This is a genomic window from Modicisalibacter ilicicola DSM 19980 (genome assembly GCF_900128925.1).
Lineage (GTDB): Bacteria > Pseudomonadota > Gammaproteobacteria > Pseudomonadales > Halomonadaceae > Modicisalibacter > Modicisalibacter ilicicola.
Map to the genome: position 1 here is coordinate 1 of NZ_FQUJ01000013.1, position 55,559 is coordinate 55,559.

59 protein-coding genes and 1 other RNA gene (1 of these 60 running past the window's edge) are annotated in these 55,559 nt (G+C 63.9%); 19 read left to right on the plus strand and 41 right to left on the minus strand.

Annotation, left to right across the window (positions count from 1 at the left end; genetic code table 11):
• Positions 1-89: 89 nt before the first annotated feature.
• Positions 90-359: a hypothetical protein gene (locus BUA41_RS13820; protein WP_072823880.1), complete on the minus strand. Its 270-nt coding sequence runs from the start codon at positions 357-359 to the stop codon at positions 90-92.
• A 266-nt stretch (positions 360-625) separates the two neighbouring features.
• Positions 626-1,087, minus strand: coding sequence for a pilin (locus tag BUA41_RS13825; RefSeq protein WP_072823882.1), 462 nt, complete (start codon positions 1,085-1,087; stop codon positions 626-628).
• Positions 1,088-1,421: 334 nt separating this feature from the next.
• Between BUA41_RS13825 and pilB the strand changes: the two genes are divergently transcribed.
• The 7 genes from pilB to yacG all read left to right on the plus strand — a co-directional run bounded on the left by pilB (position 1,422) and on the right by yacG (position 7,382).
• Positions 1,422-3,158, plus strand: a complete 1,737-nt coding sequence (pilB, locus tag BUA41_RS13830) for a type IV-A pilus assembly ATPase PilB (protein ID WP_072823884.1) — start codon at positions 1,422-1,424, stop codon at positions 3,156-3,158.
• A 154-nt stretch (positions 3,159-3,312) separates the two neighbouring features.
• Positions 3,313-4,560 carry a type II secretion system F family protein gene (locus tag BUA41_RS13835; protein ID WP_072823886.1) on the plus strand — a complete coding sequence of 416 codons (1,248 nt, stop codon included), beginning with the start codon at positions 3,313-3,315 and terminating at the stop codon, positions 4,558-4,560.
• A gap of 355 nt (positions 4,561-4,915) precedes the next feature.
• Entirely contained in the window at positions 4,916-5,782 is an 867-nt protein-coding gene (locus BUA41_RS13840) for a prepilin peptidase (protein ID WP_072823888.1), read from the plus strand.
• A 39-nt stretch (positions 5,783-5,821) separates the two neighbouring features.
• Entirely contained in the window at positions 5,822-6,112 is a 291-nt protein-coding gene (locus BUA41_RS13845; protein WP_072823890.1) for a nucleotidyltransferase family protein, read from the plus strand.
• Positions 6,109-6,495, plus strand: coding sequence for a HepT-like ribonuclease domain-containing protein (locus tag BUA41_RS13850; RefSeq protein ID WP_072823892.1), 387 nt, complete (start codon positions 6,109-6,111; stop codon positions 6,493-6,495). Before BUA41_RS13845 ends, BUA41_RS13850 begins: the two co-directional genes overlap by 4 nt.
• Complete coding sequence (gene coaE, locus BUA41_RS13855) at positions 6,492-7,133, plus strand: dephospho-CoA kinase (protein WP_072823894.1); 642 nt, start codon at positions 6,492-6,494, stop codon at positions 7,131-7,133. Before BUA41_RS13850 ends, coaE begins: the two co-directional genes overlap by 4 nt.
• A complete protein-coding gene (gene yacG / locus BUA41_RS13860; protein WP_072823896.1) occupies positions 7,134-7,382 on the plus strand; it encodes a DNA gyrase inhibitor YacG in 249 nt (82 codons plus the stop codon). It abuts the gene before it with no gap.
• Positions 7,383-7,450: 68 nt separating this feature from the next.
• Here the strand turns inward: yacG and BUA41_RS13865 are convergent, their stop codons facing one another.
• The 4 genes from BUA41_RS13865 to BUA41_RS13880 form a co-directional block, all read right to left on the minus strand.
• Positions 7,451-8,398 carry a Nudix family hydrolase gene (locus BUA41_RS13865; protein ID WP_072823898.1) on the minus strand — a complete coding sequence of 316 codons (948 nt, stop codon included), beginning with the start codon at positions 8,396-8,398 and terminating at the stop codon, positions 7,451-7,453.
• 28 nt (positions 8,399-8,426) lie between these two features.
• The gene (argJ, locus tag BUA41_RS13870; RefSeq protein ID WP_072823900.1) at positions 8,427-9,641 is read right to left on the minus strand and encodes a bifunctional glutamate N-acetyltransferase/amino-acid acetyltransferase ArgJ; all 1,215 of its coding nucleotides are present in this window, start codon (positions 9,639-9,641) and stop codon (positions 8,427-8,429) included.
• A gap of 252 nt (positions 9,642-9,893) precedes the next feature.
• A complete protein-coding gene (secA, locus tag BUA41_RS13875) occupies positions 9,894-12,620 on the minus strand; it encodes a preprotein translocase subunit SecA (protein WP_072823902.1) in 2,727 nt (908 codons plus the stop codon).
• Positions 12,621-12,727: 107 nt separating this feature from the next.
• Positions 12,728-13,078, minus strand: coding sequence for a hypothetical protein (locus BUA41_RS13880; protein ID WP_072823904.1), 351 nt, complete (start codon positions 13,076-13,078; stop codon positions 12,728-12,730).
• Positions 13,079-13,145: 67 nt separating this feature from the next.
• Here BUA41_RS13880 and BUA41_RS13885 point away from each other — a divergent pair, with 67 nt between their 5' ends.
• A complete protein-coding gene (locus BUA41_RS13885; RefSeq protein WP_072823906.1) occupies positions 13,146-13,637 on the plus strand; it encodes a DUF721 domain-containing protein in 492 nt (163 codons plus the stop codon).
• A 91-nt stretch (positions 13,638-13,728) separates the two neighbouring features.
• Here the strand turns inward: BUA41_RS13885 and lpxC are convergent, their stop codons facing one another.
• The 17 genes from lpxC to rsmI form a co-directional block, all read right to left on the minus strand.
• Complete coding sequence (gene lpxC / locus BUA41_RS13890) at positions 13,729-14,643, minus strand: UDP-3-O-acyl-N-acetylglucosamine deacetylase (protein WP_072823908.1); 915 nt, start codon at positions 14,641-14,643, stop codon at positions 13,729-13,731.
• A 115-nt stretch (positions 14,644-14,758) separates the two neighbouring features.
• Entirely contained in the window at positions 14,759-15,922 is a 1,164-nt protein-coding gene (gene ftsZ / locus BUA41_RS13895) for a cell division protein FtsZ (protein ID WP_072823910.1), read from the minus strand.
• 36 nt (positions 15,923-15,958) lie between these two features.
• Positions 15,959-17,233, minus strand: a complete 1,275-nt coding sequence (gene ftsA / locus BUA41_RS13900) for a cell division protein FtsA (RefSeq protein WP_072823912.1) — start codon at positions 17,231-17,233, stop codon at positions 15,959-15,961.
• A gap of 206 nt (positions 17,234-17,439) precedes the next feature.
• On the minus strand, positions 17,440-18,162 hold the full coding sequence (locus BUA41_RS13905) for a cell division protein FtsQ/DivIB (RefSeq protein ID WP_072823914.1): 723 nt from the start codon (positions 18,160-18,162) through the stop codon (positions 17,440-17,442).
• A gap of 5 nt (positions 18,163-18,167) precedes the next feature.
• On the minus strand, positions 18,168-19,124 hold the full coding sequence (locus BUA41_RS13910; RefSeq protein WP_072823916.1) for a D-alanine--D-alanine ligase: 957 nt from the start codon (positions 19,122-19,124) through the stop codon (positions 18,168-18,170).
• Entirely contained in the window at positions 19,121-20,578 is a 1,458-nt protein-coding gene (murC, locus tag BUA41_RS13915) for a UDP-N-acetylmuramate--L-alanine ligase (protein ID WP_139249135.1), read from the minus strand. Before murC ends, BUA41_RS13910 begins: the two co-directional genes overlap by 4 nt.
• Positions 20,579-20,582: 4 nt before the next feature.
• Entirely contained in the window at positions 20,583-21,665 is a 1,083-nt protein-coding gene (murG, locus tag BUA41_RS13920) for an undecaprenyldiphospho-muramoylpentapeptide beta-N-acetylglucosaminyltransferase (protein WP_245791929.1), read from the minus strand.
• A gap of 41 nt (positions 21,666-21,706) precedes the next feature.
• Positions 21,707-22,882, minus strand: coding sequence for a putative lipid II flippase FtsW (gene ftsW, locus BUA41_RS13925; protein ID WP_072823920.1), 1,176 nt, complete (start codon positions 22,880-22,882; stop codon positions 21,707-21,709).
• Positions 22,879-24,294, minus strand: a complete 1,416-nt coding sequence (gene murD, locus BUA41_RS13930; RefSeq protein ID WP_072823922.1) for a UDP-N-acetylmuramoyl-L-alanine--D-glutamate ligase — start codon at positions 24,292-24,294, stop codon at positions 22,879-22,881. The genes ftsW and murD overlap by 4 nt, the downstream gene beginning before the upstream one ends.
• Positions 24,295-24,329: 35 nt before the next feature.
• Positions 24,330-25,412 (minus strand): phospho-N-acetylmuramoyl-pentapeptide-transferase, encoded by a 1,083-nt coding sequence (gene mraY / locus BUA41_RS13935; protein WP_072823924.1) that lies wholly within the window; start codon positions 25,410-25,412, stop codon positions 24,330-24,332.
• Positions 25,413-25,430: 18 nt separating this feature from the next.
• Entirely contained in the window at positions 25,431-26,789 is a 1,359-nt protein-coding gene (locus BUA41_RS13940) for a UDP-N-acetylmuramoyl-tripeptide--D-alanyl-D-alanine ligase (protein ID WP_072823926.1), read from the minus strand.
• Complete coding sequence (locus tag BUA41_RS13945) at positions 26,786-28,324, minus strand: UDP-N-acetylmuramoyl-L-alanyl-D-glutamate--2,6-diaminopimelate ligase (protein WP_072823928.1); 1,539 nt, start codon at positions 28,322-28,324, stop codon at positions 26,786-26,788. Before BUA41_RS13945 ends, BUA41_RS13940 begins: the two co-directional genes overlap by 4 nt.
• Positions 28,324-30,030: a peptidoglycan D,D-transpeptidase FtsI family protein gene (locus BUA41_RS13950; protein ID WP_072823930.1), complete on the minus strand. Its 1,707-nt coding sequence runs from the start codon at positions 30,028-30,030 to the stop codon at positions 28,324-28,326. Before BUA41_RS13950 ends, BUA41_RS13945 begins: the two co-directional genes overlap by 1 nt.
• Positions 30,027-30,344 carry a cell division protein FtsL gene (gene ftsL, locus BUA41_RS13955; RefSeq protein ID WP_072823932.1) on the minus strand — a complete coding sequence of 106 codons (318 nt, stop codon included), beginning with the start codon at positions 30,342-30,344 and terminating at the stop codon, positions 30,027-30,029. Before ftsL ends, BUA41_RS13950 begins: the two co-directional genes overlap by 4 nt.
• 5 nt (positions 30,345-30,349) lie before the next feature.
• Complete coding sequence (rsmH, locus tag BUA41_RS13960; RefSeq protein WP_072823934.1) at positions 30,350-31,309, minus strand: 16S rRNA (cytosine(1402)-N(4))-methyltransferase RsmH; 960 nt, start codon at positions 31,307-31,309, stop codon at positions 30,350-30,352.
• A 30-nt stretch (positions 31,310-31,339) separates the two neighbouring features.
• Positions 31,340-31,702, minus strand: an RNA gene (gene rnpB / locus BUA41_RS13965) — RNase P RNA component class A.
• A 35-nt stretch (positions 31,703-31,737) separates the two neighbouring features.
• On the minus strand, positions 31,738-32,592 hold the full coding sequence (rsmI, locus tag BUA41_RS13970) for a 16S rRNA (cytidine(1402)-2'-O)-methyltransferase (protein WP_072823936.1): 855 nt from the start codon (positions 32,590-32,592) through the stop codon (positions 31,738-31,740).
• Between the two features lie 114 nt (positions 32,593-32,706).
• Here rsmI and BUA41_RS13975 point away from each other — a divergent pair, with 114 nt between their 5' ends.
• The 4 genes from BUA41_RS13975 to BUA41_RS13990 are packed head-to-tail and all read left to right on the plus strand — an operon-like array spanning position 32,707 to position 36,149.
• Positions 32,707-34,596, plus strand: coding sequence for a penicillin-binding protein activator (locus BUA41_RS13975; protein ID WP_175546984.1), 1,890 nt, complete (start codon positions 32,707-32,709; stop codon positions 34,594-34,596).
• Positions 34,583-34,951, plus strand: coding sequence for a YraN family protein (locus tag BUA41_RS13980; RefSeq protein WP_072823938.1), 369 nt, complete (start codon positions 34,583-34,585; stop codon positions 34,949-34,951). Before BUA41_RS13975 ends, BUA41_RS13980 begins: the two co-directional genes overlap by 14 nt.
• Positions 34,952-34,974: 23 nt before the next feature.
• Complete coding sequence (locus BUA41_RS13985) at positions 34,975-35,568, plus strand: phosphoheptose isomerase (protein ID WP_072823940.1); 594 nt, start codon at positions 34,975-34,977, stop codon at positions 35,566-35,568.
• A 5-nt stretch (positions 35,569-35,573) separates the two neighbouring features.
• On the plus strand, positions 35,574-36,149 hold the full coding sequence (locus BUA41_RS13990) for a BON domain-containing protein (protein ID WP_084671617.1): 576 nt from the start codon (positions 35,574-35,576) through the stop codon (positions 36,147-36,149).
• Positions 36,150-36,230: 81 nt separating this feature from the next.
• Here BUA41_RS13990 and BUA41_RS13995 read toward each other — a convergent pair whose 3' ends face one another.
• The 8 genes from BUA41_RS13995 to zapE form a co-directional block, all read right to left on the minus strand.
• On the minus strand, positions 36,231-36,719 hold the full coding sequence (locus tag BUA41_RS13995) for a ClpXP protease specificity-enhancing factor (protein ID WP_072823944.1): 489 nt from the start codon (positions 36,717-36,719) through the stop codon (positions 36,231-36,233).
• A gap of 76 nt (positions 36,720-36,795) precedes the next feature.
• Positions 36,796-37,422 carry a stringent starvation protein SspA gene (gene sspA, locus BUA41_RS14000; protein ID WP_072823946.1) on the minus strand — a complete coding sequence of 209 codons (627 nt, stop codon included), beginning with the start codon at positions 37,420-37,422 and terminating at the stop codon, positions 36,796-36,798.
• A 178-nt stretch (positions 37,423-37,600) separates the two neighbouring features.
• Positions 37,601-38,374 (minus strand): cytochrome c1, encoded by a 774-nt coding sequence (locus tag BUA41_RS14005; RefSeq protein WP_072823948.1) that lies wholly within the window; start codon positions 38,372-38,374, stop codon positions 37,601-37,603.
• The gene (locus BUA41_RS14010; RefSeq protein ID WP_072823950.1) at positions 38,374-39,633 is read right to left on the minus strand and encodes a cytochrome b; all 1,260 of its coding nucleotides are present in this window, start codon (positions 39,631-39,633) and stop codon (positions 38,374-38,376) included. The genes BUA41_RS14005 and BUA41_RS14010 overlap by 1 nt, the downstream gene beginning before the upstream one ends.
• Positions 39,633-40,229, minus strand: a complete 597-nt coding sequence (petA, locus tag BUA41_RS14015) for a ubiquinol-cytochrome c reductase iron-sulfur subunit (RefSeq protein ID WP_072823952.1) — start codon at positions 40,227-40,229, stop codon at positions 39,633-39,635. The genes BUA41_RS14010 and petA overlap by 1 nt, the downstream gene beginning before the upstream one ends.
• Positions 40,230-40,450: 221 nt before the next feature.
• Positions 40,451-40,840 (minus strand): 30S ribosomal protein S9, encoded by a 390-nt coding sequence (gene rpsI, locus BUA41_RS14020; protein ID WP_072823954.1) that lies wholly within the window; start codon positions 40,838-40,840, stop codon positions 40,451-40,453.
• 13 nt (positions 40,841-40,853) lie between these two features.
• Positions 40,854-41,282 carry a 50S ribosomal protein L13 gene (rplM, locus tag BUA41_RS14025; protein ID WP_072823956.1) on the minus strand — a complete coding sequence of 143 codons (429 nt, stop codon included), beginning with the start codon at positions 41,280-41,282 and terminating at the stop codon, positions 40,854-40,856.
• Between the two features lie 167 nt (positions 41,283-41,449).
• Positions 41,450-42,637 carry a cell division protein ZapE gene (gene zapE / locus BUA41_RS14030; protein ID WP_072824113.1) on the minus strand — a complete coding sequence of 396 codons (1,188 nt, stop codon included), beginning with the start codon at positions 42,635-42,637 and terminating at the stop codon, positions 41,450-41,452.
• A gap of 208 nt (positions 42,638-42,845) precedes the next feature.
• On the opposite strand from zapE, the gene BUA41_RS14035 reads away from it, so the two are divergent.
• Complete coding sequence (locus BUA41_RS14035) at positions 42,846-43,298, plus strand: Z-ring associated ZapG family protein (protein WP_072823958.1); 453 nt, start codon at positions 42,846-42,848, stop codon at positions 43,296-43,298.
• 9 nt (positions 43,299-43,307) lie between these two features.
• Here BUA41_RS14035 and BUA41_RS14040 read toward each other — a convergent pair whose 3' ends face one another.
• The gene (locus BUA41_RS14040; protein WP_072823960.1) at positions 43,308-44,066 is read right to left on the minus strand and encodes a Nif3-like dinuclear metal center hexameric protein; all 759 of its coding nucleotides are present in this window, start codon (positions 44,064-44,066) and stop codon (positions 43,308-43,310) included.
• Between the two features lie 261 nt (positions 44,067-44,327).
• Between BUA41_RS14040 and BUA41_RS14045 the strand changes: the two genes are divergently transcribed.
• On the plus strand, positions 44,328-45,569 hold the full coding sequence (locus BUA41_RS14045; RefSeq protein WP_072823962.1) for a Do family serine endopeptidase: 1,242 nt from the start codon (positions 44,328-44,330) through the stop codon (positions 45,567-45,569).
• 22 nt (positions 45,570-45,591) lie between these two features.
• Here BUA41_RS14045 and hisD read toward each other — a convergent pair whose 3' ends face one another.
• The 9 genes from hisD to BUA41_RS14090 all read right to left on the minus strand — a co-directional run bounded on the left by hisD (position 45,592) and on the right by BUA41_RS14090 (position 52,318).
• Positions 45,592-46,914 carry a histidinol dehydrogenase gene (hisD, locus tag BUA41_RS14050; RefSeq protein WP_072823964.1) on the minus strand — a complete coding sequence of 441 codons (1,323 nt, stop codon included), beginning with the start codon at positions 46,912-46,914 and terminating at the stop codon, positions 45,592-45,594.
• Between the two features lie 50 nt (positions 46,915-46,964).
• Positions 46,965-47,612, minus strand: coding sequence for an ATP phosphoribosyltransferase (gene hisG, locus BUA41_RS14055; RefSeq protein ID WP_072823966.1), 648 nt, complete (start codon positions 47,610-47,612; stop codon positions 46,965-46,967).
• Positions 47,613-47,643: 31 nt separating this feature from the next.
• Positions 47,644-48,906: a UDP-N-acetylglucosamine 1-carboxyvinyltransferase gene (gene murA / locus BUA41_RS14060; protein WP_072823968.1), complete on the minus strand. Its 1,263-nt coding sequence runs from the start codon at positions 48,904-48,906 to the stop codon at positions 47,644-47,646.
• Between the two features lie 13 nt (positions 48,907-48,919).
• Positions 48,920-49,174, minus strand: a complete 255-nt coding sequence (locus BUA41_RS14065; RefSeq protein ID WP_072823970.1) for a BolA family protein — start codon at positions 49,172-49,174, stop codon at positions 48,920-48,922.
• 77 nt (positions 49,175-49,251) lie between these two features.
• The gene (locus BUA41_RS14070) at positions 49,252-49,590 is read right to left on the minus strand and encodes an STAS domain-containing protein (protein WP_072823972.1); all 339 of its coding nucleotides are present in this window, start codon (positions 49,588-49,590) and stop codon (positions 49,252-49,254) included.
• Complete coding sequence (locus BUA41_RS14075) at positions 49,587-50,240, minus strand: MlaC/ttg2D family ABC transporter substrate-binding protein (RefSeq protein ID WP_245791928.1); 654 nt, start codon at positions 50,238-50,240, stop codon at positions 49,587-49,589. The genes BUA41_RS14070 and BUA41_RS14075 overlap by 4 nt, the downstream gene beginning before the upstream one ends.
• A gap of 22 nt (positions 50,241-50,262) precedes the next feature.
• Positions 50,263-50,727: an outer membrane lipid asymmetry maintenance protein MlaD gene (gene mlaD, locus BUA41_RS14080; protein WP_072823974.1), complete on the minus strand. Its 465-nt coding sequence runs from the start codon at positions 50,725-50,727 to the stop codon at positions 50,263-50,265.
• A complete protein-coding gene (gene mlaE, locus BUA41_RS14085; RefSeq protein WP_072823976.1) occupies positions 50,727-51,509 on the minus strand; it encodes a lipid asymmetry maintenance ABC transporter permease subunit MlaE in 783 nt (260 codons plus the stop codon). Before mlaE ends, mlaD begins: the two co-directional genes overlap by 1 nt.
• Entirely contained in the window at positions 51,506-52,318 is an 813-nt protein-coding gene (locus BUA41_RS14090; RefSeq protein ID WP_072823978.1) for an ABC transporter ATP-binding protein, read from the minus strand. The genes mlaE and BUA41_RS14090 overlap by 4 nt, the downstream gene beginning before the upstream one ends.
• Positions 52,319-52,557: 239 nt before the next feature.
• On the opposite strand from BUA41_RS14090, the gene BUA41_RS14095 reads away from it, so the two are divergent.
• The 5 genes in view from BUA41_RS14095 to lptB are tightly spaced (at most 11 nt apart) and all read left to right on the plus strand, a layout consistent with a single transcriptional unit that may run on beyond the window.
• A complete protein-coding gene (locus tag BUA41_RS14095) occupies positions 52,558-53,544 on the plus strand; it encodes a KpsF/GutQ family sugar-phosphate isomerase (RefSeq protein WP_072823980.1) in 987 nt (328 codons plus the stop codon).
• A gap of 11 nt (positions 53,545-53,555) precedes the next feature.
• Positions 53,556-54,113 (plus strand): KdsC family phosphatase, encoded by a 558-nt coding sequence (locus BUA41_RS14100; protein WP_072823982.1) that lies wholly within the window; start codon positions 53,556-53,558, stop codon positions 54,111-54,113.
• 1 nt (position 54,114) lies between these two features.
• Positions 54,115-54,702, plus strand: coding sequence for an LPS export ABC transporter periplasmic protein LptC (gene lptC / locus BUA41_RS14105; RefSeq protein WP_084671619.1), 588 nt, complete (start codon positions 54,115-54,117; stop codon positions 54,700-54,702).
• Positions 54,699-55,232 (plus strand): lipopolysaccharide transport periplasmic protein LptA, encoded by a 534-nt coding sequence (gene lptA / locus BUA41_RS14110; protein WP_072823984.1) that lies wholly within the window; start codon positions 54,699-54,701, stop codon positions 55,230-55,232. Before lptC ends, lptA begins: the two co-directional genes overlap by 4 nt.
• Before the next feature lie 11 nt (positions 55,233-55,243).
• Positions 55,244-55,559, plus strand: the 5' end (the start) of a protein-coding gene (lptB, locus tag BUA41_RS14115; protein ID WP_072823986.1) for an LPS export ABC transporter ATP-binding protein. The gene runs 410 nt beyond the window's last position; the window shows 316 of its 726 coding nt (coding positions 1-316); it begins with the start codon at positions 55,244-55,246; its stop codon lies beyond the right edge, outside the window.

Here is a 55,559-nt window from a genome sequence, read left to right on the forward strand (position 1 = left end):
GGTGGTAGGAGCCCGATTCATCGGGCGATGGATCAGGCCAAATCCATATGAAACGCCTTGGGCGGCGTCCCTGCCGCTTCAGGAAAAGCCTAGGCGTATTGCCGCTTCGGTTCATTCAACCACTCGCCGCAATGGGTCCCCGCCCCGGCCCAGTCGTCGCTGACGCGGCTGACGAACAGCGCATCGCCGCCGCTGATATGCGGCACCAGTGCATCGCGAATCTCGCCGGCATCCGCATTGGCCTCGATGAGCCAGCAGGAATCCATCACCTGCCTATGCGGGTAGGCCTCGAGGGTATCGTAGAAGCCGGCGTATTCCTGGGGAAGTTGAAGATCGTAACTGATGGAAAAGATGGCCATATGCGTACCCTTGCTTCTGGTTCATTGTGGTCGATGCCAAGCATCTATATTCACGGTAGCTGATAGAACAAGTTGGGCGCAAGGCATGAATAGAGGGTGGTTTGAGGCGGTGTTTAGCGATTGTAATGTGCCGGAGGATTTGCCAGCGACTGAAACTTCTGGCGCTATTATGCCCCTCGTTATTTAAAGCTCAATATAAAAAGCATGGATTGGCAACAGCCAACCCATGCATAGACACAAATTAATAACTGAGACTATGTTGATTATTAACTGTTGCCAGCACCGCCACCGCCACCGCCACCGCCACCAGCAGCAGCAGCACAGCCAGTGGGCCTAAATGCGGCATCGACATCCGTAGCACACGCCCAAGAACCATCCACATCACGTGTCCAAGTTAACTGATTGTCAGCAATGGCAGCAGAAGCGTTACCGCCAAAATTTCCTATAATCGTTGCCTGAGTCGTGAGAGGAAAAGCGATAGTCACTGCATTACCATCCAGCAGGTTTGAATCAGTCGCGCCTGTATCACAATCAGCAGCCGCAAGCCGGCCTTCCAAAATACAAGTTTCAACTGCAGTTCTTAGCTGACCAGTCTCTGACATAACACGACTAACCTGGGACTTGGCCACGTAATTCTGATACTGCGGAATGGCGATGGCTGCCAATACACCGATGATCGCCACCACGATCATCAGCTCGATCAGCGTGAAGCCGCCTTGCCCTTTCATTGAGTTGCTCATTGTCGTTCCCCGTTCAAACACTGAATGTTTCTCGTGCCGGCACTGCCAGCGTTCATTCGTTCGAACCCGGCATCAGGTTCACACTCTCCTTATCGGCCCGACCGTCCGCGACTTTAGGATTTTGTTGCGGTTACATTGACTGACAAAACGCCACATCCCCAGGCTAAGGTCGCTCGGTGCCGCTGCCGATAAAGAGCGGTATGAACATGAATGTCATCATCCCATCAGAGTCCTTGCCATGAGCGCTTCTCGACCATCGCACCTTTCATCGACTCTCGTGAGAGAAGAGCACGCCCCTACCCAGGGGCGCGAAACCCGGCCGATGTTCTCGGCCGAGGCGCTCATGGCCGGCCCCGGGTTGCAGGGGTTGTCACGACGCCTGGTGAAGGAGGGGCTGATCGGCGAAGAGGCCGTGCGCAAGGCGGAGCAGGAGGCAGACGAGAAGAGTGTCTCGCTGCTCGAGCACCTCATCGACAACGGGCGGGTCGATGCCGGGGCGGCCACCCTCGCCGCCGCCTGGGAATACGGGCTGCCGCTGATCAGCCTCGAGGCGCTGAACCGGGAATTGTTGCCACCCCCCGGCGAGATGCCCGAGAAGATCCTGCGTCGCCATCGCATCATGCCGCTGACGCGCACCAGGCACCGCCTGACCGTCGCCGTCCCCTTCCCTTCCACCCTGGCACTGCTGGATGAGCTGCAGTTCGCCATCGGCCTGAACGTCGAGGCCGTGCTGGCCCCGGTCGACCAGCTCGTAGCCGTCCTGGAGAACTACCTGGACAAGGCGGATGACGGCAGCGCGCTGGACGAACTCGCCGGCGCGGACGACGCCATCGGCGAGATGGATTTTGAAAGCGGGGATGAGGACGACGAGGACACCTCGATCACCGCGTCGGAAGACGACGCGCCGGTGGTCAAGTTCGTCAATCGCATCCTGCTCGATGCGATCAAGCGCGGCGCCTCGGACATCCACGTCGAGACCTACGAAAGCAGCTTCCGGGTGCGTTTTCGCATCGATGGCGTGCTGCACGAGGTAGCCCACCCTCCCTTCGCCATGCGTACCCGAATCGCCGCGCGTCTCAAGGTCATGGCACGGCTGGATATCTCGGAGCGCCGCCTGCCCCAGGACGGGGCGATCAAGCTCAACCTGTCGAAGAACCGCTCGATCGACTTCCGTGTCAACAGCCTGCCGACGGTCTACGGCGAGAAGATCGTGCTGCGTATCCTCGACCCGGCCTCGGCGCGGCTAGGCATCGACGTGCTCGGCTTCTCGCCGGCCCAGAAGGCAATGTACGAACGCGCCCTGGCCCAGCCCCAGGGCATGATCCTGATCACCGGCCCCACCGGCAGCGGCAAGACGGTGAGCCTCTACACCGGCCTGAACATCCTCAACACCGAGGAACGCAACATCTCCACCGCCGAGGACCCGGTCGAGATCAAGCTGCCGGGGATCAACCAGGTCAACGTGCTGCCCAAGATCGGGCTGGATTTCGCCAGCGCCCTGCGCGCCTTCCTGCGCCAGGACCCGGACGTGGTCATGGTCGGCGAGATTCGTGACCTGGAGACCGCGGAAATCGCGGTGAAGGCCTCCCAGACCGGCCACCTGGTACTCTCGACCCTGCATACCAACTCTGCCGCCGAAACCCTGACACGTCTCCAGAACATGGGGGTCGCCCCCTTCAACATTGCCAGTTCCGTGTCGCTGATCATCGCCCAGCGTCTGGCGCGCAGGCTCTGCTCCCACTGCAAGCAGCCCGCGGACATCCCCCGGAAGGTCATGTTCGAGGAGGGCTGCACGGAGCAAGAACTCGACGGTGCGACCATTTATCAGGCAGTCGGCTGCGAGCGATGTACGCTAGGCTACAAGGGGCGAGTGGGCATCTATGAAGTGGTGCCGATCAGCGAGGCGATGAGCCAGTTGATCATGCAGCAGGGCAACTCGCTTCAACTCGATGCCCAGGCGCGCAGCGAGGGGCATCCCGACCTGCGTCGCAGCGGGCTGCTGAAGGTGCTGGAGGGCGCTACCAGCCTCGAGGAGGTCAATCGCGTCACCAGGGATTAGACTTGTCTGGAAAGTGGCCGAGCGCAGTCACTTTCCAGGCGCAGCCTGGAAACAACACAGCAAGAAAAGACGCCATAAGCAAAAACGCACGTTCGAGCGAGCAATTGCCGACTCGCAACGGCGATAAAAAAGAATCGTACACAGGGAAAACATCATGGCTACCACCGCACGCGTATCGCGGCGCTACAAGCCGCACGAGAAGAGCAAGCTGCAACGCTGGCACTGGACCGGCAAGAACACCCAGGGCAAGTCGGTCAGCGGCGAGCACATCGCGGCCTACAAGGGCGAGGTGGAACAAGAGCTCGCCAAGCAGGGCATCCTGGTCAAGAACGTCCGCAAGAAGAGCAACCTGTTCGGCGGCAAGGGGAAGGTCAAGCCCCGCGACATCATGCTCTTCGCGCGCCAGATGGCGACCATGATTCGCGCCGGGGTGCCGGTACTCCAGGCCTTCAACGTGGTCGCCGAGAGCCTGAGCAACCCGGCGATGCGCAATCTGGTGCAGCGCCTCGCCGAGGACGTGGCGGCCGGCGCCAGCTTCTCCGAGGCACTGCGCAAGCACCCGCGCCAGTTCGATCGCCTGTTCACCAACATGGTCGCCGCCGGCGAGCAGGCCGGCTCCCTGGATCGCATGCTCGAGCGCGTGGCCACCTACAAGGAGAAGATCGAGTCCCTCAAGGCCCGGGTACGCAAGGCCATGTACTACCCCGTGGCGGTCATCGGGGTGGGCATCGGCGTCACCGCCCTGCTGCTGATCAAGGTGGTGCCCCAGTTCGAGTCCATGTTCGCCGGCTTCGGCGCCGAGCTGCCCGCGATGACCCGCATGACCATCACGCTTTCCGAAATGGCGCAGCAATACTGGTACTACGCCCTGGGTGCGGTGATCGGCTTCGTGATGCTCATGCGCCAGGCCATGCGGCGCTCCGAGGCCTTCTCCTACAAGATGCACCAGTTGATGCTGCGCCTGCCGGTCATCGGCGACATCGTCGACAAGTCCTCGGTGGCGCGCTTCGCCCGCACCCTGGCGACCACCTTCAGCGCCGGCGTACCGCTGGTCGAGGCCCTGGAGACCGCCTCCGGCGCCGTCGACAGCAAGGTCTACGAGCGTGCCATCCGGCAGATCCGCGAGGATGTCTCCAACGGCCAGCGGCTCAACTTCGCCATGCGCAGCGTCAACCTGTTTCCCATCCTGGCGACCCAGATGGTCAGTATCGGCGAGGAGGCCGGCTCGCTCGACGCCATGCTCAACAAGGTAGCGGACTTCTACGAGGAGGTCGTGGACAACAAGGTCGATGCACTGACCTCGCTGCTCGAACCCTTTATCATCGTGGTGCTGGGGACGATGGTGGGTGGATTGGTGGTGTCGATGTATCTGCCCATATTTGAGATGGGCAACGCCATCTAGGTCACGATCTACTGCACTCGGCGATACGGCGTTGAAATGATCACTACTGTGGCCAACCCCTCGCTCGCTGAAGCGAGCTCCCACAACTGATCAGAGCCACCGGGGTGGCGGGAGCCCGATTTATCGGGCGATTCTGGCCAACCCCTCGCTCACTGAAGCGAGCTCACAACTGATCAGAGCCACCGGGGTGGTGGGAGCCCGATTTATCGGGCGATTCTGGCCAACCCCCCGCTCGCTGAAGCGAGCTCCTACAGGTGGTTGTTATAAAAGGGTTTTGTAGGAGCCCGATTTATCGGGCGATGGGTCAGTCCGAATCCATATGAAACGTCGAAGAGCCTGTTTTCGAGGAGCCATCTTGTACAGCGATATTCCTGCCGTCATTGCCTTGCCGCTGGCGGCACTTCTGGGTCTGGTGATCGGGTCCTTCATCAACGTGGTGGTGGCGCGATTGCCGGGCATGCTGATGCTGCAGTGGCGCGCCGAGGCTCGGGAAGCCCTGGCCCTGCCGGAAGAGAGCGGCGCCTCGGCATTGCCCCGGATCAACCTGGTGACGCCGCGTTCACGCTGCCCGCAGTGCGGCACGCCCATCGCCTGGCACGACAACATCCCGGTGCTCGGCTATCTCAAGCGGCGCGGGCGCTGCGCCCACTGCCATCAGCCGATCAGCGTGCAATACCCGCTGATCGAGCTGGCCGGCGGCGCGATGGTGCTGGCCGTGGTGGCCATCAACGGTTTCGATGCCGCCAGCCTGTTGCTGAGCGCGGCCTGCCTGATACTGCTGACCCTGGCGCTGATCGATCTGCGTACCCAGTTGCTGCCCGATATCCTGACCCTGCCGTTGCTCTGGCTCGGCCTGCTCTATCAACTGGCCTTCCAGCCCTGGATGCTGGAAAGCGCCGTGATCGGCGCGGTGGCCGGCTATCTGGTGCTGTGGTGCTTCTACTGGCTATTCAAGCTTGTCACCGGCAAGGAGGGCATGGGCTACGGCGACTTCAAGCTGCTGGCGGCCCTTGGCGCCTGGACAGGTTGGGAAATGCTGCCGCTGTTACTGATTCTCTCCGCCGGCGTGGGCGCCGTGGTAGGTATCGTCGTCCAGTTGGCGATACCCCGGCTGCGCGGCATGCCCCTGCCCTTCGGCCCCTTCCTGGCCATGGCCGGGTGGATCACGCTACTCTTCGGGGGCTATCTGATGGGAATATATCAGGCCATAATGCTGTTCTGAAAGACGCGCTATCTCGACGCAACCTATTTGGGTCTCCGCATGAAGCCATCCATTGCCTATCAACGACACCGAGAGGCCATCCGACGGATTGTTGAACAACATCACGCCAAGAATCCACGCATCTTCGGCTCGGTGCTTCACGGGCAAGATACTGATGGGAGCGACTTGGATATCCTTATCGACATCACCGAGGAAACCTCTCTCTTCGACGTTGGTGCCATCCGCGCCGAGTTGATGGAACTTCTCGGTGTCGAGGTCGATGTACTGACCCCCGGGGCACTGCCGGACAGGTGGAAAAAGAGTGTGCTGCGTGAGGCACGGGGGGTATGAGCAGGCGAGACGAACTTGCCTTGAGAGATTACCTAGAACACATCCAGCAGGCTATTGATCGTATTCGGCGGTACCTCGCAGATATCGACTATTCCGCATTCCTAGCCAACGAAGAGAAACAGGATGCAGTCATTCGCAATCTGGAGATCATCGGTGAAGCAGCAGGCAATATCCAGCGCCATTTCCCAGACTTCTCTTCGCAACATCCAGACTTTCCCCTAAAAGCCGCTTACGGCGCACGTAATGCGCTGGCGCACGGGTACTTCAAAGTTGACCTGAATATGGTCTGGAATACCGTTGTGAGAGATTTGCCCATGCTAGAGGCTCGAGTCCATGAGGGGGTTCAAGCGCTCGACCGGAATGGAGTGCCACCATCCCCATGAATACCGATGAGCAACGCCCCCTGACCATCGGCGTCACCGGTGGCATCGCCTCGGGCAAGAGCGCGGTGGCCCAGGCCTTCGCCGCGCTCGGCATTCCCTGGGTCGATGCCGACGATGTCGCCCGGGAAGTCGTGGCGCCCGGCGAGCCGGCCCTGGCCGAAATCGCCGAACGCTTCGGCCCCGAGGTGCTCGATGCCCAGGGCCGGCTGAATCGTCGCGCCCTGCGGGCCATCGTCTTCGCCGATGAAGGGCAGCGACGCTGGCTGGAATCCGTGACCCATCCGCGCATACGCCAGCGCCTGCTCGAACGTCTCGAGGGCATGCGTGCCAGCGGCGCCCCCTACCATCTACTGGTGTCCCCCCTGCTGTTCGAGTCCGGCCAGCGCGAGCTGGTCGATCGCTGCCTGGTGATCGATGTGCCGGAGAGCCTGCAGATGGCACGCACCATGCAGCGCGACGAGGTCGACGAAGCACAGGCCCGGGCGATCATCGAGGCCCAGATGCCACGGAGCAAACGACTGGCAATGGCGGATGACGTCATCGATAATCAGGGAGATCGTGATGCCCTGGCCAGGCAAGTGGCCGAACTCGATGCCCGTTATCGAGGCCTGGCGACCGCCCACACATCCGAACAGTAGATGCCCATGACCCCCGACAACCATGACGACGACAAGCAGCCGCCCCTGGAAGTCGCCTGCCCCGAATGCCGCAAAAAGGTGGTCTGGACGACGGACAATCCCTACCGCCCCTTCTGCTCGAAGCGCTGCCGACTGCTCGACCTGGGTGCCTGGGCCGAAGAATCCCACCGCATCGCCGGCGAACCCGCCATGGACGAAGCCGACCTGGACGCCCTGATCGATCGCCTGGAGCGTGGCGGGCAGCAATGAAATGGTCGGATAAAATGACAAGGCCACGCGATTGCGTGGCCTTGCCCGTTTGAAGCTCGAAATCAGCACTATCGCCAGAAACAGCGAATCGAGGCAATCCCCTGGGCGCCGACGGCCCTGGCCCGGTTGGCATCCTCCCGGGTCATGCCGCCCAGCGCATAGACCGGCATGCCGGCATATTCGACGAGCTGCTGGAAGTCGTGCCAGCCCAGGGGAGCCGCTTCCGGGTGAGTGGGCGTGGTACGCAGCGGCGAGAGGGTGACGAAGTCGCAGCCGATGCGCGTGGCCTGCTCGAGCTGAACCCGATCGTGGGTCGAGGCAGACAGCCATTTGCCCTGGGCGACGGGACGCCGTTCGAGTGTCATCAGGCGTTCGCTGGTCAGGTGAACGCCGTGGGCATCGACCTTGTCGAGCAGTCCGGGATCGGCGTTGAGCAGGAGCCGGGCGCCATAGTCTCGGCAGAGCGCCAGGCTCTTCTCGGCTCGTTCGAGATAGGCGCTTTCGTCCAGCGTCTTGGCCCGCAACTGCACCAGCCGCACGCCATCTTCGCCCAGGGCGCGTTCGAGGCGCGAGAGAAAGCGTGTGTCCTCCTCTTCCTCGGCGCTGATCAGGTATTCCGGAGGCAGCATGACCGCGCGCAGGATCGGCAGGTTGGCCGCCGGGAACGCGTAGTTGAACAGGTCGTCGAGCCCGACCCAGCGCACCGCCTGGCCTTCCCGGCCATAAGGCTCTCCCTCGAATTCGTGTACCTGCCAGACATCCAGCAGCACATGCTTGTCGGGGTATTCATGAGGCACGCGAATCAGTGGTTGCGCCCGCTTGATGGTAATGCCCAGTTCTTCATGCAATTCGCGCTTGAGCGCCTCGAAGCCGGTCTCGTAGGGGGCGAGCTTGCCGCCGGGGAATTCCCACAAGCCGCCCTGATCGACGATGGAGGGACGCCGCGCCAACAGGACTTCCTGACCATCGCTACTGAAAATGGCGGCCGCCGCGACATGTACCCTGCGTTTGATCATGTGGCTTACAGTCCTCGTCATTCTGGATTCAGCTGCGGTAATCTGCATTGATCGTCACGTAGTCGTGGGAAAGGTCCGAGGTCCACACCGTGGCCGATGCCTCTCCACGACCCAGTGCGATGCGAATGGTGATGTCTTCCCGGGCCATCACGGCGCTTCCCGCCTGCTCGGTGTAACCTGGGGCGCGGCCCCCCTGCTCCACCAGCCTGACATCGCCCAGGTCGATGGTGACCTTGTCGACGTCGAAGCCAGGCACCGGCGCGCGACCGACCGCGGCCAGGATGCGCCCCCAGTTGGCATCCGAGGCGTAGAGCGCCGTCTTGACCAGCGGCGAATGAGCGACGGTGAAGGCCACGTCAAGGGCTTCCTGCCGCGAGGCGGCCTGGGTCACCTCGAGGGTCACGAACTTGGTCGCCCCTTCGCCATCGCGGATGATCTGCTGGGCGAGCGAGATCAATACCCGGTCGAGCGCCTCGCGAAAGCGCGCGATATCCTCGGCCTCTGTCACCTCGGCACCGCGACCGGTGGCAATGAGCATGCAGGCATCGTTGGTCGAGGTATCGCTGTCGACGGTGATGCAGTTGAAGGAGCGATCCACGGATTCGCGCAGCAGTACATCGAGGCGGGGCTGCTCGATCGCCGCGTCCGTGGCGACGAATGCCAGCATGGTGGCCATGTCGGGCTTGATCATTCCCGACCCCTTGGCGATGCCGTTGAGAGTCACGGTCTTGCCGCCGATCCGGCAGGTCGCCGTGGCGCCCTTGCTGCGCGTGTCGGTGGTCAGGATGCCCTCTGCCGCCTGGCGCCAGGCAGTGGCGGAGTCGTCCAGACTCGCCAGTGCCTCGGGCAGCCCTCGACAGATGCGTTCGACGGGCAGCGGCTCGCCGATCACCCCGGTCGAAAACGGCAGTACCGCGGTATGCGGCACGCCGGTCAGCTCCCGCAGCGCCATGCAGCAGGCCCGGGCGTCGCGCAGGCCCTGTTCGCCGGTGCCAGCATTGGCGTTGCCGGTATTGATCAGCAGATAATGCGGCGACTGGCCGGCCAGGTGCTCCCGCGCGACATGCACCGGCGCGGCGCAGAAGGCATTGCGCGTGAACGTGCCTGCGACCCTTGCGCCCTGGGGAACCTCGATGACCACGAGGTCGCGACGATCGGGCTTCTTGATGCCCGCCTTCGCCGAGCCCAGCCGGATGCCCTCGATCACTGGCATGTCGGGAAAGCCAATCTCACCTACCGCCATCGCGTTCTCCTATGTTCGAAGCACCCTTTCAGAGGGTATTTACAAAAGTCACGAGCGAAGATCAGGGCTAAGCCCGCTCCTGCGGGCTAACGCATTTCCCACATCCATGTGAGTCACAAAGCGAAATCAGTCGAAAAAAGGACCGGGCTCGCGCTCGAGTTTACAGAGTGTAAATGAGCATGTTGACCGGGCTGGCGTACCAGACTGATTTCAACACAGCATGGCCGAGCGCAGTAATTTATAAACACCCTCTCAGCTCAACTTGCCATGACACTGCTTGTATTTCTTGCCGGAACCGCATGGGCAGGGATCGTTGCGGCCTACCTTGGGGCCCTCGCGGCGTACGGTCTGCTGGGTTTCCTGGGCACCCTGATCGACCTCGCTGGCTGCCTCTTCCCGGGCGGCGTCCTCGCGGGTCTGTTGAGCGGCGGCCTTCTCCCGCTCCAGGGCCTCGCGACGCTGGCGTTCGAGCTCATCGACCTCTTCCTGGCGCCGCACCTGTACGTGGCTGAGGATGCGCGTCACATCGTGCTTGATGTTGTTCAGCAATGCCTGGAACAGCTCGAAGGCCTCGCGCTTGTACTCCTGCTTGGGATTCTTCTGGGCATAGCCGCGCAGGTGAATGCCCCTGCGCAAGTGATCCATGGATTGCAGGTGCTCCTTCCAGCGGGTGTCGAGCACCTGCAGCATGACCTGTTTCTCGAAGCGGTGCATCAATTCTTCGCCGATGGCCTCGACCTTGGCGGCATAGATCTCGCGATGACGGGTCTGCAGCCGTTCGCGAAGCAGTTCCTCGTGGAAATGCTCGTCCTCTTCCGCCCACTGGGTCAACGGGACATCGAGGTTGAACTCGGCCTTGAGATGTTGCTGCAGCCCTTCGAGGTCCCACTGCTCGGGCAGACTCTGGGGCGGAACGAAATCGCTGATGGCGCTGTCGAGCATCTCGTCGCGAATCCCCGCCACGTTGGCCGAGACGTCATCGGCACCGAGGATCTCGTCACGCTGCTCGTAGATGACGCGACGCTGGTCGTTGGCGACGTCATCGTATTCGAGGAGCTGCTTGCGGATGTCGAAGTTGCGTCCCTCGACCTTCTTCTGGGCACGTTCGACGGCGTTGGACACCATCTTGTGCTCGATGGCCTCGCCGTGCTCGAGTCCCAGTGCCTGCATCAGGCGCTGCACCCGATCCGAGCCGAACAGACGCATCAGGCTGTCTTCCAGGGAGAGGAAGAAGCGGGTCGAGCCGGGGTCGCCCTGGCGTCCCGAGCGGCCGCGCAACTGGTTGTCGATGCGTCGGGATTCGTGACGCTCCGAGCCGATCACATGCAGGCCACCGGCCTCGAGTACCGCGTCGTGGCGCGCCTGCCATTCCGCCCGGGCGGCGTCGATCTGCTCCTGGGTCGGGTTGTCGAGCTTGGCGACCTCGGCTTCCCAGTTGCCGCCCAGCACGATATCGGTGCCGCGACCGGCCATGTTGGTGGCGATGGTGATGGCACCGGGACGTCCCGCCTGGGCGATGATCTCGGCCTCGCTCTGGTGCTGCTTGGCGTTGAGGACGTTGTGAGGGATGTCTCCCTGCTTCATGAGCCCCGACAGCAGCTCGGAGGTCTCGATCGACGCCGTGCCCACTAGGATCGGGCGCCCCGCTTCCCGCTGGGTCTTGACGTCCTCGATGATCGCCTCGAACTTCTCCTCGGCGGAAAGATAGACCAGATCGTTGAAATCCTGGCGCTGGATCGGCTTGTTGGTGGGAATCACCATCACGTCGAGCCCGTAGATCTGGCGGAACTCGAAGGCCTCGGTATCGGCGGTACCGGTCATCCCGGCCAGCTTTTCGTAGAGGCGGAAATAGTTCTGGAAGGTGGTGGAGGCCAGCGTCTGGCTCTCGCGCTGGATCGCCACCCCCTCCTTCGCTTCCACGGCCTGGTGCAAGCCTTCCGACCAGCGCCGTCCCGGCATGCTGCGGCCGGTATGCTCATCGACGATGACCACCTCGCCGTTGTTGACGATGTAGTCGACATCACGGTGGAAGAGATGACGTGCCCGCAGGGCCGAATGCATATGGTGCAGCAAGCCCAGGTTCTGCGCGGCGTAGAGAGAATCCTGCTCATCGAGCAGCCCCTGTCGCCGCATCAGCCCCTCGACCTTGTGGTGGCCCTCTTCGGTCAGCTCGACCTGCTTCTGCTTCTCGTCGAGGATGAAGTCGCCGCTGGCGGGGTCTTCCTCGTCCTCGCAGCGCTTGAGTTCGGTGGCCAGCCGGTCGACGACCTTGTAGAGCTCGGTGTTCTCTTCGACAGGTCCCGAAATGATCAGCGGCGTGCGCGCCTCGTCGATGAGGATCGAGTCGACCTCGTCGACGATCGCATAATGCAACTCCCGCTGTACCTTGTCCTCCAGCGAGAAGGCCATGTTGTCGCGCAGGTAGTCGAAGCCGTACTCGTTGTTGGTGCCGTAGGTGATGTCGCAGGCATAGGCCTCGCGTTTCTGCTGCGAGGTCTGGCCGGCGAAGATCACGCCGACGCTCAGGCCGAGAAATTCGTAGAGCGGACGCATCCAGTCGGCGTCGCGCTTGGCCAGGTAGTCGTTGACCGTGACCACGTGCACGCCCCGGGCGGGCAAGGCATTGAGATAGACCGCCAGGGTGGCCACCAGGGTCTTGCCTTCCCCGGTCTTCATCTCGGAGATGCGACCGCGATGCAGGGTGATCCCGCCGATCAGCTGCACGTCGAAGTGGCGCATGCCCATGACGCGCTGACTGGCCTCGCGCACCGTGGTGAACGCCTCGGGCAGCAGCTTGTCGAGGCTTTCGCCGCCGCGCAGGCGCTCGCGGAGCTGTTCGGTGCGCGCCTGGAGCTCGGCATCGGACAGGGCCTGGGTCTGTTCTTCCAGCGCATTGATCTCGTTGACCAATTTACCCATGCGCTTGACTTCGCGGTCGTTCTTCGAGCCAACCAGTTTACGTAACACACTGTTTAACATGCGATGTCCTGACTTCTTGAGGGGTGCGTCAGACGAAGTCGCGAGAACGCTGGCACTTCGTCATGCGATGACATGCCCCAGGCATTCTTTCGAAGGAGGGGCAACGATCAACGAAAGCATCCTGGCGGGCCGCGACGGCTGAGGACATCATGGTCGGCACAGGGCCGCAGCGACGCTGTGCGAAGTGAACCGGGAAGGCCCGGGCAGCCACGCTTGCGGCGCCTGCCCAGAAAGCGTGAAAGCGTACGCTGGCCCACCCGTCGGGAATGGGCACGAATCGCACCGGAGACCATCAGGCACTGCTGGCTCAGGCGTTCGGTCAGGCGTAGCGGCTCGCCCTGGGCCAGCGCTGCGGGCAGCAGGCAACTCACCAGCAGTCCGGCCAGCCACCACCGCGAGCCCAGGCGACGACGCGGGCGGCAGTCCGCCACGGGGGTGAGAGTGCTGCTGGAGGTCATGCTGTCGGTAGGCTCCTGACCGTGTTAGATTGCGTGCATCGACGATGGCGAGTACGCGGGCAAGCCCATGAGTATAAAGCCTAAGCGTTTCCGAGCCCAGCCCATGACCCGGCTGCTGGAAGGAACATCCGCCGGCTCGGGGGATCTGGGAGGGCTCATGCGCATGGCCCGGGTCATCGACCGGGCACAGCGACATCTGCGCGAGCATCTGCCCGAGGAAGTGCGTGAACACATCTTCGTCGGGGGGTATCGGCAAGGCAAGCTGACCCTGATAACCGACCGGGCCGTCTGGATGACCTGGCTGCGCTACGAACAACCCCGACTCCTGCAGTTGCTGCATCAGTTGCCCGAATTCGAGGCCGTGTTGGGCCTCACCTTCAAGGTGCGCCCCATCAGCCCACCCAAGATCCCTCAGCGTCTTGCCCGAGAACTCTCTTCCCGAGCCGCCGACGAGATCTCCTGCTGCGCCGCCGATGTCGACGATCCGGCCCTCAAGCGCTCCCTGGAGAGACTGGCAGCTCATGCGGAAGCCAGAGACGGCACGGACGAATCGTCGTGACCGGGACAAAAAACGCCGACCCCGTTGGACGGATCGGCGTCAAGACTGACATCCTTGCATCTGCTGCTCCAGCGCCCTCAGGGCGCTGCCTTCACAAGGCCATCTCGGGAGCGGAATAGGAGATCGGCGATTTCTGCCTGGCATCCTCGAAGGTCACGATCTCCCAGGCATCGGGGTTGTCGAGCACGGCTCGGCACAGCTGGTTGTTCAGCGCGTGACCGGATTTGACGCCACGAAACTCGCCGATCAGGCTGTAGCCGAGCTGGTAGAGATCACCGATGGCGTCGAGCACCTTGTGCTTGACGAACTCGTCATCGTAGCGAAGCCCGCCCTCGTTGAGAATGCGGTAGTCGTCGACGACGATGGCGTTGTCCAGGCTGCCACCGAGGGCCAGGTTCTGGGAACGCAGGAACTCGAGATCGCGCATGAAGCCGAAGGTCCGGGCTCGAGAAACCTCCTTGACGAAGGAAGTGGTCGAGAAATCCACGGTCGCGGTCTGTTTCTGCTGATCGAAGGCCGGGTGGTCGAAATCGATGGCGAACGAGACCTTGAAACCGTTGTGCGGGGTGAACACGGCTTCCTTTCCGTCATCGTGCACCACGATTTCACGCTTGATGCGGATGAACTTCTTCGGCGCGTTCTGCTCCTCGATGCCTGCGGACTGGATGAGAAACACGAAGGGGCCGGCACTGCCATCCATGATCGGCACCTCGGGGGCGTCGAGCTCGACGAAGACGTTGTCGATGCCCAGCCCGGCGAAGGCCGACATGAGGTGTTCCACCGTCGCCACCTTGACACCCTCACTGGACAGGGCAGTACAGAGCGTGGTGTCGGTGACGTTTTCCGCGCGTGCCGGAATGCGCACCTCGGGATCGAGGTCGGTGCGCACGAAGACGATGCCTGTATTGGCCGGCGCCGGGCGCAGCGTCAGACAGACCTTCTCGCCGGAGTGCAAGCCGACTCCGGTAGCACGCATGGTGTTCTTGAGAGTGCGTTGTTTGATCATGGGCAAGGGCCAGGATGTCATGAGAATTTTAAAACAGTGTTCACTATAACAGCGAACGTTCGTTTTAACAAAAAAATGTCACCTGACCACCTGCCTATGCCTCACATGGCGATTCTCAATCGGCCTGGCGGCGCAGGAACGCCGGGATATCGAGATAGTCGTCCAACTCCTGCGAGTTGCGCTTCTCCTGGCGTGCCTTGGCGGCATTTTCCTGCTCTGTCTTGGCAGCCTGCTGACGCATCACCGTGGGCTGCTGCAGCTTGCGATAGTCGGTCGATTCGGGGCGTGCGACGTTCTCGCGAGCCGCCGGCTTCTCCCGCTGGCCATCGAGACCCGCCGCGACGACCGTGACCCGCAACTCGTCGGACATTTCCATGTCGATGGAGGTGCCGACGACGATGGTCGCATCCTGGGAGGCAAACTCCTGAACGGTCGCACCCACATCGTTGAACTCGCCGATCGACAGATCCGGCCCGGCGGTGATGTTGACCAGGATGCCCCGGGCGCCGTGCAGATCGATGTCCTCGAGAAGCGGGCTGCGAATCGCCTTCTCGGCCGCCTCCCGGGCCCGGTTCTCGCCTACCGCGCCACCGGTGCCCATCATCGCCATGCCCATCTCGGACATGACCGTGCGCACGTCGGCGAAGTCGACGTTGATGATGCCGGGGCTGGTGATCAACTCGGCGATACCCTGCACGGCGCCGAGCAGCACGTCGTTGGCGGCACTGAAGGCGGTCAGCAGGCTGGCGCTCTTGCCGAGCACGGCCAGGAGCTTCTCGTTGGGAATGGTGATCAGGGAGTCGACATGTTCGGAGAGCTCACGCATCCCCTCCTCGGCGGCACGCATGCGCTTGGGCCCCTCGAAGGGGAAGGGGCGCGTCACCACCGCGACGGTGAGGATACCCAGTTCCTTGGCCACCTGGGCCACCACCGGGGCGCCGCCGGTGCCCGTGCCGCCACCCATGCCGGCGGTGATGAACACCATGTCGGCACCCTGGAGAAGTTCGGCGATACGCTCGCGATCCTCCATGGCGGCCTGGCGACCCACTTCGGGGCTGGCACCCGCACCGAGCCCCTTGGTGATCTCGGTACCGAGTTGAAGAACAGTCTTCGCAGCGACTCGCTTGAGCGCCTGGGCATCGGTGTTGGCGCAGATGAACTCCACGCCCTCGATGTTGCTTTCGACCATGTGGTTGACGGCGTTGCCGCCGCCTCCGCCGACGCCGATCACCTTGATGACCGCGCTGCTGGAGGGTGCGTTATCTACCAGTTCGAACATTTGCCCCGTCTCCTGTGGCCGTCTCTACGGCCCCTGTCAGAAATTTCCTTTAAACCAGCTCTTGACCCGTTTCAGCGTCGAGGTTTCATCCGTGGTGGCACGCCGGGAGTGTTCTTCTCTCCGGGGCTGGGCCGATATCGCGCGGGCCTGACCATGCTTGGCTTCACGCATACCGTAGAGTAGCAAACCCACCCCGGTCGAATAAATCGGATTGCGCACCACATCCGCCAGACCGCGAACGTTCTGGGGACAGGCAATGCGCACCGGCATGTGGAAGATCTCTTCTGCAAGTTCCACCACGCCTTCCATTCGCGATGTTCCCCCGGTCAACACCACCCCTGCGGCGACCAGATCCTCGTATCCGCTGCGCCGCAGTTCCTCGCGTACCAGTGTAAAAAGCTCTTCATAGCGCGGCTCGACCACTTCGGCCAGGGCCTGACGAGAGAGGTCCCGGGCCGGGCGATCGCCGACGCTCGGGACCTTGATCATCTCGTCGCTCGAGGCCAGCTGGGTCAGGGCACAGGCGTACTTGACCTTGATGTCCTCGGCATACTGCGTCGGCGTGCGCAGGGCCATGGCGATGTCGTTGGTGACCTGGTCGCCGGCGATGGGAATCACCGCGGTATGGCGGATGGCCCCTTCGGTGAAAACGGCGATATCGGTGGTCCCGCCACCGATATCGACCATGCACACCCCAAGCTCGCGCTCGTCCTCGGTGAGGACCGCGTGACTCGAGGCGAGCTGTTCGAGAATGATGTCATCGACTTCCAGGCCACAGCGACGCACGCATTTTTCGATGTTCTGGACGGCATTGAGGGCGGCGGTCACCAGGTGCACCCGTGCCTCGAGCCGGACCCCGGACATGCCCAGGGGCTCGCGGATGCCTTCCTGGGTGTCGATGGCGAACTCCTGGGGCAGCACATGCAGGATGCGCTGCCCTTCCGAGATGGCTCGGGCCCGGGCCGAGTCGATCACCCGGTCGATGTCCGAGGGGGTGACCTCACGCTCCTTGATCGCGACCACGCCATCGGAGTTCATCGAGCTGATATGGCTGCCGGCCACTCCCACATAAACGGAGTGAATGTCGCAACCGGCCATCAATTCGGCCTCCTCCACCGCGCGCTGAATGGACTGCACGGTGGATTCGATATTGATGACCACGCCCTTCTTCATGCCACGTGAGGGATGGGAGCCGATCCCGGCGATTTCCAACCCCCCGTCGTCAGTGGGTTGCCCGACAATCGCCACGACCTTGGACGTCCCGATATCCAGCCCAACCACCATATTGGAAGCATTGGATTGTACTGCCATGGGTCGGGATCACTCCTCAATCTTCACTGTATTTAGAGAACATTTAAATACGCGATTAAAATTCCGGGCCGATTATAAAATCAAGGTTAATTATTCATCCAGCCCACACATAAGTTCAGCAATAGAATACGGGTATTTTTTTCCGAAAGAAATACCCCTGCCGCCCCTACTATCGGCCGTTGGCGCTAAAAAATTAACGCCGAGTATTAACGTTGTGGTACTGCAACTTCCGTTTCGCCATGCCAGGCAACGACGATACCATTGGGATAGCGGAGATCAATGTAGCGAATCCGCGACGCCTGGGAGACGAGCTGGCGCTGCCAGGCAGCGGCGAATCGCGCCAGACGCGAGTCTCGCTGGTTACGCCCCAGCATCACCCAGACGCCATCATCGATCTCGAAACGCCAGGCACCACGATCCTCCAGTCGCAGCTGGGTCACCTTGAGGTTCAGGGACGCGAGGCCGCCCTGCAAGCGGTCGAGCAGCGCCAGCACTTCCGGGCCACTGCCTGGCGGGCCTGCCAGATCGGGCAGGTCGTCGGGCACCGTCACCTCGCCTCGCCGGAAGGGAATGCCACGGGAATTGAGAAGGAGGGCGTCGTTCCAGCGCGCCACCGGATTCTGCTCGTAGAGTTCGAACATCAGCGCATCGGGCCAATGCCGGGAGACACGCACTTCCGATAGCCACTCGATGGCGCGCGCCCGGTCACGCAATTTCTGAAGGTCCACCGACAGCCAGCTCTGCCCCTGCACCAGGGGTGCCAGCTCCTCTCGGAGGTAGCTGGCACTGACATAGTCGAGGTCACCGCTGATCGAGACACGCTCGATGGGTCGATCGAGCCACAGCCATAGCGCACGCCCACCCGCACCCAGCAATACGAACAGAAGCAGCAGACCCAGCAGGGTGCCTCGCGATCCGGCTGACGCCATCGAACTCAGTTCTCCGCGTTGATGGCCAGCGACGTGGCGAGAATGCGCAGTACGAGGGCATCGAAGTCGAACCCGGCGTGAGCCGCGGCCTGGGGGACCAGGCTATGATCGGTCATGCCGGGAACGGTATTGACCTCCAGCAGCCAGAACCTGCCCTGGTCGTCGCGCATCACGTCGACCCGCCCCCAGCCACGGCATCCCAGCGCCTCGAAGGCCTGTCGGCACAACCGCGCCAGATCGCGTTCGTCCTCGACACTCAACCCGCAGGGGATGTGGTAGAGCGTTTCATCGGAATGGTACTTGGCTTCGTAATCGTAGAAGCCGCTGGGCACCTCGACACGAATTGCCGGCAACACGTCGTCGCCTAGCAGCGACACCGTGTACTCCTCGCCGGCGATGAAGCGCTCGGCCATCACGGCAGCATCGAAACGTGCCGCTTCCCGATAGGCCGACTTCAAGGCATCGGGGCTGTCGACGATGCTGATACCCAGGGTCGAGCCCTCGTGCACCGGCTTGACCACCAGCGGCAGGCCGAGTCGTTCGACCACCGCCTTCCAGTCGGCTTCGGGGTGCAGGGTGATGCTCTGGGGGGTCGGCAACGCCAGGGCGTGCCAGAGTTGCTTGGTGCGCTGCTTGTCCATGCCCAGCGCCGAGGCCAGCACCCCGCTGCCGGTATAGGGAATCCCGAGCAGCTCGAGTGCGCCTTGCAGGGTACCGTCCTCGCCGCCACGCCCATGCAGGGCAATGAACACCCGGTCCGGCGCCAGTGCCTCCAGCCCGGTCAGCCCCCCCGCCGCCAGGTCGTACCCGCGGGCATCGATGCCACTGCGTTGCAAGGAAGCCAGCACGGCCCTGCCGCTGACCAGCGATACCTCGCGCTCGGCGGAATCGCCGCCATAGAGCACGACCACCCGGCCAAACTCGCCGGGATTCGAACCCGCTTCCTGCCGGGAATCGTTCATAGCTCTACCTCGTCAAGCTTCAACTGGCTGGCCGCCAGGGCCAAGGAAATGCCTCCGATGTCGCCGGCTCCCTGGGTGATCAGGATGTCGCCGTCCCGCAGCACATGGGAGAGGAGGCCGGGCAATTCCGTCTTCTTCTCGACGAACAGCGGGTCGACCCGACCGCGCTGGCGAATCGAACCGGCCAGCGTCCGGCCCTCGGCGCCGGGAATGAGCGTCTCTCCCGCGCTGTAGACGTCGAGCAGCAGCAAGGTATCGACCTCGGACAGCACGCGAACGAAGTCCTCGTAGAGATCGTGAGTCCGCGAGTAGCGATGGGGCTGATAGACCATCACCAGGCGACGCTTGGGCCAGCCGGCACGCACCGCGCGAATGACCATTTCGACTTCCCGGGGATGGTGGCCATAGTCGTCGACCAGCATGACGTCGCCCTGGCTTTTCTCCAGAGAGAATTCACCATGCACCTGGAAGCGCCGCCCGACGCCTGCGAAACCCGCCAGTCCACGGACTATTGCCGCATCGTCGATTCCGGCGTCCGTGGCGACGGCGATCGCCGCCAGGGCATTCTGGGCATTGTGCTCGCCGGGCATCGCCAGACGCACCGCCAGGGGGGCATGCCCCTCGGGGCGCAGCGCGGTGAAGCGAATCTCGCCGCTCTCCTGGACGAAGTCGGCGATACGATAGTCGGCGTCCGCACTGAAGCCGTAGGTGACGAACTGGCGCTGCACGCGGGGCAGCAGCCCCCGGACGTCATCGTCGTCCAGGCACAGCACCGCCAGGCCATAGAACGGCAGGTTGTGCAGGAACTCGATGAAGGTGTCCTTGAGTCGCGAGAAGTCCCCGGCATAGGTGGCCATGTGGTCGGCATCGATGTTGGTCACGATCGAGACCATCGGTTGCAGATGCAGGAAGGAGGCATCGGACTCGTCGGCTTCGGCCACCAGGTACTCCCCTTCCCCCAGGCGCGCATTGGTGCCGGCACTGGTCAGCTTGCCCCCGATCACGAAGGTCGGGTCGAGCCCGCCTTCGGCCAGCAGGGTCGCGGTCAGGCTGGTCGTGGTGGTCTTGCCGTGGGTGCCGGCCACCGCGATGCCGTGACGAAACCGCATCAGTTCGGCCAGCATCTCGGCCCGCCGGACCACGGGTACACGGTGCTCGTGCGCCCAGGCAATCTCGGGGTTGTCCTGGTTCACTGCCGTCGACACGACGATCACATCGGCGCCTTCGGCATGTGCTGCCGCATGCCCGATGGCGATGCGCATGCCGCAGTCGCGAAGGTGCGTCGTGACCGCCGACTCCTTGAGATCGCTGCCACTGACCTGATAGCCCTGATTGGCCAGCACCTCGGCGATGCCGCACATGCCTGCGCCACCGATGCCGATGAAATGGATGCGCCGGATACGCCGCATGCCGAGGCCGGTGGCGGTGCGTTTCCGATCGTTCGGGGAAGACATCGTGCTATCGCTCAAAACCGATCTCCATGCAGCCCGCCACCAGTCGCTCGACGGCATCGAGATGGGCGCAGCCGCGAGCGGCAACGGCCATGGTGGCAAGACGTTCGGGGTCGAGTACGGTCGCCAGCGCTTCGGCAAGCGTCGCCGCACTCAGTGTGGCCTGGGGAATCAACCGTGCCGCCCCGGCATCGACCAGGTGCCGGGCATTCTCGGTCTGGTGATCATCCACCGCGTGAGGGTAAGGCACCAGCAGTGAAGGCTTGGCGGCGGCGGCCAGTTCGGCGATGGTCAAGGCGCCGGCACGGCAGATCACCAGATCGGCCCACCCATAGGCCTCGGCCATGTCATCGATGAAGTCGCTGACCTGCGCCTTGATTCCGGCATCGGCATAACCTTGTCGCGTGGCGGCCTCCTTGTCGCGCCCCGCCTGATGGCGCACCTCGGGAACCCTGTCGGCGTCCACCCGCTCACGGAACAGGGCCAGGGCTTCCGGCAAGCACCGATTGAGCGCCTGGGCCCCCAGGGAGCCGCCGACGACCAGGATACGCGGCCCCCGGCCCTGCATCTCATCCGCCGAACGTGGCTGTTCCCCCAGGGCGGCGATGTCGTCGCGCACCGGATTGCCGACCACGACCTCACGATGCGCCTTGCCCGCCTTGCGGAAGGCCCCGGGGAATGCCGCGTAGACCCGGGTGGCCAGGCGCGACAGCGCCTGATTGGTCATGCCGGCCACGGCATTCTGCTCATGCACGATCAGGGGGCGTCGAGACAGCCAGGCGGCTAGCCCGCCGGGGCCGCTGGCAAACCCCCCCATGCCCACCACCAGTTGCGGATCGTAGGACTTGAGGATCCGCCAGGCCTGGGACACCGCACGTGCGAGCCGCCAGGGCGCTGCCAGCCAGCCGACCACCCCGTTGCCGCGCAGGCCGGCAATGTCGATACGGTGCAGGGGAAGGTTCGCGGCGGGTACCAGACGGTTCTCGATGCCGCGGGGGCTGCCCAGCCACTCTACGGTGACCCCCCGGGCGATCAGGCCACGCGCCAGGGAAAGCGCCGGAATCACATGGCCGCCGGTGCCACCGGCCATGATCAGCACGCGGCGCACGGAGCCGTCTCGGGAAGAGGATGTCACTGGGCGGGGGCTCCTTTTACCTTTTGTCGGGAAGTGGCATAGCGGGTCAAGCGACGTGTCTCGACGTCCACACGCAACAGCAGGGCGACCATGATACAGCTGACCACCAGGCTCGACCCCCCGTAACTCAGCAGGGGGAGTGTCAGCCCCTTGGTCGGCAGCATGCCCGTGCTGACGCCGATGTTGATGAACGCCTGGGCGCCGAACACCAGGGCGATACCGTAGCTGAGGTAAGCCGCGAACGGCAATCGTGCCAGCTCGGCCCGCCGCCCGATGGCCAGGGCACGATAGACCAGCAGCGCGAAGAAGCCGATGACCGTGACGGCCCCCACCAGGCCGAGCTCCTCGGCGATGACGGCGAACACGAAATCGGTATGCGCCTCGGGCAGGTAGAACAGCTTCTGCACACTGTCTCCCAGCCCCAGACCCAGCCAGTGGCCCCGCCCGTAGGCGATCAGGGCCTGGGTCAGCTGGTAGCCGGAATCGTACATGTCGGCCCAGGGGTTGGCGAAACTGGTGATGCGTTCGAGACGATAAGGCTCGGCGATGGCGACGTAACCGCCCAGCAGCAGCACGACCACCATCAGCAGGATGAAGCGCAAGAGCGGTGCACCGGCCAGCAGCAGCATGCCCATGACACAGCTGGTCATGACCACCAGTGCCCCGTAATCGGGCTCGAGGATGAGCAGCACGGCCATCGGCAAGAGCACCAGGAGCGGCTTGGCGAACTCCCACAGGTGTCGTCTCACGCCGGGCAGGAAGCGCTCGAGGTAACCGGCGACATAGACGATCAAGAACAGTTTGGCCAATTCCGACGCCTGCACGTTGATTGGCCCCAGAGGAATCCAGCGCTTGCTGCCGTTGACCTCGGTGCCCACCAGCAGCACCAGGATCAGCAGCAGGAACCCCAGCACCAGCAGCCAGGGGCCGTTTCGCTGCCACCAGGCCAGCGGAATCTTGAGCGTCACCAGGCCCAGCCCCAGCGCGAAGAGCACGAACACCGCGTGGCGAATGCCGTAGTAGAACGGGTTGCCCGTCAGCGCCGTGGCGATCTCGGTCGAGGCGGAGGTCACCATGACCAGGCCGGTGAGCAGCAAGAATGCCACCGCGAGCAACAGCCAGCTGTCGAAGGGCTGTCCGACGGTGGAAAAACGCCCTGCCCAAGACGTCATGAAGGCTCCTGGCTGTCGAGTCGGTTATCGAGAGAGGCGAGATGACGATTCACCCAGTCACGAAAGGCGTCACCCCGGGCCATGTAGTTCGGGAATTGATCGAGGCTGGCACAGGCCGGCGAGAGCAGGACGCAATCCCCCGGCCAGGCGATGCGTGCCGCGTGCTCGAGTGCCTCGGCCATGTCCCGGGTACGCGTGACCGGCAGAGTGCCCTCGATGGCACCCGCAAGGCAAGGCGCATCGGTACCGAACACGATGGCCTCCCGGGCATGCCTTTCCAGCGGCGCCTTCAATGGCGTGAAATCCGCGCCCTTGCCCAGCCCGCCACCCAGCCAGACCAGCTTGCCCTCGAGGGTGGTACCGATGCCGGCGATCGCCGCCAGGGTGGCGCCGACATTGGTGCCCTTGGAATCGTTGATCCAGCGTATGCCCTGTCCTTCGCCGACCAGTTCGCCACGATGGGGAAGGCCGGGAAAACGCCTCAGCACATGCTGCATGGCCGTCAGGGACAAACCCAGCCGATGCCCCATGGCCAGCGCCGCCAGGGCGTTGGCCTGATTGTGGCGACCGGGCAGGCGCATGTCGGCCACGGCCAGCAGGGGCGTCTTGCCGTGCATCAGCCAGGGCTGCCCCCCCTGGCCGTCGTCGTAGTCGGCGATGCCCCACTCGTCGGCCCGGGGCGGCTGGGTGGTGAACGCTTCACGGGGGATGGCCGGATCGTCGGGCCAGGTCAGCGGTTCCTCGGCATTGACCACCGCATGTGCGGCACCTCGGAAGATCCCCAGCTTGGCGGCCCGATAGGCGCTCATGTCCCCATGGCGGTCGAGATGATCCTCGGAAAGATTGAGGAAGGCCGCGGTAGCGGCTGCCAGGCGAGGCGTCGTCTCGAGCTGAAAGCTCGAGAGCTCGAGCACGAACAGCTCCGCGTCCGGGTTGTCCTGCAGCAGATCGAGGGCCGGCGTACCCAGATTGCCGCCGACGGCGACCCGTCGGCCGGCCTCCTGGGCCATTTCCCCGAGCAGGGTGGTCACCGTGGACTTGGCGTTGGATCCGGTGATGGCCGCGACCGGTGCCGCACAATGGCGCACGAACAGGGCGATCTCCCCGACCACCCGGGGCGCTTCGCCGCCGGCGAGGGTCTGCTCCCAGAGCGCCTCGAGACCGGGTGTTCGCGGGTCCACCCCGGGGCTGACCACCACTTCCCGGGCCGCTTGGAGATCCAGTTCGGTCAAGGGGCCGCAATGCACCTCGATATCAGGATGCGCGTGGCGGAACGCCTCCAGCCCCGGCGGGTCTCGCCGGGTATCGGCCATCATGAAGGGGGTGCCGAGACGCACCAGATGCCGTGCGATGGCGCCCCCGGACAAACCAAGCCCGACAACGAGGGTGTGGCCGTGTGGTACCCGTGACATCTTTATCCCCGGCGTTATGAAAGCAGTGGCGACGATCAGCGAATCTTGAGCGTCGCGAGCCCCATCAGCACCAGCACCACGGTGATGATCCAGAAGCGCACGATCACCCGCGGCTCGGGCCAGCCCTTGAGCTCGAAATGGTGATGCAAGGGCGCCATGCGAAAGATACGCCGTCCGGTAAGCTTGTAGGAGCCCACCTGGAGGATCACCGAGACGGTTTCCATGACGAAGACGCCGCCCATCACGAACAGCACGATTTCCTGGCGCACCACCACGGCCACGACACCCAGGGCCGCGCCCAGGGCCAGCGCACCGACGTCGCCCATGAAGACCTGGGCCGGGTAGGTATTGAACCAGAGAAAGCCCAGCCCGGCGCCGGCGATGGTGCCGCAGAATACCGCGAGCTCCCCGGCCCCGGGTACCATGGGAATGTGCAGATATTCGGCGAATACGGCATTGCCGCTGGCGTAGGCGAACACCGCCAGGCCCATCGCCACCATGACCGTCGGCATGATCGCCAGACCATCGAGCCCGTCGGTGAGATTGACGGCATTGGAACTGCCGACGATGACCAGGTAGGTCAGCACGATGTAGAAGAGCCCCAGCTGAACCACCACCTCCTTGAACAGCGGCACGATCAGGCTGGTCTCCACCGGCCCCGCGGCGGTGACGTAGAGGATCGCTGCGGCCCCCAGCCCCAGCACCGACTGCCAGAAGTACTTCCAGCGCGCCGGCAGGCCGCGCGGGTTCTTCTCGACGACCTTGCGGTAATCATCCACCCAGCCGATAGCACCGAACCCCAGGGTGACGACGAGGGTCAGCCAGACATAATGATTGCTCAGGTCCCCCCACAGCAGGGTGCTGATCGCCATGGCGACGAGGATCATCGCGCCGCCCATGGTGGGGGTGCCGGCCTTGGAAAGATGCGACTGCGGGCCATCGTCGCGGACCGCCTGGCCGATCTGCCGCTCCACCAGACGTCGGATCATCATGGGGCCGAACCACAGGCACAGCAACAGGGCGGTCAAGGTACCGAGCACGGCACGCAGGGTCAGGTATTCGAAGACAGCGAAGGCGCTTTGGTAGTGCGCCAGAATCTTGGCCAGAAAGAGCAGCATGTAATGCGTTCACCTTGGTTAATCTGCGCGCAGCGCGGCGATCAGTCGTTCCATGCCGGCACTGCGCGAGCCCTTGACCAGCACGCTGGCCCCTGACGGCAGTTGGTTCTGGGCATGGCGCAGCAGCGCCTCCCAATTCGCGAAATGACACCCGGGCTCGCCATAGGCGCGTGCCGCAGGCTCTGCGGCGGCTCCGAGGGTGCCGAGAAAGTCGATGCCCAGGCGTCGGGCATGATGCCCGACATCCTCGTGCAATTCGTCGGAAGCCTTGCCCAGTTCGCCCATGGCCCCGAGAAAGCACCAGCGCGGGGCGGGCATCTGCGCCAGCACCTCCAGCGCCGCCTTCATCGCCCCCGGGTTGGCGTTGTAGGTATCGTCGAGCAGACGGCAGCCGCGAATCCCTCTCAGCGGCGCCATTCGCCCAGGCATGGCCTCGAGTTCATCGAGGCCCGCGATCACGTCATCGGCCGGAAGCCCCAGGGCCAGTGCCGCCGCGGCGGCGGCCAGGGCATTGCGCACGTTGTGCAGCCCGAGCAGCGCCAGGCGGACACGTCCCAGGGCGACACCATCCTGCACGAGGGTGAAAGAATAACGCCCGTTTTTGTCATCGGCCAAATCAACGCAATGGATCCGCGCCTGGCTGGTAACGCCGAAATCGAGGATCTCCCGCGTTCCGGCCAGCCGGTGCCAGAACGGGTAGAAGGCATCGTCGCGATTGAGTACCGCCACGCCATCGGCATCCAGGCCGGCGAGGATCTCGGCCTTGGCCTGAGCGATCTGCCCCATGCCACCGAACTCGCCGACATGGGCGCCGGTGACATTGGTGATCACGGCGACCTGGGGTCTGGCCAAGGACGCCGTCCAGGCAATCTCCCCCAGGTGGTTCGCCCCCAGTTCCACCACCGCCTGGCGATGCTCGCCGTCGAGGCGCAAGAGGGTCAGCGGCGCGCCGATGTCGTTGTTGAGATTGCCGACGGTCGCCAGGGTGGCGCCACGCCTCCCCAGCAGTGCCGCCAGCATCTCCTTGACCGTGGTCTTGCCGCTATTGCCGGTCACGGCAACCAGCGGGCCACCCCAGGCGAGTCGTCGGGCCTGGCCCAGAAGCCCCAGCGCCAGGCGCGTGTCGGCCACCCGCAGCTGGGGCAGGGGGTCATCGACAGGCCGCGAGACGATGGCAGCCAGGGCGCCTGCCCGGCGAGCCTCGGCGAGAAATTCGTGGGCATCGAAGCGTTCGCCGGCCAGTGCCAGGAAGACGTCGCCGGGCTGCACGGCACGGGTGTCGGTCACGATCCCGTTCACGACGTGATTCTCGCCCGCCCAGGCCGTGCCCAGCGCAGCAGCGATCGCGGCGATATCTTCCAGGCCGCAACCCTTCATGCCGGGCCTCCGCGCTTGTCCAGCGCCGCCTCGGCCCGGGCCTGATCGGAAAAGGGCATGCGTTGTCCTTCTATTTCCTGATAGGTCTCGTGTCCCTTGCCGGCGATGAGGATGACGTCGTCTTCTTCTGCCTCGGCAATCGCCTTGTCGATGGCGTTGCCGCGCCCCTCGATGCACCAGACCCGGTCGCGAGCCGCCACCGGCACGCCATCGAGAATCTGCTGGCGGATCGTCGCCGGGTTCTCGCCTCGCGGGTTGTCATCGGTGATCACCAGGCGATCCGCCAGGGCCGCCGCCTCGCCCATCAGCGGACGCTTGCCGCTGTCGCGGTCGCCGCCACACCCGAAGACGCACCACAGCTTCGCGCCTTCGCCAGCGGAGCGGTCGCCTGGCAGGTGGGCACGCAGGGCGTCGAGGGCGTTGCCCAGCGCGTCCGGGGTGTGGGCATAGTCCACCACCACCGTGGGCGCGCCGGGGTGGCTGACGCGTTGCATGCGACCGGTGACCGGCGAAAGCCCTGAGGCGGCCTCGCAGAGGGCGTCCAGATCTTCACCCAGCCCATAGAGTACCGCCATGGCCAGCAGCACGTTGTCGAGATTAAAGCGCCCCATGAGAGCCATTTCCAAGGCTCGCTCCCCGTCGGGGGTGGCGATCAGCACCCGCTGGCCCGTCGCATGGGGCTGCCAGTCGAGCACGCGAAACGTCGTCGCCTCCTGCTCGCCGCAGGCCAGCACGCGAACGCCATGCGGCAGCCCGGCGAGCATCAGCCGGGCCAGCGAGTCGTCCCCGTTGACCACGGCGAGCTTGAGCTCACGGCGCTTGAACAGCCGTGCCTTGGCGGCGGCGTAGGCCGCCATGCTGGCGTGGTAGTCGAGATGATCGCGAGAGAGATTGGTGAAGACGGCCACCGTGACCCGGCAGCCCAGGAGACGCTCCTGCTCCAGGGCGTGGGAAGAGACCTCGGCGGCCACCCGCTTGACGCCCTCTCTCGCCATGCTGCCCAGTGCCGCCTGCAACTCCAGCGGCCCCGGTGTGGTCTGGCCACTGTCGATCAGCTGCCCCGCCCTGCCCCAGCCCAGGGTACCGATCACCCCGGCGGGGTCTCCCAGCGTCTCGGAAAGTGCCGCGATATAGTGGGTCACGGAACTCTTGCCATTGGTGCCCGTCACCCCGATCAGCTCGAGGCCACTCGGCACCTCGAACAGCAGGCGACCCAGTTCTCCCAGGGCGTGGTTCAGGCCCGGCAACGACAGCACCCGATCACGGTTCGCATGGTGCACCTCGAACGGCGATGGCGCATCGGCCAGCACCAGCTCGGCACCATCCGCGAGCGCCTGGTCGATGAACCGGCGGCCATCGACGTGCACACCGGCTACGGCGATGAACACGGCAGGATGAGGACTCGTGGCGATGTCGCGGCTGTCCCGAGAAAGGGCAAGTTCCTGGCCGGACGGCATGTCCAGCGAGGCCGGCAAACGTATATCCGGCCAGAGCGTGGCCAGGGTCGCCGTCAGCCGCTCCATGGTGATCTGCATCACTCCATCGCCTCCTGCTTGTCGGGAAGAACATCGAGCAGGCGCAGCGCCTTGCCCACTACGCGGCTGAACACCGGCGCTGCCACCAGACCTCCGTAATAGTCGCCCTTCTTGGGATTGTCCACCATCACCACGGTCACGATGCGTGGATCGGATACCGGCGCGATACCGGCGAACAGCGATCGGTAGGCGGACTGCTGATAACCGCTCCGAGTGACCTTGCGCACGGTCCCGGTCTTGCCGGCGACGCGATAGCCGGGCACCGCCGCCCGGGAACCACCGGCGCCGGGTTGCACGATGGCCTCGAGCATCTGCAACAGGTCATTGGCGACCTGCGGCGACATGACCTGCTGGCCCTCGGGTGGATCGGGCTGCTTGAGCAGGGCCGGCGGTAGCCGCTTGCCGTCGTTGGCGATCGCCGTGTAGGCGCTGGCCAGTTGCATCGCGGAGACCGCGATGCCGTAGCCGTAGGACATGGAGGCGCGCTTGCTGTCCGACCAGCCGAACGGCGTCGGCAGGCTGCCCGTCGCTTCTCCGGGAAAGCCGGTCCCTGGCGCCTGCCCCAGGCCGAGATCATGATAGCGGTTCCAGATGGCGTCCTCGGGCAGTTGCAGGGCAACCCGCGACATGCCGACGTTGGAGGAGTGCAGCAGAATCCCGGCCAAGGACAGCTCTTCGTAGTTGCGGAAGTCGCGAATGGTGTAATTGTCCAGGCGCATGTAGCCAGGCGCGGTATCGATCACCCGCTGGGGAGTGAACTGCGCGGTTTCCAGCGCCGCCGACATGGCCAGGGGTTTCATCACCGATCCGGGTTCGAAGGTGTCGGTGACGGCCTGGTTGCGCAGGCCATTGGTATCGATCTCGGCACGATTGTTGGGGTTGTAGGACGGCAGGTTGGTCATCGCCAGCACTTCGCCGCTGCGCGCATCCATCATCACCAGGGTGCCGCCATCGGCGTCGTGCTCGTCCACCACGGCCTTGAGTTCGCGATAGGCCATGTACTGGAGCCGCAGGTCCACCGCCAGGGTGAGGTTGCCGCCGGGCTTGGCCTCCTTGATCAGGTGCAGGTCACGCACCAGGCGCCCCTTGCGATCCTTGATCACTCGGCGCTTGCCCGGCTGTCCGGCGAGGAAGCCGTTGTAGGCCAGCTCGATCCCTTCCTGACCGCGGTCATCGACGTTGGTCACGCCGACCAGTTGCGCCGCCACCTCTCCCGACGGGTAATAGCGCTTGTACTCGTGCTGCTCGTAGACCCCCGGGACCTTCAGGGCCAGCACCGGCTGGGCATCATCGGGTGTCATGCGACGGCGCAGGTACATGAATTCACGATCGGCGTAGCGCTCGATGCGCTCGTCGAGTTTCTCCGGGCTCATGTCCAGGGCCTTGGCGAGCAGCATGCGCTGAACACCGTCTTCAGGCAGCTCCTGGGGATTCGCCCAGAGGCTGACCACCGGGGTGGAGATCGCCAGGGGATCGCCATGCCGCCCCGTGATCATGCCGCGATGCGCATCGATGGTCTCGACACGCAGGGTGCGAGCATCACCCTGGCCCTGCAGGAACAGTCGGTCGATCACATGCAGATCGACGATACGCCCCACCAGGGCCGTCAAGGCCACCAGCACCAGAAAGACCATGAACCGGTAGCGTCCACTGCCCAGTGGCGCCGTCTGGGCCCGGGATGGCATGTCCCCCTGCGGCGTGCTCATCGGCGAATCACCCTGATTTCGTCCAGCTCGGGCACCCGCATGTCCAGACGCTCACTGGCCAGGCGTTCGATGCGTGACGGCGCCGACCAGGTACTCTCCTCCAGCAGCAACTGCCCCCATTCGGTCTGCAACCTGTCCTTCTCGCTTTCCAGTTGCTGCAGGCGGGCGTATTGCACCCGCGTCAAATGCGCACTGGTGATCACCGCCAGGGCACTGGCCAGTACGAGCCCAGTCAGCACGACGACCAGCAGCTGCCGCCAGCCCAACAGCCGCTTCGCCCAGTTCGATGAGGTGTGTGTCGGAGTCTGAACCATGGCCTTCAGTCGATCTTGCGTGCTGCTCGCATGACTGCACTGCGGGCTCGTGGATTGCGCAGCACCTCCTCTTCGCCCGGTCGCCGGGCCTTGCCCAGCGTCTCCAGGCGGCGCTCGAGTTGATCTTCGCGCAGTGGCATGCCCCGAGGCAGATGGGTATCGCCCCTCACGTGGTGGCGAATGAATCGCTTGACCCGACGATCCTCCAGGGAGTGGAAGCTGATCACCACCAGATGCCCTCCCGGCGCCAGCGCCTCGAGCGCTGCCTCCAGGGCCGCATCGAGCTCCTCGAGTTCCCGGTTGACATGGATGCGCAGGGCCTGGAAGGCACGCGTCGCCGGATGCCGCCCCTTCTCCCAGGCCGGGTGAGCCGCCTTGAGCAGTTCCGCCAGGTCACCGGTACGGGTGATGGGCGCCTGACGCCGCCGTTCGACGATGGCACGGGCCATGCGTCTGGCAAAGCGCTCTTCCCCGTAGGTCTTGAAGACCCAGGCGATGTCGCTCTCGCTGGCATGGCTGAGCCACTGGGCGGCACTCTCGCCGCTGCCGGGGTCCATGCGCATGTCCAGCGGGCCATCGCGCAGAAAGCTGAAGCCGCGCTCGGGGTCGTCGAGTTGCGGCGAGGAGACACCGATATCCAGCAGAACCCCCGCCAACCGACCGTGCACGCCCTGCGCTCTGGCGATATCACCCAGATGACCGAAGGTATCGGCATGAATGGAAAAACGTTGATCCTCCATGGCCCGAGCCTCGGCCAGCGCCTGGGGATCACGGTCGATGGCCAGCAGGCGCCCCCGGGGGTTCAAGCGGGCGAGAATGGCCCGGGAATGGCCGCCGCGACCGAAGGTGCCATCCAGATACACCCCCTCGGGATCGTGAATCAATGCGTCGATGGCCCCGTCGAGCAGCACACTGGCATGGCGATAGTCGGCGGGCACGTGCGAGGCATCTACGCGATGGGGCATGCGGTTCTCGAAAGGGCGATGAAATGTAGGAATGGAAGTTGGCCGATAAGCCGGGTTCTGTCGCGGACAATCATTCATCTAGGCCCAGCGTCACCACTGGGCTCAAGCGACCTACCCGCCCCCGCTGCGGGCCACAGCATCGGGGGCCTATTCGGTCTTGCTCCGGGTGGGGTTTACCTTGCCACGCACTGTTACCAGGCGCGCGGTGCGCTCTTACCGCACCCTTTCACCCTTGCCGGCAGCTTGCGCTGCTTGGGCGGTCTGCTCTCTGCTGCACTTTCCGTCGGCTCGCGCCGCCCAGGCGTTACCTGGCACCCTGCCCTATGGAGCCCGGACTTTCCTCCCCCGGCACTCGTCTGAACGAGCGCCGGCGGCGACTGCCTGGCCAACTTCCAAGCCGGCAAGAATAGCAGCGCCAGGAGCCCCCCTCAACCGTCGTCCCTGAGCGACAGGGCCTGCTCGTACCACACTTTCTTGCGTCCCCCGAGAAGGCGGGCAGCGATCGCGGCCGCCTGCTTGACCCCCACACCCTCCTCGAGCAGGGCATTCAACAGGGATCGGGCCTCCAGCGTGGTACTCTCGCCAGCCTGCGCCGGGGCCCCGGCCACCATGACCACGAACTCGCCCCGAGCCTGATCCGGGTCATCCTCCATGCACGCCAGCAATGTTTCCGCACTGCCATCGAGAAAGGTCTCGAAGGTCTTGGTCAGCTCCCGCGCCACCACCAGCCGGCGCGCGCCCAAAAGCTCACCCAGCGCCGCCAGGGTAGCGCGAATGCGATGCGGGGATTCATAGAACACCAGGGTCTCCTCGCGGGCGCCAAGCTCGCCGATGCGCGTGCGACGTGCCCCCTCCTTGGCCGGCAGGAACCCGGCAAACAGGAAGCGGTCCGTGGGCAGACCGGCAGCCGACAGCGCAGCGACCAGGGCACAGGGGCCGGGAATCGGCACGATACGCGCACCACGCTCGCGCAGGGCCCTCACCAGCAGGAAGCCGGGATCGGAGATCAGCGGCGTGCCGGCGTCGCTGATCAAGGCGACATCGTCGCCTTGTTCCAGGCGGGCGGCAATCTGATCGATTCGCCCCCCCTCATTGTGCTCGTGCAACGACAGCAGGCGCTTCTCGATCCCCAGACGGCGTAGCAGTCGTGCCGAGTGGCGGGTATCTTCGGCGGCGATCAGCGCGACACTGCCCAGCACCTCGGCGGCTCGCGGCGAGAGATCGGCAAGGTTACCAATCGGCGTGGCCACCACGTACAATGTGCCGTTACCAGGTGCAGTCATGGGTCAATCCCGAAGTTGGACGTTGTCGTTGGCGCTCGTTGATGGGCATGTTCCCCGGTAGGCTGCAACCCGCATCAGCGGATCGAATTCCGTACAGACGAGGAACCGGAAATAATGGACAAATCACTGCGACGGCTCCTGGGCGCCAGCCTGTTGTCGCTCTTGATGGTCGGCTGCGCCGGGCAGCAGGAAGTGATCGAGGGCCCACGCGCGAGCAGCGAACCTGCCGAACTGCTCAGCCAGGCCGAACGGCAAGGAGGCCAGGAAGCCGCGCTGACCCGCCTGAGAGCCGCCGACATCCTAGCACGGCGTGGAGACCAGGCGCAGGCACTCCAGGTCGCGTTCGGCATCGACTCGACTGCGCTGCCGACGGATGAGCGCATCCAGTGGGCACTGCTGCTCTCCTACCTTGGCCTCGAACAGGAGGATGGTCGCAGCGTGATAAAGGCGACCTCGCTGCTGGAATACGATGTGCCGATCCCGCCGGACGACGCCCAGACCTTGAAATACCGTCGCGGCTTGGCCCTGGGCCTGGTAGGGCAGCCTCTGAGCGCCGCCGAGATGCTGATCGAGCTGCAGCAGGCGGGTGCGCCCTTCGATCTCAACGATGACATCTGGCGCCAGCTGACACGCCTGCGCGGCCCCTCCCTCGACCGACTGGCCAGGAATCCGGATCGCCTCACCCAGGGCTGGGTAGCGCTGATCGAGCTGCAGCGCCGCAACGGCAGCGATGTCGCGCGACTCTTCACCCGCATCGACGAATGGCGCAACGACTACCCGGATCATCCGGCGGCCAGACGCCTGCCCGGTGATCTTCGTGCCCTGCGTGAGCTGCGCGGGCAGGACGTACGCCATATCGCCGTGTTTCTGCCCCAGTCGGGCCCCCTGGCCAATGTCGCCGAGGCGATCCGTCAGGGCATGGAGACACGCCACATGAACGCTCTGGATCAGGGCGAGCAGACGCCGCAGCTGAGCTTCTACGATACCCGCAGCGACAGCCTGGAAACGCTCTATGCCCGGGCCGCCATGGCGGGCGCCCAAGTGGTCGTCGGCCCGCTGGACAAGGACACGGTGTCGCGACTGGAGCTGCGCAACGAGGTGCCCCTGCCCACCCTGGCGCTCAATTACGGCACCGCCGAGGAGAACCACGCCGACGACCTGTTCCAGTACGGCCTGTCGGCCGAGGACGAGGCGCGCCAGGTGGCCCGACGCGCCTGGCTGGACGGCCACCGCGATGCCGGAATGCTGGTCCCGGACAACCCCTGGGGCCGGCGTGTGGCCGAAGCCTTCCGCCAGACCTGGCAGGAACAGGGGGGCAGCTTCGCCAGCATCATCCACTACGACCCGGAGGGGACCGTGGCCAACGCGGTGCGTCCCCTGCTCGCCGTGGTGGATGAGCGCGCCCAGCGCGAGATGGACATGCTGTTCCTGCTCGCCCTGCCCAATTACGCTCGCCAGGTACCGCCGACCCTGGAGTTCTTCTACGCCGGCGATCTTCCCATCTACGCCACCTCGCACCTTTTCGAGGGACGCCTGCAACCCCGCGCCGACCATGATCTCGATGACGTCTCGTTCATCGAGATCCCCTGGCTGATACCCGACGCCGCGGTCGGCGGGACCGATGCCCTGCCCTATTCCGACAGCTACAGGGAGCTGAACGATAAAAACGAACCTGCCCTGTTCAAGCTCAACGCCATGGGCGTCGATGCCTACGAGCTGGGTCGCAAGTTGCCGCTCTTCAATACCCTGCCCAGCAGCGAACTGTATGGTGCGACCGGTACGCTGAGCGCGGGCGCGGATCGGCGCTTCCACCGCGAGCTGCCCTGGGCACGCTTCGTCAACGGCGTACCCCAGCCTCCGCTCTACAACATTCCGCGCTCGTCGCCTGACGATGACGCTCGAACGATGGGCGTGGCACCTTCCGATGAGGCGCAGAGAACCAACCGCGCTCCTTCTGATAGCGTGCAAGGCACGGAACTGGCACCTGCCGATGAAACTCGGTAGCGGCGCCAGGCGCCGAGGCGAGGCGATCGAACGGACCACGGCGGACTGGTTGCAGGCCCGTGGTCTGACATTCGTCGATCGCAACCAGCACGCCAAGGGTGGCGAGATCGACCTGGTCATGCGTGATGCCGACACGCTGGTCTTCATCGAAGTGCGCCATCGAGCCGACACGCGCCACGGCCACCCGCTGGAGACCGTCAATCTCGCCAAGCAGCGACGTCTGATCCGGGCGGCGCGTTTTTATCTGCTGCGCAACGGGCTATCATGTGCATGCCGCTTCGACGTGGTGGGTGTCGTCGGTACTCCGCCCGAGCTGGAGTTCACCTGGGTACGCGCCGCCTTCGATGCGTTCTGACCGCCACTGGACCCTGGATCACCATGGATTTTCAATCGCGCATTCTTGGCCACTTCAACGCCAGCATCGATACCAAGACCTACGCCAGCGAAGTGCTGCCCCCGTTTATCGAAGTCGCCAGCCAGATGATGGTTCAGTGCCTGGTCAACGAAGGCAAGATCCTGGCCTGCGGCAATGGCGGCAGCGCCGGGGACAGCCAGCACTTCTCCTCGGAGCTGCTCAACCGCTTCGAACGGGAGCGGCCTAGCCTGCCGGCCCTGGCGTTGACCACCGACACCTCGACGTTGACCTCCATCGCCAACGACTACAGCTACAATGATGTATTTTCAAAGCAGATACGCGCCCTGGGACAGCCGGGCGACATCCTGCTGGCAATCTCCACCAGCGGCAACTCGGCCAATGTGATCCAGGCGATCCAGGCGGCTCATGATCGGGACATGGCGGTCATCGCGCTGACCGGCCGAGATGGCGGCGACATGGCTTCCCTGCTGGGCCAGGACGATTGCGAGATTCGCGTGCCGGCCACTTCGACGGCGCGTATTCAGGAGGTCCACTTGCTGGTGATTCACTGCCTGTGTGACCTGATCGACGAACAGCTTTTTGGCAGCAACGAGTGATGACGATGAAGAAAGCACTATGGACCCCAGCCCTGCTCTCCTTCGCCCTGGCCCTCGGCGGATGCACGATTCTCAACAATGCCACGACCCCGGCACCCGAGGGCGAGGATTACGCAGCTCGCACTGCGGGTCAGAAAGTCGAGGACGACAACATCGAGGGCAAGATCCAGGATGCCATGGAGCAGACGGATGCCCGGCTCAGCGACGCGCGAATCGGCGTCAACAGCTATAATGGCGCCGTGCTGCTGTTTGGCCAGGTACCCAGCCAGGAGCTCAAGGACAAGGCGGGCGAGATAGCACGCAACACCCGGCAGGTGCGCCAGGTGCACAACGAACTGACCGTGGCGGCCAACCTTCCCCTGGGACAGCGCATGACCGACAACTGGCTGGAAACACGCATCCAGACCGAGCTGGCGGCAAGCGAGAATGTCGATTCGCGACACGTGGAGGTCATCGCCGAGAACGCCACCATCTACCTGATGGGCATGGTGACCCGGCAGGAAGCGCAGCAGGTGGTCGATATCGTATCGGGCGTGGGTGGCGTACAGCGCATCATCAAGATCTTCGAATATCTCGATTGACGTCCAGACCGAAGCAGAAAAAAACGGATGATTCGGATCATCCGTTTTTTCTTGGTCCCATTTCTCGGGGCGGTGGCGCCTCTACTTGATGACGCGCAGCGAGGGACGCCCCTTGTTCGATGCCTTCCCACTCTTGCCCTCCTCCTCGGAGGCATCGGCCTCGGAGGTATCGGCATTGCCATCCACGCTTTCGAGAACGGGGCGTTCACCCCCCTCTCCAGCCTCTTCCGGGGTGGCCGATTCGCGGTAGTCCGGCATCACCGGCTCGTGACCGAACACCATCCCCACGCCATTCTCGCGCGCATAGAGCGCAATCAATGCCTCCCCGGGCACGACAACCTGCATCGGCTGTCCCGCGAAACTGGCGTTGAAGGTAATGGCATCGTTGGCGATCATCAACTCGCGCACCGCAGTGGGTGCGATATTGAGCACGATCTGGCCATTCTGGATGAATCGTTCTGGCACCCGGACGCCCTCGCGCTCGGCATCGACGACGATGTAGGGTGTCTGTTCGTTGTCCAGGAGCCATTCGTAAAGGGCTCTGGCTAGATAAGGACGGCTGGACAGCATGATGAGCCCCCTTGGTTTGCGTGCATGTCCGGGGCACGCCGTTCACGGGAACGGCGAACGGATCGGGCGACAGATGTCAGGTACGCATCTCGCGTTCGGCCTCGGTCAATGAGGCCTTGAAAGCGTCACGGGCGAACAGGCGCTCCATGTAGCCTACCAGCGGCTTTACCTGCTTCTCGGGAAGTTCGATGCCCAGGGCCGGCAACCTCCAGAGAATCGGGGCGATGCAGCAGTCGACCAGCGAAAACTCCTCGCTCATGAAGAAGGCCATGTCATCGAAGATCGGCGAGATGCCCACCAGGCTTTCACGCAACTCCTTGCGTGCCCTCTCGGCATCCTTCTTGTTTCCGGTCAGCACTTCCTCGACCAGGGGGCACCATTCGCGCTCGATACGATGCATCCATAGCCGACTCTGGGCCCGGGCGACGGGATATACGGGCAGCAATGGCGGATGCGGGAAACGCTCGTCCAGATACTCCATCATCACCTTGGATTCGTAGAGCACCAGCTCACGATCCAGCAGCGTCGGCACGCTGTTGTAGGGGTTGAGGTCCGCCAGTTCGGCTGGTCGGCTATCTTCGGGAACATCGACGATGTCCACGGCAACGCCCTTCTCTGCCAGCACGATTCTCACGCGATGACTGTAATGGTCGTCATTACCGGAATAGAAGGTCATCGATGACCGTTTGGCCACTACACCCATGAAACACTTCCTCGCATTGATTCATTGCCGGGATGATAACACGTCACGCCAGGCCCGGGGTCCGAGAGAACCGAATCGTCGGCATCAAGCTTCTCAGACTCGAGCTTGACCGCCATCAGACGCAGGAAGGCGCGTGACCTCGACGGCCACACGCCTTCACGACAGGCTTCACGACACCTCAGTGAATGTCGCGCCAGAATTCACGCTTCAGGAAATAGGCGATCACGCCGAAGATGAAGATGAAGATCAACACCTTGGGCCCCAGCGACTGCGCCTGCAGCTTGGAAGGCTCGCCGACATAGGCCAGGAAGTTGGTCAGATCCCACATCGCCTGGTCGAATTCCTCGGGCTCCATCCGGCCTGGTTCGGTCACCTGCAGCACATGACAGGACTCGTACAGCCCGGACAGGGGATCGAGCTTGGCATCCGGAGCCGAAGCATCTTCCGTTCGCGCACATACCATTTCCTGAGTGCCTTGCAGCGGCTCCAGCACGTTGGGCATGCCTACCAGCGGAAAGACCGTGTTGTTGACGCCCCAGGGGCGCTCCGGGTCCTTGTAGAAGCCACGCAGGTAGGTATAGATCCAGTCGGTACCGCGCAAGCGTGCTTCCAGGGTCAGGTCCGGCGGCGGCGCGCCGAACCAGCCCTCGCCATCCTCGGCGCTCATGGCGATACGCATCTGGTCATTGAAGGCCAGGTTCTCGTCGAAGATGAGATGCTCCTCGACCAGCTCCTGGGGGATGTCCAGGTCCTCCGCCGCCCGGCTGTAGCGCTGATACTCGAGAGAGTGACAGCCCATGCAGTAGTTGGTGAAGAGCTTCATGCCGTTCTGCAGCGACGCCTTGTCCTGCAGGTCGGGATTCATCTCGTCGAGATTGACGTTTTCTCCACCGGCCCCCAGCGCGGCAAGCGGTACCAGCGCGAAGAGCAGTGCACATAGTTGCTTTTTCATTAGCCAGTCACCCTTTCCGGTAGGGGTTTGGTTTTCTCGAACCGGGTATAGATCGGCATCAGCACGAAGTAGGCGAAGTAGATGATCGTGCAGACCTGAGCGAGCAGCGTGCGCCCCGGGGATACCGGCTGGGTACCCAGATACCCCAGTATGATGAAGCTGATGGCGAACAGGACCAGCATGATGCGCGAGATCCAGCCCTTGTAGCGCATCGAGCGTACCGGGCTGCGGTCGAGCCAGGGCAGCACGAACAGGATGGCGATGGACGCCCCCATCATGATCACCCCCCAGAACTTCGAGTCGAGGCCGAACAGCGAGAAGGTGATCGCCCGCAGGATCGCGTAGAACGGCGTGAAGTACCAGACCGGTGCGATATGCTCAGGCGTCACGAGCGGGTCGGAGGGCTGGAAATTAGGTTTTTCCAGGAAATATCCGCCCCCTTCCGGGAAGTAGAAGACCACGGCGGCGAACACGAACAGGAAGACGGCGACGCCGACGATGTCCTTGACAGTGTAATAAGGGTGGAACGGAATGCCGTCGAGCGGCTTGCCGGTCTCGTCCTTCTTGTCCTTGATCTCGATACCGTCGGGGTTGTTGGACCCCACCTCGTGCAGCGCGATGATGTGCAGCACCACCAGCCCCAGGATGACGATCGGCAACGCCACCACGTGCAGGGCGAAGAAGCGGTTCAGGGTGATGCCGGAGATCAGGTAGTCGCCACGAATCCACTGGGTCAGATCGTCGCCGATCACCGGAATCGCCGAGAACAGCGAGATGATCACCTGAGCGCCCCAGTAGGACATCTGGCCCCAGGGCAGCAGATAGCCCATGAAGGCCTCGGCCATCAGCGCCAGGTAGATGCACATGCCGAACACCCAGATCAGCTCGCGCGGCGCCTTGTAGGAGCCGTACATCATGCCGCGGAACATGTGCAGGTAGACCACCACGAAGAACGCCGTGGCCCCGGTGGAATGCAGATAGCGTATGAGCCAGCCGTATTCCACATCGCGCATGATGTATTCGATAGAGGCAAAGGCCCCTTCGGCGGTCGGGTTGTAGCTCATGGTCAGCCAGACCCCGGTGAGGATCTGGTTGACCAGCACCAGCATCGCCAGGGAGCCGAAGAAGTACCAGAAGTTGAAGTTCTTGGGCGCGTAGTACTCGGCGAGATGCTCCTTCCACATCTGGGTGGCAGGAAAACGATCATCCACCCAGCGCATGAAGCCGCTTTCGGCCTTGGCCTTGTTTGGGTTAGCCATCAGCTCGCCTCCTGATCTTCGCCGACCACGATGACCTGATCGGCTTCGTAACGATAGGGCGGCACCACGAGATTGGTGGGTGCCGGCACGCCGGTGAATACGCGCCCGGCTAGATCGAAGGAGGAGCCGTGACACGGGCAGAAGTAGCCACCCGGCCAGTCGCCCCCCATGTCCGCAGCCCCGGGCTCGGGTCTATAGGAAGGTACGCAGCCGAGGTGGGTACAGATACCGATCAGCACGATGTACTCGGGCTTGATCGACCGCAGCACAGGGTCCACGTACTCGGGTTGCTGAGGCACCTCGGAATTGGGATCGCGCAGCTCGGAGGGCTCGATCGCCTTGATACGTTCGATCGCAGCCTCATCGCGTCGCGCCAACCATACGGGCTTGCCCCGCCACTCGACCGTCATCTGTTGTCCCGGCTCTAGCTTGGACACGTCGACCTCGACCGGGGCCCCTGCTGCCCTCGCCCTGGCACTGGGTTGCCAAGACGCCAGAAAGGGAACCGCTACCCCTACGGTACCGACCGCACCCACCACGCTGGTCGCACCGATGAGGAAACGGCGTCGCCCTTTGTTTACGCCGCTATCTGCCATCTTATGGTTTCTCCCATCAACTCACCTGCTATCCACCACGAAAAAAGCAACCTCGCGGCGTACTAGTCACAAAATGTCGCCATGGTAAAAAAAGCCACCCGACAACACAAGCTGGAGCTCATTTACATGACGCTTAATGCATATTTAACGTACTGAAAAACATAAAAAAACGCCCAACCTTGCGAGGCTGAGCGTTTTTGTCGCACCTGGGTCGATGCCCGTTAGCGCTTGGAGAACTGAGGACGACGGCGCGCCTTGCGCAGGCCCACTTTCTTGCGCTCCACCTCGCGAGCATCGCGAGTGACGTAACCTGCTTCACGCAACGGCTTGCGGAACTCTTCGTTGTAGTTGATCAACGCCCGAGTGATGCCATGGCGAATGGCGCCGGCCTGAGCGGAACCGCCACCGCCGCTGACGGTGATGTAGGCGTCGAACTGCTCACCGGTCTGGGTCAGCTCCATCGGCTGACGGACGACCATCTGGGCCGTGACGCGACCGAAGTAATCGGCCAGTTCGCGGTTGTTGACGGTGATCTTGCCGGTTCCCGGCTTGAGGAACACGCGGGCAGTGGAGGTTTTACGGCGCCCGGTACCATAGTACTGCTGTGACATGACGTAATATCCCTTAGAGGTTCAGTTCTTGAGGCTGCTGAGCGGCGTGCGGGTGCTGATTGCCAGCATAGACCTTGAGCTTGGAATACATGGCACGACCCAGCGGGCCCTTGGGCAGCATGCCCTTGACGGCGAACTCGATGACACGCTCCGGCGCGTGGTCGATCATCTTCTCGAAGGACATCGAGCGCAGGCCACCCGGGTAGCCGGTATGACGGTAGTACGTCTTGGCCTGTGCCTTGTTGCCCGTCACACGAACCTTCTCGGCATTGATCACGACGATGTAATCCCCGGTATCGACATGCGGGGTGTATTCCGGCTTGTGCTTGCCACGCAGGCGGCGAGCAATTTCGGTAGCCAGACGACCGAGCGTCTTGTCCGCGGCATCGACGACATACCAGTCGCGCTGGACGGACTGCGGCTTAGCACTGAACGTCTTCATGGATTCATCACCAATCGTTGCATTGGGCCTCGCGCCTCGCGGCGACGGACCATCCCTATTTTTCTTGGTTGTCGCCCGTTCGAGGACGACAACTGTCGAGCGAGCGCGCATTGTACATGAGCCCTGCGCCAAGGTTAAGGGGGAATCGCTGCCTCGATGCACTCGTCTCAAGGTTGATGGGGAAGCGCCAGATACTCGTGGGACTGCATCTCCTGGAGTCTCGACAGCGTGCGCTCGAACTCGAAGGAGAGCTTGCCATCGGCGTAGAGGCGCTCGACCGGCACTTCCGCAGACATCAGCAGCTTGACGCCCCGGTCGTAGAATTCATCGACCATGCTGATGAAGCGTCGCGCCTGGTCGTCGCTATCGCGCCCCATGCGCGGTACGTCCGACACCAGCACGGTATGGAACTCCCGGGCCAGCTCGATGTAGTCGTTCTGGCTGCGCGGGCCATCGCAGAGCATCTTGAAATCGAACCACACCACGTCGTCATGCTCGCGCCGGGCCGTGAGCACCCGACGATTGATCTCGATGGCGGTATCCCTCTCGCCCTCGGTGCCGGCGATCTCGCGGAAGCTGCGCTCCAGGGCACGGACCGCGTCCTTGTCGAGTGGCGCATGGAACAGCTCGGCGCGCTTCAGAACCCGCAGGCGATAGTCGATTCCCGAGTCCACGTTGACCACCTCGCAGTGGCGCTTGATCAGCTCGATCGCCGGCAGGAAACGCGCCCGCTGCAGTCCCTCCTTGTAGAGATCGTCAGGCACGATATTGGAGGTGGTCACCAGCACGACACCCCGGGCGAAGAGCGCCTCGAGCAGGTTTGCCAGAATCATGGCATCGGTGATGTCCTTGACGAAGAATTCGTCGAAGCAGATCACCCTGGCCTCGTTGGCAAACTTGGCGGCAATCAGGTTCAGGGGGTTCTTCTCTCCCTTGTAATGCTGGAGTTCGTTGTGCACCCGTTGCATGAAACGATGGAAATGGATACGCAGCTTGTCCGGGAAAGGCAGCGCCTCGTAGAAGGTATCGACCAGATAGGTCTTGCCCCGCCCCACGCCACCCCAGAAATAGAGCCCCATGACCTCGGGCACCTCCGGCTCGGAAGCCGCACCGCCTTTCTTGCCGAACAGGCCCGCGACCTTCGACCTCAATCCCTTGTCGCCAGGGGGTGCCGCCAACGACCGTCGCGGGGTGGCCAGCAGATCGTCGTGGAGCCGCTGCAGGTGGCGAACGGCCTTTTCCTGAGCGGCGTCGTGCTCGAATCCCTGCCGCTTCAGATCATCGCGATAACGCGCCAGGGGCGTGCGAGGCGTCGTGGCCGCAGCGGTCGTGGAAGAAGTCGTTGTCGCACACATGGGCGGGTCGGCTACCTCGAGCATTGATCAATGGAGCGTCCATTATACGTCGGCGAGCCGCTCGGCGCATGGAACGGCCGAGCATCACCAAGGGCTCATTGACCCCGCTTGCGGCTTGCCCCGTATAATGTGCGTGCCTTGGGCGCACACCACCACCAGCCGCCCTGCACCTCGAACGAAAGGCTGTCAACAAGACAAGGGGTAAGACGTGTACGAGAGCAACATCGACTGGATCCTGGCCATCGCCAGCTTGCTGGCAGGTATCGGCATCGGTGCGCTGGGCTATCACCTGCTCAATGCCAATGTGGCACGCAATCAGAAGGTGCGTCAGCGACTGGCCGAAACCGAGCTCGAGCTCAGCCAGGTCAGGGACGCCCTCAACGATCACTTCGCCAGCGCTGCCGATCTGGTCAAGAGCATTCAGCGACAGAGCCACGAACTCGAACGGCAGCTGCTCCAGAACGCCGAGCGCTTGAGCGACGACGCTCGGCTCAAGCGGCGCCTGAGCGGCGACGGCGACGAAGGCGTCGACACGGAAGCCCCCGAGATGCCCCGTGATTATGCCGACGGCAATCGCGGCACCCTCTCCGAGGATTTCGGCCTGCACCAGCAGCCCCGGGACGAAGAAGGCACACCGGCGACACAGCCCACACGCTATTGACGTGGGAGTTCAGGCCGGGTTGTCGATATCCACAAACCGATGCTCGACCCCATGCTGCCTGGCCAGCCACTCCCCGAGCGCCTGGACGCCATAACGCTCGGTGGCATGATGGCCCGCAGCGAAGTAGTTGATGCCCATTTCCCGGGCCAGATGCGTGGTCCGCTCCGATATCTCTCCGGAAATGAAGGCATCGACCCCCGCATCGCAGGCCAGCCCGATCATGTCCTGGGCCCCGCCGGTGCACCAGGCGACGCGCTCGATTCGGCCCTCGTGGCCGTGTATCACCGTGGGCTCACGACCCAGGCGCCGGGCCAGATGGTGGCCCAGGGCGGTGCTGTCCATGGCCTCTCCGGGCGCGCCCAGCCACAAGAGCCCCTCGCCCAGGTCGCCATCGGCACACCCGTGGACGTCAAATCCCAGCTCCGCAGCCAGACAGGCGTTGTTGCCCAGCTCCCGATGCGCATCCAGGGGGAGATGATAGGCCAGCAGATTGATGTCGTTCCCGAGCAGGGTGGCCAGGCGACGGCGCTTCATCCCGGTGACCGCCACCGGCTCGTTCTTCCAGAAGTAGCCATGGTGGACGAGCAGCAGATCGGCGTCCCAGGCCACGGCCTCGTCGAGCAAAGCCTGACAGGCGGTGACACCGCTCATGACGCGACTAACCCGGGAACGGCCGGCTACCTGAAGCCCGTTGAGGGTATAGTCCCTGAAGTCGCCGGGGCGCAGCAGGTCGTCGCAGACACGCACCAGTTGATCGCAAGCTATCATCGGTCTCCTCCGGGCAGTCGACACCCTGCAGTGATACACTTCGGGCCATTGTAGCGATACGTTCCAGTCGCTTCGAGCCACCTTGATTAGGCGCTGTCTGAAAAGTCGGTGAGCGAAGTCCAGACAAGGCAAAAATTGGCGAAAGAACGGAGTTTACGTGTTGTAAATGAGTATCTTGAGACAATTTTTAACGCCGTATGGGCAAGCGCAGACACTTTTCAGACAATGCCTAATGAACCGCTTCCGAACCAAGGACCCTGCATGCGTCGCTTCCTCAAGCCGCTCATCTGGCCCGTGATCAGCGGTGTGCTCCTGGCCATCGTCCTGCTTGATCAGTTTCCTCAGCTGCTCGGCACCCAGGCCCCGCAGGCACCCGATCGGCAGCCGCTGCTGCAGCAACCCGCCCCCGGCCCGGAGGAGGCGGGCGAGATAGCCTCCTCGCTGAAATCGACCGCCGTATCGCGCCCCCCGCCGGAACTGCTCGAGGCAGCGCCGCTATCGCGCCAGTCGGGGCCCGCCAGCTATGCCGAGGCAGTCGACAAGGCGGCACCGGCTGTCGTCAACATCTACTCGTCCCGGGTGGTCGAACGCGAGCAGCATCCCTTGATGTCGGACCCCTTCTTTCGCCAGTTCTTCGGCGACGAGATGCCCAGCCGTCAGCGCATGCTGTCCAGCCTGGGCTCCGGCGTCATCGTCAGCGAGGAAGGGTACGTGTTAACCAACCACCACGTGATTCGCGGTGCCGACCAGATCCAGGTGGCACTGCGGGACGGTCGCGAGACACTGGCCAAGGTGATCGGCACCGACCCGGAAAGCGATCTGGCCGTGCTCAAGATCGACCTCGACGACCTGCCGATCATCACCCTGGTGGACTCGGAGAGCGCGGAGGTCGGCGACGTCAGCCTGGCGATCGGCAACCCCTTCGGAGTCGGGCAGACCGTCACCATGGGCATCATCAGCGCCACCGGGCGCAATCAGCTGGGCCTCTCCGCCTACGAGGACTTCATTCAGACCGATGCGGCCATCAATCCGGGCAACTCCGGGGGAGCATTGATCAATGCCGAGGGCGCCCTGGTGGGCATCAATACCGCCATCTTCTCGCGATCCGGGGGTTCCCAGGGCATCGGCTTCGCCATTCCGGCCAACGTGGCCCGAGAGATTCTCGACGAGCTGGTGAGGCATGGCCGGGTGATTCGCGGCTGGCTGGGCCTGGAGGTCCAGGAGATCACCTCGGACCTGGCGGCCTCCTTTGGCTTGAACGCCGCCCAGGGGGTGGTGGTCGCCAGCGTCCTGCCGGAAAGCCCTGCCCAGCGGGCCGGCGTCCAGCAGGGTGACGTGCTGCTCTCCATCAACGGCAAGCCGATCCTCGACCCCCGGGTGGCCATGGCCGATATCGCCGATGTCGAACCCGACACCACCCTGCCCGTCAAGCTGATGCGCAATGGCGAGACGCTGCAGGTCGAGATCGAGGTAGGCGAACGCCCCGTGCCCCTGGAACGCTGACGAGGCGCGTCGCCTGGCGGGTTCATGGCTCGATACGGTTCTCCGCGGAACGCGCATGGGCCGTCAGCGACTCTCCCCGGGCCAGCACCGAGGCGGTGCGACCCAGTGCCGAAGCGCCCTCGGCGGAGCACTCGATCAGCGACGAGCGCTTCTGGAAATCGTAGACACCCAAGGGTGACGAGAAGCGCGCGGTGCCCGAGGTGGGCAGCACATGATTGGGGCCGGCACAGTAGTCGCCCAGCGCCTCGGCGGTGTGGCGCCCCAGGAAGATGGCCCCCGCATGACGGATGCCGGGCAGCCAGTCGCGCGGCCCGGCGACGGACAGTTCCAGGTGTTCCGGTGCGATACGGTTGATCAGCTCGACCGCCTCGTCACGATCCCGGCACAGGATCGAGGCGCCCCGGGCGGCCAGGGACTGGCGGATGATCGCCTCGCGCTCCATGGTGGGGAGCAGGCGTTCGATGGCCTCTTCGACGGCCGCGAGGTGCTCGCGCTCCCAGCCGACCAGTATCGCCTGGGCGTCCTCGTCGTGTTCGGCCTGGGAAAACAGGTCCATGGCCAGCCATTCGGGATCGGTACCGCCATCGGTGACCACCAGGATTTCAGAGGGCCCCGCAATCATGTCGATGCCCACCTGGCCGAATACCGCACGCTTGGCGGTGGCCACGTAGATGTTGCCCGGCCCGACGATCTTGTCGACCCGCGGCACCGTCTCAGTGCCGTAGGCCAGAGCGGCCACGGCCTGGGCGCCGCCAACGGTGAAGACCTGGTCGACCCCGGCTAGGTGTGCGGCAGCGAGCACCAGTTCGTTGAGCACGCCATCCGGTGTCGGCACCACCATGATGATCTCGCGCACCCCGGCGACATGCGCCGGAATCGCGTTCATCAATACCGACGACGGATAGGCGGCCTTGCCTCCGGGTACGTAGATGCCGGCACGGTCCAGCGGCATGACCTGCTGCCCCAGCAGGGTGCCGTCGGCCTCGGTGTAGTGCCAGGATTCGGGTTTCTGGTGCTCGTGGTAGACGCGAATGCGCTCGGCGGCATGGGCCAGGGCATCCCGCTGTTCATCGGGCAAGCCCGCGTAGGCCTGACGCAGGCGATCCGCGCTCAGGATCAGCTCGCCCACGCCGGAGACGGCAAGGCGGTCGAAGCGATTCGTGGCCTCGACCAGGGCGGCATCGCCACGCGTGCGCACGGCAGCGATGATCTCGTCCACCCGGTGCCGCACATCGGCATCCGAGACGCCTTCCCAGGCCAGCAGGGCGTTCAAGGAGGCATCGAAATCCGCATCGGCGGTGGACAGTCGGGTCAGCGATACATCGGACGTCGCCTTGTCGGCCATGGGTCACCTCACGAAGTTGTTTCATTCAGGCCAGGAGAATCGCTTTCCTTTCAACAGGCAGCACGGCGAGCGACGACCGCCGACTGCAGGCGCTCGATCAAGGGCTTGAGCAGCTGATGCTTCATGGTCATCGAGGCCTTGTTGACCACCAGCCGTGTGCTGATCTCCTCGATCAGTTCCCGAGGCTCCATGCCATTGGCGCGCAGTGTATTGCCGGTATCGACGATGTCGACGATCTCGTCGGCCAGGTTCATCAGCGGCGCGAGCTCCATGGCGCCATAGAGCTTGACCACCTCTGCCTGGATGCCCTGCTCGGCATAGTAGCGTCGGGCCACGTTGACGAACTTGGTCGCCACCCGGCGCCTGGCATGACTGGCCTGGGTACCGGAGACGCCCGCGGTCATCAGGCGACAGCGGGCGATTTCCAGATCCAGGGGCTCATAGAACCCCTCGGCGCCATGCTCGAGCAGCACGTCCTTGCCCGCGACCCCGAGGTCGGCGGCCCCCAGCTGCACATAGGTGGGCACGTCCACGGCACGGATGACCACCAGCTTGACGTGATCCAGGTTGGTATCGAAGAGCAGCTTGCGGCTGCTGCCGAGAGCCTCGAGCGGCTCGATGCCGGCGTCTGACAGCAGCGGCAGGGTCTCATCGAGGATGCGCCCCTTGGAGAGGGCCAGTATCAATTGCTTGCTCATAGGTCGCTACTTGAGAAGAGTTCGAAAAGCCTCAACCCGGCACACGTCGGATCTTCGCCCCTAGCAGTTGCAGTTTTTCCTCGATGCACTCGTATCCGCGGTCGATATGGTAGATGCGGTCGACCAGGGTTTCACCCTCGGCCAGCATGGCCGCGACGACCAGGCTCGCCGAGGCACGCAGATCCGTGGCCATGACCGGCGCCCCCGAGAGTCGCTCGACCCCCGTGACGACCGCCGTGTTGCCTTCGAGGGCGATGTTGGCGCCCATGCGATTGAGCTCCTGGACGTGCATGAAACGGTTCTCGAAGATCGTCTCGACCACCCGGCCGGTACCTTCGGCCACCGCGTTGAGCGCCACGAACTGCGCCTGCATGTCGGTGGGGAACGCCGGATAGGGTGCGGTTCGCACATTGACGGCCCGGGGCCTTCTGCCACGCATGTCCAGCTCGATCCAGCCCTCGCCGGTAGTGATCTCGGCTCCTGCCTCTTCCAGCTTGGCCAGTACCGATTCGAGGATGTCGGCCCGGGTGTTGCGTACCCGCACTCGCCCTCCCGTGGCGGCAGCGGCCACCAGGAAGGTCCCGGTCTCGATGCGATCCGGCATGACATCGTGGTAGCCGCCGTGCAGTCGCTCGACACCCTCGATGACGATGGTGTCGGTGCCGTGGCCGCGGATTCTCGCGCCCATGGTGATCAGGCATTCGGCCAGATCCACCACCTCAGGCTCCCGGGCCGCGTTTTCCAGCACGCTGGTGCCTTCTGCCAGTGTTGCCGCCATCAAGAGGTTTTCGGTGCCGGTGACGGTGACGGTATCGAAGAAGATGGTGGCCCCCTTGAGACGGCCGTCCACCCGAGCCCTGATATACCCTCCCTCGACGGTGATCTGGGCACCCATCGCCTCCAGGCCATGAATGTGCAGGTCCACCGGTCGCGACCCGATGGCGCAGCCCCCCGGCAAGGAGACATCGGCCTTGCCGAAATGGGCAAGCAAGGGCCCCAGGACGAGGATCGAGGCACGCATCTTCTTGACCAGCTCGTAGGGCGCATGGCAATCCCGCACCTGGGAGCCGTCGAGCTGGATGGACATCTTGTCGCCCATCACCGGCTCGACCCCCATGCGCCCGAGCAGTTCGAGGGTAGTGGTGATGTCCTGCAGGTGCGGCAGATTGCCGATGACGACGGGTTCGTCGGAAAGTAGCGTAGCCGCCAGGATCGGTAACGCGGAGTTCTTGGCGCCACTCGCCCATACCTCGCCTTCGAGCGGGCCGCTACCGGTGATGATCAGCTTGTCCATGGAGTCGTTTCGCTCAGGCCTGGGTGTTTTCGGGCGCCTGATTCCACTGCGCTGGCGTGTAGGTCTTGATGCTGATCGCGTGCAAGTCGCCGCTGGCGATCTCCTCCGACAAGGCACCATAGATCAATTGCTGCCGCTTGACGGGTGACAGGTTCTCGAAGATCTCGCCCACGGCGACGACCTGAAAGTTGCAGCCCTCTCCCAGGACATGGAACTCGCAGCCATCGATGCGGGACTCGAGCAGCGCCTTGACGTCGTTGGGTTGCATGGGTCGGGTGACTCCTGTGGTTTGTGGGTCGACGACCGCCCATGGTAATGAAAAGCGTCAGCGATGGCGATGGGGCTTCAGTCCAGCGCCTCGACCATCCCCTGGGAGAGCAGACGATCGAGCCCTGCCATGGCCGTCACGCGAGACAGGGGCGATGAAAGACGCACCGACTCGACCACCAGGGATCGGCGTCGGGCGCAGCGCAACCACTCCAGCATGACACTGAGCACGGCGCTGCTGGCCTGGCCGACACGGCTGAGATCGAAGGCGACGCGACTGCCTTCCGCCTGCTGATCCAGCCAGTCGCAACCTGCCGTCGCCAGCGCCGTGGCGGCATCGAAACCGGCTTCGCCGCTGGCGGACAGGACGTTGTCCGCCACCTCGAGCCGGGCCTCGCCGTCGAGCAGCAGGGTCACGCACTGCCTCCCTGCTCGAGTTCCTCGGTGCCCACTTCCGGCGACCAGTTGTCGATGACCGCGTCGTAATCGCGATTGTTCTCGCGCATGGCCTGATCGAACTGGTTGCGGAAGGTCAGGCCGAGATTGATGCCGTTGACGATGACATTGACCACCTTCCACTGCCCATCGTGCCGGCGCAGGCTGTAGCTGACCGGGTAGACCTGCCCATCACTGGCCACGACCTCCATGTCGACGCTCGCCTGATCGCCGGAACCGACGCCCTGGCTCTCCAGTACCCGCAATTCCCGGTAGTCGAAGGTCACCAGTCCCTTGGCGTAGGTGTCGATCAGGGTGTTCCGGAAGGTCTCCACGAAACGCGAACGCTGCTCGGGGGTCGCGTTGCGGAAATAGCGCCCCATGACACTGGCGCCGATGTAACGAAAGTCGGCGACGCCCTCGAGATTCTCGTCGACCAGCGCCTCGAGTTCGCCCGGGTGCTGCTGGAAGTAGTCTCTGCGGCCCTCGATCTTGCTCATCAGCTCGTCGATGCTGTCGCGGATGGCCTGATCGGGAGACGACTGTGCCTGCGCCGGAGTGAGGAAAAGCGCCAGGACGATCAGCAGCAAGGCCTGCAGGCCGTGTTTGAAAGCGGGCAAGGACATGTTCATGGAGTCTCCAGGGTATGCTCGGTCAATCGTTGACCATGTTGGACACGAATTGCTGGATGAGTTCTTCCAGCACCAGGGCCTGCTGGGTGTCGTGGATGGTATCGCCATCCTTCAGGGTTTCCGGGTCGCCGCCCACGGTAAGGCCGACGTACTGCTCGCCCAGCAATCCCGAGGTGAGGATGGCAGCGGTGGTATCCCGGGACAGCTCTCCTTCGAGTTCGGCGTCCAGCTCCATGGTGACCCGGGCATCGAACCACTCCTTCTCCAGTTCGACCGCCGTGACCTGACCTATCTGGACCCCGGCCATGGTCACCCTGGAACGCGGCTTCAGACCGCCGATGTTGGCGAAATCGGCCTGCAGGGTGAAGGTGTCGCTGGCGACACCGGAGCCCAGGCCACTGACCCGCAGACCCAGGAAGACCAGCCCCAGGATACCCGCCAGCATGAACAGGCCGACGCCAAACTCCATCATCTTGCTACGCTTCATCAGAGCTCTCCAAACATCAGCGTTGTCAGCACGAAATCCAGCCCGAGCACGGCCAGGGAGGAATAGACCACGGTGCGGGTCGTGGCACGGGAAATCCCTTCCGAGGTGGGAATGAGATCATAGCCCTGGAACACGGCGATCCAGGTGACCACCAGGGCAAAGACCAGGCTCTTGACCAGCCCGTTGCCGATGTCCTCGATGAAATCGACACTGCCTTGCATGTTGCTCCAGTAGGAGCCCTCGAACACGCCCAGCCACTCCACGCCGACCAGATAGCCGCCCCAGATGCCCACGACGCTGAAACCGATGGTCAGCAGCGGCAGGGAGACGAACCCCGCCCAGAGGCGCGGCGCCACCACGCGGCGCAGCGGGTCGACACCGATCATCTCCATGCTGGTCAGCTGTTCGGTGGCCTTCATCAGCCCGATCTCGGCGGTCAAGGCAGAACCGGCGCGTCCGGCGAACAGCAGTGCCGCGACCACCGGGGCCAGTTCGCGCAGCAGCGACAGGGCGACCATCTGTCCCAGCGCGTCCTCGGCCCCGAAATCGACCAATATGGTATAGCCCTGCAGCCCCAGCACCATGCCGATGAACAGGCCCGACACCAGCACGATGGCCAGCGACATCACGCCGATGAAGTGCATCTGGCGCAACCAGAGATGAAACCCCGAGCGCGTCGGCAGCCCCACGCTCGCCTGAAAGAGGAACATGCCGGCACGCCCCAGCGCCTCGATCATGTCCAGCGTGGCGCTGCCCAGGGCCGTGACCCGTCGTTTATTCATCGCCCCACCCTTTCGTCGAGGATATCGCTGTAATAGTCCGGTGCCGGGTAGTGGAAGGGCACCGGGCCGTCCGGCTCGCCATGGATGAACTGGCTGACCCGGGGGTCGCGGTCCACGTCCAGATTGGCCGGCGTGCCGTGCGCCATGACCCGGCCGTCGGAGATCACATAGACGTAATCCGCGATGGATAGGGTTTCCTTGATATCGTGGGAGACCACCACGGCGGTCAGGCCGAGCGCCTGGTTGACCTTCTTGATCAACTCCACCAGCACGCCCATGGAGATGGGATCCTGGCCGACGAAGGGCTCGTCGTAGAGGATCAATTCCGGGTCCAGGGCGACCGCCCGAGCCAGCGCGACGCGGCGCAGCATGCCGCCGGAAAGCTCGGAGGGCATCAGGTTACGCGCGCCGCGCAAGCCCACCGCCTCGAGCTTCATCAATACGACATCGCGGACCATTGCCTCGGGCAGATCGGTGTGCACACGCAACGGAAAGGCGACATTCTCGAAGACACTGAGATCGGAAAACAGCGCACCACTCTGAAACAGCATGCCCATGCGCCGGCGCAGCCGAAAGAGCTCGCGCCGGGGCAGGCGGTGGACGTCGTGGCCATCGATTCGCACGCGGCCGGCATCCGGGTAGAGCTGTCCACCGATCAGCTTGAGCAAGGTGGTCTTGCCGGAACCACTGGGCCCCATGATCGCGGTGATCTTACCGCGAGGTATCTGCAGATCGACCCCGCGAAAGATCTCTTTCTCGCCACGGGAAAAATGGACTCCCTCGACCTCGACGAATTGCGGGTCATTCATCATCACGGTCCACCAGAAAAATTATCGAACATTGTATCCTAACTCATCCCGACCTCGCCAGCACGAGCTGATGGCAGCGCACTTGCAAGCGATACGAGCAATGCGTTTAATGGCGCCCACTGCTGGACATCCGGGCGTTGTAAGATTCATTGGCATGAACCGTGTCGCCCGCGGAAAGCCACCGCGACGAGATGGAGGCTTCTCCTTCGAATCCAACTGTCAACGGGGCACGCTTAGCGATGAACGCCAACACCAACGCCAACTATCCCTTTCGGGCCAGCGCGCGCCGCACTCTCGACCTGGAGCAGCGCGCGGTCGCCGCCCTGGACGCCAAGCTATCCGAGGACTTCGACCAGGCCTGCCGACTGATCCTGGCGTGTCCGGGGCGTGTCGTGGTCACCGGGATGGGCAAGTCGGGGCACATCGCCCGCAAGGTCGCCGCGACCCTGGCGAGTACCGGTACGCCCGCCTTCTTCGTCCATCCCGGCGAGGCCAGCCATGGCGACCTGGGCATGATCACCGCCAAGGATGTGGTGCTTGCCCTGTCCAATTCCGGTGAAACCGACGAGATCACCGCCCTGCTTCCCCTGCTCAAGCGCATGGGGGCCCCCCTGATCAGCATGACCGGGCGCCCCGGCTCCACCCTGGCCCGCCATGCCCAGGCGCATCTCGATGCGGGTGTCGAGCGCGAGGCCTGCCCCCTGGACCTGGCACCGACGTCGTCGACCACCGCCGCCCTGGCACTCGGCGATGCCCTGGCCGTGGCTCTGCTCGAGGCACGCGGCTTCACCGCCGAGGAGTTCGCCCTCTCCCACCCGGGGGGCAGCCTGGGCCGGCGCCTGCTGCTCAAGGTTGAGGACCTGATGCATAGCGGGGAGCGCCTGCCCAAGGTGGCGATGGGCAGCCCGCTGAAGGACGCCCTGCTCGAGATCACCCACAAGGGGCTGGGCTTCACTTGCGTCGTCGACGAGGGCGATCGCCTGATCGGCGTCTTCACCGATGGTGACTTGCGGCGCACCCTCGACCAGCACGCCGACTTGCGCGCCCTGCGCGTCGACGAGGTCATGACCCGAGGCGGCAAGCGCATTCCGCCGGGCATGCTGGCCGCCGAGGCGGTCAAGATCATGGAAGACAATCGCATCACCGCCCTGGCCGTGGTCGACGAACAGGAGCGCCCCATCGGCGCCCTGCACATGCACGACCTGCTGATCAGCGGCGTCATCTAAAGGAATCCAGCATGGCATCTCACTCACGCTCGAACAGTTCCGCCATGATCGAACGCGCGCGACACATTCGCCTGCTGGCCCTCGACGTGGACGGGGTGATGACCGACGGACGCCTCTATTTCCAGGCCGACGGTCAGGAAACCAAGGTCTTCAACACCCAGGATGGCCTGGGCATCAAGCTGCTCCGCCAGGCGGGCATCGAGGTCGCCCTGATCACCGGGCGTCAATCGACAATGGTCACCCGGCGTGCCGAAGCCCTGGGCATCGCGCATGTCATCCAGGGGCGGGATGACAAGCTTCAGGCATTGAAATCCCTGGCCTCGAGCCTGAACATGGCATTCGATCACATTGCTTACTGCGGTGACGACCTGCCCGATCTCGCGGCAATCAAGCGCGCCGGCCTGGGCATCAGCGTGCCCAACGCGCCTGCCTACATCCGCGAGCATGCCGACTGGGTCACCGAGCACGGCGGAGGACATGGTGCTGTGCGCGAAATCTGCGATACCCTGCTGGAGCTGCAAGGTCACTGGGCGACGGTGCTCGACACCTACGTGACGGGACGAGGCTGAGGTGGCCCTGAGGATCCCCAGACCACCCGCCAGGCTCTGGCTGGCCCTGCTCGTGCTGGCCCTGGGCGGCGTGCTGACGGTCATCGAGCAACGCGACGTGTCGTTGCCCGGGCCGGTGCCGACCGACGCCGCCGGCGAACCCGACTTCTATCTCGAGGGCGCCCGGATGACGCGCTTCGATGCGCAGGGCAAGCCACATCAGCGTCTCGAGACACCGCGCCTGGTACACACCCCGGCCGATGACGTGATTCGCGCCACGACGCCCGATATACGCCTCTACGACGACGAAGGCCGCACCTGGTTCGCCAGTGCCGACAAGGGCCGCCTGGGCCCCGGTGGCAACCCCCTGACCCTCGAGGGCGATGCCTGGCTCGAGGCGCCCGACGAGGGGTGGCGACTCGACACCGAGGTGCTGGTCTACGATACCGAGGAAGGCCATGCCTGGAGCGAGAGCGAGGCGCGGCTCAGCCAGCACCAGCAGCGCGTGCGAGGTGAACGCTTCGACGCCTGGATCGACGAGGCGCGCATGCGCCTGACCGACAACGTGCGTGGAGTGCATCCCCCCATCGACAAGGAAACTGACTCATGATGCGACAGACCCTCGCCCGGGCAGTGCTGACCCTGATCGGCCTGGCGCTCTACGGCACGGCCAGCCTGACGGCTCACGCCCTGGAAAGCGACGCCAGCGCCCCCATCGAGATCGCCGCGGACCGGCTCGATCTCGATGACAGAGCCGGCACGGCCGTCTATACCGGTAATGTCGACATGCAGCAAGGCAGCATGAAGCTGACCGCGGCTCGGGTCGAGATCGAACGCAACGCCCAGGGTGAAGTTGCCCGGGTCACCGCCATCGGCGAGGGCTCCCGGGCCTACATCGAACAGAAACCCGCGCCAGAGGACCCGGTGGTCAAGGGCTGGGGAGAGACCATCGTCTACCATGCCGGCGAACGGCGCGTGGAACTGATACGCCAGGCGGAGCTCCACCAAGGCGGCGACACCTTCAACGGTGCCTATGTGGAGTACTTCCTCGATCGACGTCAGGTCCAGGCACGCTCCGAGTCCGAGGGGGGCGCCAAGCAGCGGGTGCGGATGACGCTGACCCCGCAGACGACAGAGTAGGAACGTTCCGGATGAAGACGCTTTCAGCCAGCCACTTGGCCAAGAGTTACAAGAACCGGCGCGTGGTGCAGGACATCAGCCTCTCCATCGCCCAGGGCAGCATCGTCGGCCTGCTGGGCCCCAACGGCGCCGGCAAGACCACCTCGTTCTACATGATCGTGGGACTGGTCAAGGCCGATGCCGGCGAGGTCGCCATCGACGACCAGGACCTCACCTCCGCGCCCATGCATCATCGGGCGCGGGCAGGCATCGGCTACCTGCCCCAGGAAGCCTCGGTCTTTCGCAAGCTGTCGGTCGCGGACAATATCCTGGCCATCCTGGAGACCC

Bases quoted from the DNA above. Each gene is read 5' to 3' on its own strand.
- ftsA (WP_072823912.1), bottom strand. From the start codon at position 17,233: ATGGCAGTACAATCCAATGCTTCCAATATGGTGGTTGGGCTGGATATC.
- BUA41_RS14040 (WP_072823960.1), bottom strand. From the start codon at position 44,066: ATGATAGCTTGCGATCAACTGGTGCGTGTCTGCGACGACCTGCTGCGC.
- BUA41_RS13975 (WP_175546984.1), top strand. From the start codon at position 32,707: ATGGACAAATCACTGCGACGGCTCCTGGGCGCCAGCCTGTTGTCGCTC.
- BUA41_RS13905 (WP_072823914.1), bottom strand. From the start codon at position 18,162: ATGGCGTCAGCCGGATCGCGAGGCACCCTGCTGGGTCTGCTGCTTCTG.
- secA (WP_072823902.1), bottom strand. From the start codon at position 12,620: ATGTTAAACAGTGTGTTACGTAAACTGGTTGGCTCGAAGAACGACCGC.
- rsmH (WP_072823934.1), bottom strand. From the start codon at position 31,309: ATGCCCCATCGCGTAGATGCCTCGCACGTGCCCGCCGACTATCGCCAT.
- sspA (WP_072823946.1), bottom strand. From the start codon at position 37,422: ATGGGTGTAGTGGCCAAACGGTCATCGATGACCTTCTATTCCGGTAAT.
- murA (WP_072823968.1), bottom strand. From the start codon at position 48,906: ATGGACAAGCTGATCATCACCGGTAGCGGCCCGCTCGAAGGCGAGGTA.
- BUA41_RS13910 (WP_072823916.1), bottom strand. From the start codon at position 19,124: ATGAACGATTCCCGGCAGGAAGCGGGTTCGAATCCCGGCGAGTTTGGC.
- BUA41_RS13950 (WP_072823930.1), bottom strand. From the start codon at position 30,030: ATGAGCACGCCGCAGGGGGACATGCCATCCCGGGCCCAGACGGCGCCA.
- lpxC (WP_072823908.1), bottom strand. From the start codon at position 14,643: ATGATCAAACAACGCACTCTCAAGAACACCATGCGTGCTACCGGAGTC.
- murD (WP_072823922.1), bottom strand. From the start codon at position 24,294: ATGTCACGGGTACCACACGGCCACACCCTCGTTGTCGGGCTTGGTTTG.
- murG (WP_245791929.1), bottom strand. From the start codon at position 21,665: ATGGCCGGTGGCACCGGCGGCCATGTGATTCCGGCGCTTTCCCTGGCG.
- rpsI (WP_072823954.1), bottom strand. From the start codon at position 40,840: ATGTCACAGCAGTACTATGGTACCGGGCGCCGTAAAACCTCCACTGCC.
- murC (WP_139249135.1), bottom strand. From the start codon at position 20,578: ATGTCTTCCCCGAACGATCGGAAACGCACCGCCACCGGCCTCGGCATG.
- BUA41_RS14095 (WP_072823980.1), top strand. From the start codon at position 52,558: ATGAACGCCAACACCAACGCCAACTATCCCTTTCGGGCCAGCGCGCGC.
- BUA41_RS14010 (WP_072823950.1), bottom strand. From the start codon at position 39,633: ATGGCTAACCCAAACAAGGCCAAGGCCGAAAGCGGCTTCATGCGCTGG.
- BUA41_RS13980 (WP_072823938.1), top strand. From the start codon at position 34,583: ATGAAACTCGGTAGCGGCGCCAGGCGCCGAGGCGAGGCGATCGAACGG.
- BUA41_RS13880 (WP_072823904.1), bottom strand. From the start codon at position 13,078: ATGACCTCCAGCAGCACTCTCACCCCCGTGGCGGACTGCCGCCCGCGT.
- hisG (WP_072823966.1), bottom strand. From the start codon at position 47,612: ATGAGCAAGCAATTGATACTGGCCCTCTCCAAGGGGCGCATCCTCGAT.
- BUA41_RS13940 (WP_072823926.1), bottom strand. From the start codon at position 26,789: ATGAAGGGTTGCGGCCTGGAAGATATCGCCGCGATCGCTGCTGCGCTG.
- BUA41_RS13865 (WP_072823898.1), bottom strand. From the start codon at position 8,398: ATGATCAAACGCAGGGTACATGTCGCGGCGGCCGCCATTTTCAGTAGC.
- BUA41_RS14005 (WP_072823948.1), bottom strand. From the start codon at position 38,374: ATGAAAAAGCAACTATGTGCACTGCTCTTCGCGCTGGTACCGCTTGCC.
- mraY (WP_072823924.1), bottom strand. From the start codon at position 25,412: ATGCTGCTCTTTCTGGCCAAGATTCTGGCGCACTACCAAAGCGCCTTC.
- BUA41_RS13990 (WP_084671617.1), top strand. From the start codon at position 35,574: ATGAAGAAAGCACTATGGACCCCAGCCCTGCTCTCCTTCGCCCTGGCC.
- ftsL (WP_072823932.1), bottom strand. From the start codon at position 30,344: ATGGTTCAGACTCCGACACACACCTCATCGAACTGGGCGAAGCGGCTG.
- lptA (WP_072823984.1), top strand. From the start codon at position 54,699: ATGATGCGACAGACCCTCGCCCGGGCAGTGCTGACCCTGATCGGCCTG.
- BUA41_RS13825 (WP_072823882.1), bottom strand. From the start codon at position 1,087: ATGAAAGGGCAAGGCGGCTTCACGCTGATCGAGCTGATGATCGTGGTG.
- BUA41_RS13820 (WP_072823880.1), bottom strand. From the start codon at position 359: ATGGCCATCTTTTCCATCAGTTACGATCTTCAACTTCCCCAGGAATAC.
- BUA41_RS13885 (WP_072823906.1), top strand. From the start codon at position 13,146: ATGAGTATAAAGCCTAAGCGTTTCCGAGCCCAGCCCATGACCCGGCTG.
- BUA41_RS13995 (WP_072823944.1), bottom strand. From the start codon at position 36,719: ATGCTGTCCAGCCGTCCTTATCTAGCCAGAGCCCTTTACGAATGGCTC.
- yacG (WP_072823896.1), top strand. From the start codon at position 7,134: ATGCCCATGACCCCCGACAACCATGACGACGACAAGCAGCCGCCCCTG.
- petA (WP_072823952.1), bottom strand. From the start codon at position 40,229: ATGGCAGATAGCGGCGTAAACAAAGGGCGACGCCGTTTCCTCATCGGT.
- argJ (WP_072823900.1), bottom strand. From the start codon at position 9,641: ATGGCGGTAGGTGAGATTGGCTTTCCCGACATGCCAGTGATCGAGGGC.
- ftsW (WP_072823920.1), bottom strand. From the start codon at position 22,882: ATGACGTCTTGGGCAGGGCGTTTTTCCACCGTCGGACAGCCCTTCGAC.
- BUA41_RS13845 (WP_072823890.1), top strand. From the start codon at position 5,822: ATGAAGCCATCCATTGCCTATCAACGACACCGAGAGGCCATCCGACGG.
- BUA41_RS13945 (WP_072823928.1), bottom strand. From the start codon at position 28,324: ATGCAGATCACCATGGAGCGGCTGACGGCGACCCTGGCCACGCTCTGG.
- rsmI (WP_072823936.1), bottom strand. From the start codon at position 32,592: ATGACTGCACCTGGTAACGGCACATTGTACGTGGTGGCCACGCCGATT.
- BUA41_RS14090 (WP_072823978.1), bottom strand. From the start codon at position 52,318: ATGAATGACCCGCAATTCGTCGAGGTCGAGGGAGTCCATTTTTCCCGT.
- coaE (WP_072823894.1), top strand. From the start codon at position 6,492: ATGAATACCGATGAGCAACGCCCCCTGACCATCGGCGTCACCGGTGGC.
- BUA41_RS14045 (WP_072823962.1), top strand. From the start codon at position 44,328: ATGCGTCGCTTCCTCAAGCCGCTCATCTGGCCCGTGATCAGCGGTGTG.
- BUA41_RS13850 (WP_072823892.1), top strand. From the start codon at position 6,109: ATGAGCAGGCGAGACGAACTTGCCTTGAGAGATTACCTAGAACACATC.
- ftsZ (WP_072823910.1), bottom strand. From the start codon at position 15,922: ATGTTCGAACTGGTAGATAACGCACCCTCCAGCAGCGCGGTCATCAAG.
- BUA41_RS13985 (WP_072823940.1), top strand. From the start codon at position 34,975: ATGGATTTTCAATCGCGCATTCTTGGCCACTTCAACGCCAGCATCGAT.
- rplM (WP_072823956.1), bottom strand. From the start codon at position 41,282: ATGAAGACGTTCAGTGCTAAGCCGCAGTCCGTCCAGCGCGACTGGTAT.
- mlaD (WP_072823974.1), bottom strand. From the start codon at position 50,727: ATGAAGCGTAGCAAGATGATGGAGTTTGGCGTCGGCCTGTTCATGCTG.
- zapE (WP_072824113.1), bottom strand. From the start codon at position 42,637: ATGTGTGCGACAACGACTTCTTCCACGACCGCTGCGGCCACGACGCCT.
- BUA41_RS13835 (WP_072823886.1), top strand. From the start codon at position 3,313: ATGGCTACCACCGCACGCGTATCGCGGCGCTACAAGCCGCACGAGAAG.
- BUA41_RS14065 (WP_072823970.1), bottom strand. From the start codon at position 49,174: ATGCAACCCAACGACGTCAAGGCGCTGCTCGAGTCCCGCATCGATGGC.
- BUA41_RS14100 (WP_072823982.1), top strand. From the start codon at position 53,556: ATGGCATCTCACTCACGCTCGAACAGTTCCGCCATGATCGAACGCGCG.
- hisD (WP_072823964.1), bottom strand. From the start codon at position 46,914: ATGGCCGACAAGGCGACGTCCGATGTATCGCTGACCCGACTGTCCACC.
- BUA41_RS14075 (WP_245791928.1), bottom strand. From the start codon at position 50,240: ATGAACATGTCCTTGCCCGCTTTCAAACACGGCCTGCAGGCCTTGCTG.
- mlaE (WP_072823976.1), bottom strand. From the start codon at position 51,509: ATGAATAAACGACGGGTCACGGCCCTGGGCAGCGCCACGCTGGACATG.
- pilB (WP_072823884.1), top strand. From the start codon at position 1,422: ATGTTCTCGGCCGAGGCGCTCATGGCCGGCCCCGGGTTGCAGGGGTTG.